A 56,086-nucleotide genomic window follows, 5' to 3' on the forward strand; every position below is an offset into this window, starting at 1 on the left:
AGAGACGATGAGGTTGATAGGTCCGAGGTGGAAGCGTGGTGACACGTGGAGCTGACGGATACTAATGGATCGATGACTTATCTATAGATATTTCGTTCGTGAAAAGTCGATGGTACGTTCGATGATGTTGTTTCCTTATCCAGTTTTGAGGGTTCACCTCAAACTTTATATTGACGTGGTGGTGAAGGCGAAGAGGTCACACCTGTTCCCATGCCGAACACAGCAGTTAAGCTCTTCAGCGCCGATGGTAGTCGGGTCGATCCCCGTGAGAGTAGGACGCCGCCACGTCATATGAAAGAAACCAGAAGTTAATCCTTCTGGTTTTTTCTATATCTGGATGTTTAGACATATGTATTAAGAAAGGAGGGGCACATATGGATTGGACTTATTTCTTCCATGAAGATATTCTATTATTCATATTCAGGCTTTTTTTTGCATTGATTTTATCAGGTCTTATCGGTTTTGAAAGAGAAGTGAAGAATCACTCTGCAGGTTTTAGAACGCATATTCTCGTAGGTGTAGGAGCATGTTTAATGATGCTGCTCTCTCTTTACGGCTTTGAGGAATTTATAGACGAATATGATCAAGTGCGCTTTGATCCTGCACGTATACCTTCTTATGTTATCAGTGGAATCGGTTTTCTTGGAGCCGGAACAATTATCGTGAATGGAATGACAATCCGGGGTCTTACGACAGCTGCTTCTATATGGACAGTAGCGGGGATCGGTTTGGTGGTAGGAGCCGGTATGTATGATGTAGCAACTGTGACAACAATTTTAGTTTTATTAAGTCTGGTATTCCTGAACAAGGTAGAAAAGGAAAAATTCAATGGTAACCGAAAGAATGTTTTCCATTTTACAATCGATAAAGATCTCCAGATTAATATCGTTCTGGCGGTATTTGACCGTTTTGGTTTGCATGTTAGAAAATTTGATATTGTCGCATTGGATACTGAGAAAAAGAAGATTGTAATAGAGCTGGATAAACATCAGGATTTTGATCGTACAGCACTTTTAGAGCAATTGATCGATATAGAGGGTGTCCAGCAATTTGGCCATCGTTCCTAACTGCACAGTGAAACTGTGCAGTTTTTTTGTTTTATTTCATAATGAAAAGGGGAAACATATAAGATATGAACTTCATAAACAATTTAGTTGCGTGACAAAAATAAATGAGTATAATAAAATTAAAGTCAAAGATAGTCAAAGTCAAAAGAGGGGGAGGGACAATGCGGAATATATCAGACATCATAGAAGATTATTTAAAAGGTATTTTAGATGAAAATCATCAGGCGGTAGAAATCAAACGTAGTGAAATTGCAGAGCGGTTTCAATGTGTACCGTCTCAAATCAATTATGTGATTAAAACACGGTTTACTGTGGAAAAAGGTTATATAGTGGAAAGTAAGCGTGGAGGAGGCGGATATATCCGCATCAGCCGCGTCCAGCATCGTAAGGATTCAGACATGATTTCAGAAGTGATGGAGTTGATCCACCCTCGTGTCTCTCAAACTAAGGCTATAGATATTTTGGCAAGACTTGTGGACTATGAAATCATTACAGCACGGGAAGGTAAGCTTATGGAAAGTGTCATTGACCGTGATGTACTTGCATTTCCTTTACCGTTAAGAGATGAAGTGAGGACGCGGATTATGACCGCAATGTTGTTCACCCTTAAATATAAATGTTGAGAGGGAAGGGAGAGGTTCATATGGAGTGCCAGGAATGCCACCAGCGTCAAGCGACAGTACATTTGACTCAAGTGGTCAATGGTCAAAAGTCAGAAGTCCATGTGTGTGAAAAGTGTGCGAAGGAAAATGGGTACATGAACTATGGAGAAGAGAACTTTACTTTGAATGACCTCCTTTCAGGTCTTTTTCATTCTGAAGCGCCTTCCCCCTTGAAAGATAAAAGTTCGCAAGCATACCCGAAAAAAACACAATTGAAATGCTCGAGTTGTGGTCTGACCTATGAAGAATTCGCACGCATCGGTAAATTCGGTTGTGCGGAATGTTACCAAACGTTTGATGAACGATTGAATCCGATATTGAGGCGAGTTCATAGCGGAAACACAAGCCATGATGGTAAGATTCCTAAACGTGAAGGCGGCAATCTGCATCTGAGAAAAGAAGTGGAAGAATATAAATTAAATCTTCGACAATTAATTGAGCAGGAAGAATTCGAAGAGGCAGCGAAAGTTAGAGATAAGATCAGATTTCTGGAGGGCCAGCTTCATAAAGGGGAGGATGGTGATGAGTAGTGTCTTTACAGCAATTTATGAATGAGGCGATCAGTCCTTGGATGAAACAAGAGGGTCCAGATAGCGATATTGTCATGAGCAGCCGCATACGTCTTGCTCGTAACTTCTCACAATATCCTTTCCCGATCATAGCTTCTGAGGGTTCGTTAGATAAGGTGTTAGATTTCTTCAGTCAAGAATTCAAGAAGCAATCCTTTAGAGATTATAAAGATTTTGAAATGGTCCAAATGAAAGCATTACAACCAATTGAAAAAAGAGTTCTTGTTGAGAAACATTTGATTAGTCCTCACCTTGCTGAAAAATCGGATAAATCGGCAACACTTATTTCTCAAAATGAACAAGTTTCTATAATGATTAATGAAGAAGACCATATTCGCATACAGTTATATTTCCCAGGCTTTCAGTTGGATCAAGCATTAGAGCAGGCCTCTCAACTTGATGATTGGCTTGAAGATAAAATTGATTACGCGTTTGATGAAAAGCGCGGTTACTTGACTTCATGCCCTACAAATGTGGGTACGGGGATGAGAGCTTCGGTGATGATGCATCTCCCTGCTTTATCCATGACCCAGCAAATCAATCGTATGACTCCAGCCATCAATCAACTTGGATTAGTGGTAAGGGGCATTTATGGAGAAGGTAGTGAAGCAGTCGGGAATATTTTTCAAATTTCGAATCAAATCACTTTAGGTAAATCAGAAGAGGATATCGTAGAAGATTTGCACAGTGTCGTCAAACAACTGATTGACCAGGAGCGGCGTGCAAGGGATGCTCTTATGAGGGGATCCGGCATTCAATTGGAAGACCGTATTTTTCGTTCCTATGGTGTTTTGAAGAATAGTCGAATCATAGAGTCTAAGGAGGCAGCTAAATGTCTATCTGACTTACGCTTAGGAATTGATTTAGGTTTCATAGACCATATTCCACGCACTATTTTAAATGAATTGATGGTTTTGACTCAGCCTGGGTTTTTACAACAATATGCTGAAGCTACGCTAAACCCTGAGGAAAGGGATATACGAAGAGCTTCTTTAATCAGAGAACGACTTCAATTAGAGAGTGAAGAATAATTGTTAGGAGGGAAAGTCCATGATGTTTGGGCGATTTACAGAAAGAGCACAAAAAGTATTGGCGCTAGCTCAAGAAGAAGCGGTACGTTTAGGACATAACAATATTGGTACAGAGCACATTTTGCTTGGATTAGTAAGTGAAGGTGAAGGGATTGCAGCCAAAGCATTGACTGCCCTTGGTCTCGAATCTTCAAAGATTCAGCAAGAAGTGGAAAAGCTGATTGGAAAAGGGGAGAAAGTTTCTCAAACCATCCATTATACACCTCGTGCTAAGAAAGTCATCGAACTGTCTATGGATGAAGCACGTAAACTTGGACACTCTTATGTCGGCACAGAGCATATCCTCCTGGGCCTTATTCGTGAAGGGGAAGGCGTTGCAGCTAGAGTATTAAATAACCTTGGTGTAAGTTTAAATAAAGCACGTCAACAAGTGTTGCAGCTACTTGGCAACAATGAGTCTACAGGTGGACAAAATCGCCGTGGAGGCAGCTCAGGAGCTCAGGCTGCTAATGCGAATACACCTACACTTGATTCATTGGCGCGTGACTTAACGGCAATTGCCAAAGAGGGTAACATTGACCCTGTCATCGGCAGAAGCAAAGAAATCGAACGTGTTATTCAAGTGTTGAGCCGTCGTACGAAAAACAACCCGGTTCTTGTCGGTGAACCTGGTGTTGGTAAGACGGCAATTGCAGAAGGGCTTGCTCAGCAAATCATGAACAATGAGATACCTGAAATCTTACGTGACAAACGTGTAATGACATTGGATATGGGAACAGTTGTTGCAGGCACAAAATACCGTGGCGAATTCGAAGATCGATTGAAGAAAGTCATGGAGGAAATTCGTCAAGCCGGCAACATCATCTTATTCATTGATGAATTGCACACTTTGATAGGGGCTGGAGGAGCAGAAGGAGCTATCGATGCGTCCAACATTTTAAAACCTTCTCTAGCACGTGGAGAGTTGCAATGTATAGGTGCTACCACTTTTGATGAATACCGTAAATATATTGAAAAAGACGCAGCACTAGAGCGCAGGTTCCAGCCGATTCAAGTGGATGAGCCGAATCTTGAAGAATCCGTACAAATTTTACAAGGACTTCGTGACCGTTATGAGGCACACCACCGTGTAACAATTACGGACGATTCCATCGATTCAGCTGTCCGATTCTCCGATCGTTATATTACGGATCGTTTCCTTCCGGATAAAGCGATTGACTTGATTGATGAAGCAGCATCGAAGGTCCGATTACGCTCCTACACGGCTCCGCCGAACCTGAAAGAGCTTGAGCAAAAGCTTGAAGAGGTTCGTAAGGAGAAAGATGCAGCCGTTCAAAGCCAAGAGTTTGAAAAAGCTGCTTCGCTTCGCGATAGTGAACAACGTTTGAGAGATGAATTGGAAAAAACGAAAGATGAATGGAAAGAAAAGCAAGGGCAGGAAGACTCTGAAGTCACAGTAGAGGATATCGCCTCAGTTGTATCTACATGGACAGGTGTCCCTGTTTCTAAAATGACCAAAGATGAAAGTGAGCGTTTGCTTCATTTGGAAGATACGCTTCACAATCGTATAATTGGTCAGGATGAAGCAGTCAAAGCGATTTCTAAAGCGATCCGACGCGCCCGCGCCGGGTTGAAAGATCCGAAACGTCCAATCGGCTCCTTCATCTTCTTAGGACCTACAGGTGTCGGTAAAACAGAGCTTGCCCGTGCACTGGCGGAAAGTATGTTTGGTGAAGAAGACGCCATGATCCGGATAGACATGTCAGAATATATGGAAAAACACAGCACATCACGTCTTGTAGGATCACCTCCAGGCTATGTCGGCTATGAAGAAGGCGGACAGCTGACAGAGAAAGTTCGCACCAAGCCATACTCAGTCGTCCTTTTGGATGAGGTTGAAAAAGCTCACCCAGAAGTCTTCAACATTTTACTGCAAGTACTTGAAGATGGGCGTTTGACTGATTCTAAAGGACGCGTGGTCGATTTTCGTAATACCGTATTGATCATGACTTCCAACGTAGGTGCGCAAGAGTTGAAACAGAATAAATATCTAGGATTTTCTATGGGTGAAGAGAACCAAGATTATAAAGATATGAAATCTAAAGTTACGGATGCACTTAAGAAAGCATTCCGTCCAGAATTCTTGAACCGTATCGATGAAACAATCGTCTTCCATTCCTTAGAAAGAAAACACATGAACGACATTGTGACGTTAATGGCAGAAGAGCTGAGGAAACGTCTGCTTGAACAAGAAATTGACTTCACATTATCAGATGAAGCGATTGAGCATATTGCCGAATCAGGATTCGACCCTGAATACGGAGCCCGTCCGCTTCGTCGATCCATCCAGAAAAATGTGGAAGATTTATTATCTGAAGAGCTCTTAAAAGAGAATATCGCTAAAGGGCAAAAAGTGACGATCGACGTGGATGATGAAAAGAATTTCGTTGTTCGCAAGCAAGAAGAGTCATCTTCAACGAACTGAATAAACGTCACTTGCAGGTGATAATCTGAAAATCGGAAGGTGTTTTGCCTTCCGATTTTTTTCTTCTTCCGCTATGATTTAAGCAAGAGTAATTTAATACAAATGATAAGACTATGAAACTTATTCACAATCTTTTTCGTATAAACTTATAAGAATAGGGGCGTTTATCTTGGCAAAAAGAAAAACAAAATTCGTTTGCCAGGAATGTGGGTATGAGACACCGAAATGGATGGGGAAATGTCCAGGGTGTCAGCAATGGAATACACTTGTTGAAGAAATGAGTGCACCAGCGGCGAATTCACGTCATGTATTCCAGACAAGCTCCACTTCCGCAACTACGAAACCAGAAAAAATAACAGAGATCAAATCTGATAAAGAACCCCGCTTACCTACTGACATGCCTGAATTTAATCGCGTGCTTGGTGGTGGGATCGTGGCCGGCTCCCTGGTTTTGATAGGTGGTGATCCGGGTATCGGGAAATCAACCTTACTCCTTCAAGTGTCCGCACAGATTGCCAGGAAAGATTTTCCAGTCTTATATATATCTGGAGAAGAATCTTCCAGGCAGACGAAATTGAGGGCAGAACGGTTGAAAATAACTTCAGATGACCTGTACGTATTATCAGAAACCAATCTACAAGACGTAAGTAATCAAATTGAAAACATAAATCCGAAATTCGTCGTCATCGATTCAATCCAGACGATTTTCAAGGAAGATGTCACGTCTGCGCCGGGGAGTGTTTCTCAAGTAAGAGAGTGTACAAGTCACTTGATGAGGCTGGCAAAAAATAAAGGGATTCCAATTTTCATCGTTGGGCATGTTACTAAAGAAGGTTCCATCGCGGGTCCAAGGCTGCTGGAACACATGGTGGATGCAGTTCTTTATTTTGAAGGTGAAAGGCACCATACCTTCAGAATTTTAAGAAGTGTGAAGAACCGCTTCGGAAGTACCCATGAGATGGGCATTTTCGAAATGAAAGAGAAAGGGTTAGAAGAAGTTCTGAACCCATCTGAAATCTTCTTAGAGGAACGGTCCCAGGGTGCGGCTGGATCGATTGTGGTCGCTTCAATGGAAGGTACACGCCCTGTCCTGGTCGAAATCCAAGCACTTATCTCACCGACTGCTTATGGGAATCCCAGACGTATGGCTACCGGCTTGGATAATAGTCGTGTTCCCTTACTGATGGCCGTTTTGGAGAAAAGAGCTGGACTTCTTTTACAGAACCAGGATGCTTATGTGAAAGTGGCAGGGGGAGTGAAGCTGGATGAGCCTGCCATTGACTTGGCCGTGGCGATCAGTATAGCTTCAAGCTTCCGTGACCAGTCATCAAACGGTGATGATGTCGTTGTCGGCGAAGTCGGTTTGACAGGTGAAATCCGGAGAGTCGCAAGAATTGAACAAAGGGTACAGGAAGCGGCGAAATTAGGATTCAAGCGTGTCATTATTCCGAAGAAGAATATAGGTGGATGGACACCGCCTTCTGATATTGAGGTGATTGGAGTCAGTACTGTACAGGAAGCGATGAAGGTCACATTGGGGGACGCATAAATGGAATGGCATGAAATGAAAGAAAACGGAATCGGAGAAATCCTTAAACTTGTGGCACCCGGGACGCCGTTACGAGATGGAATTGATAACGTTCTCCGAGCGAAGACGGGTGGCTTGATAGTACTGGGCTACGGAGATGGCATGCGTGATCTTGTTGATGGCGGGTTCCATATCCAATCCGATTTCACCCCTGCTCACCTCTATGAATTAGCTAAAATGGATGGTGCGCTCATTTTAAACGATGAAGGCACGAAGATTCTTTTTGCGAATGCCCAATTGATGCCTGATCCGGAAATCATATCAACAGAAACGGGAATGCGGCACCGGACTGCTGAACGGGTAGCCAAACAAACAGGGGCACTTGTGATTGCCATTTCACAGCGGCGCAATGTCATAACGCTTTATAAAGGATCACTGCGATATTCTCTTAAAGATATTGGGGTCATCCTGACGAAAGCTAACCAAGCGATTCAAACATTAGAGAAGTATAAAAATGTCTTAGACCAAAGTGTGACGAATCTTGGGGCCATGGAATTTGAAAATATGGTTTCCTTTTCTGAAGTGGTGCAAGTGGTCCATAGGGTGGAAATGGTTTTACGGACGAAAACGGAAATTCTGAACTATGTAAATGAATTGGGGACGGAAGGAAGGCTGATTCAACTTCAATTAACTGAACTCGTATCCAATATTGAAGAAGAAGCGAGCCTCTTGCTGAAAGACTACAGTAAGCGTCCGGATTATGAGCCGTATTATATTTTAAAGAAGATGCAGGAGGTTTCAAATACAGAACTGCTGTCAGATGAGCATGTCCTGAAACTACTCGGCTACTCACCAAATGCCAAGATGACTGATGCGATCCACCCGCGTGGTTACAGGATTCTTAGTAGAATCCCGCGGCTCCCTCCATTGATCATCTCTCATTTGGTGGAAAAGTTCGGCACATTGGATGACTTGATCCAAGCATCTACTAAGAAATTAGTAGAAGTGGATGGAGTGGGAGAAATAAGAGCAATGAAAATCAGGGATGGCTTAGACCGCATCCAGGAACAGCTGTTCGTAGATCGACATATTTAAGAAAATTGACTTATTTAAATGCTTTATGATATGATGATTGTTTTGTCGATTGACTTAAATTGGAAGTTATGCTAAGTTAGAAACCATCATTCCTTTTTTATATGGTTAATGGTTGTTAGGTTTGGTCATACTGTGATTGAGGAGGTGAATACAAGTGCTTAAACGAATTGTACAGTTGTTTATTGTTATAACCGGTGGGACGATCGGTTACCTCTATTTTCCAGAGCTATTTACAACCATGGGGCTTACTTGGCAGAATTGGATTCAATCTGTTATGGGGGCCGTACTAGGAGCACTTATATTATTTTTATTAACTTTTTGGGTCGTGGATTATATTGTGGACTTTCTACGATGGGTGGAAGACACTTTAGTCCGGGCACCGGTAGCTGATTTGTTATTCGGTAGTCTAGGTCTGATTGTCGGTCTAATTATTGCTTATTTGATCAATATCCCTGTACAAGATATCCAGATTCAAGTAGTTAACCAGGTTGTACCGATCTTTTTGACATTTTTACTAGGTTACTTCGGTTTTCAAGTAGGATTCAAGCGTAAAGATGAATTCCTGAATTTAGTTTCGAAAAAAGAGAAGAGTCTCGAAGGGGAAGGATCTTCCCAAGAGAGCTCCAGTCTTGATCCTGCTTTAATTCCAAAACGTAAAATTCTTGACACAAGTGTAATTATTGATGGCCGGATTGCGGACATCTGCGAGACGCACTTTCTAGAAGGTACGATTGTGATCCCTCAATTTGTACTTGAAGAATTGCAGCATATTGCAGATTCTTCTGATGGGTTGAAAAGAAACCGCGGCCGCCGTGGGTTGGACATTCTTAATCGTCTGCAGAAAGACCTCCCTGTAAACGTCGAGATTTACGAAGGTGATTTTGAGGAAATCCAGGAAGTGGATAGTAAACTTGTGAAATTAGCCAAGGTTATGAATGGTATCGTCGTTACAAATGATTTCAATTTGAACAAGGTGTGCGAGTTTCAAAATGTACAAGTCTTGAATATTAATGATCTCGCAAATGCTGTTAAACCAGTAGTTCTTCCAGGGGAAGAGATGAAGATTCAAGTCATTAAGGATGGTAAAGAGCAAAATCAAGGGGTTGCCTACCTGGACGATGGAACAATGATCGTCGTTGAAGAAGGTAAAGACTATATCGGGAAGACAATCGATGTCGTTGTCACGAGTGTCTTACAGACTTCGGCAGGCCGCATGATTTTTGCGAAACCGAAATCACTTGAAAAAGCCTTGTAAAAACGGTATAAACAAATAGAGAATGACAAAAGTGATAACAAGTGTGTTATCGCTTTTGTTGTTTTATAAAGTTATTATTAATAAGCCGAAATCAGCTTAGGATGGATATTATGACGAACTACACAGCTATTATACTGGCGGCTGGCCAAGGGAAGCGGATGCTGGCGGGTCGTAATAAGCAGTTTTTAATGATTGATCAAAAGCCGTTGATCATTCATACTCTGTCCATTTTCGATCTGGATGACTGGTGTAAAGAAATTGTGCTCGTAACGAATGAAAAAGAACGCTCTGAAATGGAACAGCTTTTCATCGACTACCCGATAAAGAAAGACATCCGTTTAGTAGATGGGGGAGCAGAAAGGCAGGATAGTGTTTTTGCGGGTTTATCTGCGGTGCACAGAGTCGAGCTTCCTGTTTTCATCCATGATGGCGCACGTCCGTTTGTTTCCAGGGAACTTTTACATGAATTAGCTGAAACGACGTCTGAAAAGGAAGCAGCGCTTTTGGCTGTGCCGGTTACAGATACTATTAAACAAAGAACAGGGGAGCGTTTAACAACCCTGGATCGAAATTCTCTGTGGGCCGCGCAGACTCCTCAGGCGTTTTCTTTTCCATTGATATATGAGGCGCATCAACAAGCCAAAACACGCGGATACTATGGCACAGATGATGCCTCTTTAGTTGAGCGTTTAAATAAAGAAGTCGCTATTGTAAAAGGGAGTTATGAGAATATAAAATTGACGACGCCTGAAGATTTACATAAGGCGGAAGCGTATTTGAATAATCAACGAAATGGAAAGGTAGATGATTTTCCTATGTTTCGAATCGGCCAGGGCTATGATGTTCATCAATTGGCAGAGGGGCGCCCGTGCATAATCGGTGGTATAAAAATTCCTTATGAAAAAGGATTGTTAGGCCATTCTGATGCAGATGTATTACTTCATACTATTGCTGATGCCTGTTTAGGAGCCATCGGAGAAGGGGACATCGGCAAACATTTCCCGGATACAGACCCTGAATTTAAAGATGCTGATTCAGGTGAACTTCTACAGCATGTGTGGCAGCTTGTTTCAGATCGTGGATACTCACTAGGAAATATCGATTGTACAGTCATTGCTCAAGCACCGAAGATGGCACCTTACATCGAACAGATCAGAGAAAACGTTTCAAGTCTGCTAAGCACAGAAAAAAGTCGGGTAAATATAAAAGCGACAACTACTGAAAAATTAGGGTTCACTGGCCGTAAAGAAGGAATTGCTGCACAAGCTGTCGTCCTATTGCAAAATAAACAGCAATAGTAAGCAAAAAATGATAAAATAAGTCAAGGATATAGACCGGAAACAGGAAAGGGGAACGATTATGTCAAACGAAGTTCGTGTGCGCTATGCGCCAAGTCCAACAGGGAACCTCCACATAGGTAATGCGAGAACTGCCCTGTTCAATTATCTGTATGCTAAAAACGCGGGTGGTAAAATGGTGATCCGTATTGAAGATACAGATGAAAAGCGAAATGTAGTAGGAGGAGAACAGAGTCAGCTCAATTACCTGAAATGGTTAGGGGTTGAATGGGATGAAAGTGCCGATTTAGGTGGTGAATATGGACCTTACCGCCAAATGGAACGACTTGATATTTACAAAAAACACGTAGATGAATTGCTCGAACGCGGGCTTGCTTATAAATGTTATATGACGTCTGAGGAACTGGAAGCTGAACGTGAAGCCCAGATGGCCCGCGGAGAAGCACCTAAATATTCAGGGGCTCACCGTGACCTGACCGAGGAACAAATTTCCCAGTTTGAAACGGAGGGTCGCGAACCTAGCATCCGTATTCGTGTACCAGAAAACCACACGTACACCTTCAATGATATTGTTAGAGAAGATATCACCTTCGAATCCAGTGATTTTGGAGATTGGGTCATCGTTAAGCAAAACGGGACACCCACTTATAACTTCGCTGTAGCGATCGATGATTACATGATGGACATCACTCATGTACTACGCGGGGAAGAACATATCTCTAACACCCCTAAGCAAATGATGATTTATGAAGCTTTTGGATGGGAGCCGCCTAAGTTTGGCCACATGACTCTGATCCTTAATGAGGACCGTAAAAAATTAAGCAAACGTGATGAGCATATCCTGCAATTTATCGAACAGTATAAGAATCTAGGTTACTTGCCAGAAGCTTTGTTCAACTTCATCACTTTGCTCGGATGGTCACCGGTAGGCGAAGAAGAGATCTTCACACAGGAAAAATTGGTTGAAATCTTTGATGCAGAACGTCTGTCTACATCCCCGGCTGTGTTTGATGCAGCGAAATTGAAGTGGATGAACAACCAATACATCAAAGCTTCGGATCTTGAAAAAGTAGTCGACCTTGCTCTTCCTCATTTAGTGGAAGCCGGGCGTTTACCTGAAGGGATGACAGAAGAAGACCGCAAATGGGCCACGGAATTGATTGGTCTTTACCAGGAGCAATTGAGCTATGGCGCTGAAATCGTAGAACTCACAGATCTGTTTTTCAAACAAGAAATTGAATATAATGATGCAGCGATGGAAGTATTAGAAGGTGAACAAGTGCCAGAAGTACTTGAAACTTTCAAGAAAAATCTCCAGGAGCTAGAAGAATTCACGCCAGAAAATATCAAAGCTCAAATAAAAGCAGTGCAAAAAGAAACTGGCCACAAAGGTAAGAAACTGTTCATGCCCGTTCGAGTAGCTACCACTGGACAGACTCATGGGCCGGAGCTGCCGAATGCGATTCATTTACTTGGTTTAGAGACAGTAACCGTCCGCTTAAACGATGTATTGAATAAATTACAAGCTTAATTCGTTCACATACGGGAGATAATATCATATAGTAGAGATACCTATACGAAACGTTGATGAGGAGAAGTAAAAGATCCCTCTCTTACCCAGAGAGAATCACCTTTGGCTGGAAGTGATTCTAAGAGAAATCTTTGAAATGCACCTCGGAGTCTTTGGCTGAATGTAGTATGCTGAAGCGGGTACCTTCCGTTAGCAAGGGTGAAGTGGGGAAAGTGAGCTATTTCCCAAACAGAGTGGAACCACGCCTGACGCGTCTCTGTGCCAATGTGCACAGGGGCGCGTTTTTTATCTGATGAACCGCTTTGTTTCAAATGAAGGAGGGGAGCAAGTATGGGGCTTTTAAAAATGTTTAAAGAAGATGTCGATGTGGTGTTCGACCAGGATCCTGCTGCTCGTTCTTATATTGAAGTGATATTGACATATTCCGGTTTACACGCCATTTGGTCGCACCGGGTGGCTCATGCTTGTCACAAGCGGAAGTTTTTCTTTTTAGCAAGGATCATTTCACAATTAAGCCGATTTCTGACTGGGATTGAAATTCATCCTGGAGCGAAAATAGGACGCCGGTTTTTTATCGACCACGGCATGGGGGTCGTCATTGGAGAAACGTGTGAGATAGGTGACAATGTTACGATTTTCCAAGGAGTTACACTTGGGGGAACGGGAAAAGAAAAGGGAAAAAGACATCCGACACTTTTGGATAATTCATTGGTAGCTACAGGGGCGAAAGTGCTCGGATCTATCACCATAGGGGAGCATTCCAAAGTGGGCGCAGGCTCTGTTGTCTTGAAAGACGTTCCCGATAATTCAACTGTTGTGGGGATACCGGGGCACGTCGTCATTCAAGATGGAAAGAAAGTTCAGAAGAAAGATTTGGATCACCACAAATTGCCTGACCCGGTTTATGACCGCCTGGACTATCTCGAGAAAGAGATCAGCCAGCTACGTGAAGAACTAAAAGAAGAAAAAGGAGTGAACCAGAATGGCTATTAATATATATAACACTTTGACTCGCAGAAAAGAGCCGTTTCAACCACTGGAAGAGGGCAAGGTGAAAATGTATGTATGCGGACCTACAGTTTATAACTATATTCATATCGGGAATGCCCGTCCCGCCATCGTTTTCGATACAGTCCGCCGTTATTTTGAGTATCGTGGTTATGACGTCCATTATGTGCTCAACTTCACAGATGTAGATGACAAATTAATCAAGGCTGCTAACGAAATGGGGGAAGGTGTCACAGATATTGCCAACCGTTTCATCACAGCTTATAAAGAGGATGTCGGGGCCCTCGGGGTCAAAGAAGCTGTCGATCACCCTCGAGTGACTGAAAACATGGATGAGATCATTAGCTTCATCAATGGTTTGGTAGAGAAAGGTTATGCATATGAAGCGGGAGGAGATGTCTATTTCCGCACCCGTTCTTTTGACAATTATGGGAAGCTGTCCCATCAATCCGTGGATGAACTTCAATCAGGAGCACGAATTGAAGTGGGAGATAAAAAAGAGGACCCTCTGGATTTCACTTTATGGAAAGAAGCAAAAGATGGAGAAATATCCTGGGATAGTCCTTGGGGCGGCGGACGTCCTGGTTGGCACATTGAGTGCTCGGCTATGGCTAAAAAATATTTAGGGGAAACGATTGACATTCATGCAGGAGGTCAAGACCTCACCTTCCCACACCATGAAAACGAAATCGCCCAATCTGAAGCTCACAACGGGCAGTCTTTCGCCAAATACTGGATGCATAACGGATACATCAATATCGATAACGAGAAAATGTCTAAATCCTTAGGAAACTTCATTTTGGCTCATGACCTTGTGAAGAAACATGACCCACAAGTCATTCGGTTCTTCATGTTGAGCGTACAGTATCGACATCCGATCAATTTCAGCGATGAATTGCTAAAAGGTGCGAAGAGCAGCTTCGATCGTATTAAAAATGCCTACGAAAACATCAATCATCGCAAACAGACAAGTTTAAGCTTGGACGACGAGCAAAGTGCTTGGATCACTAAAATTGATGGGTTCAAAGAACAATTCATCAAAGAAATGGATGATGACTTTAATACAGCGAATGCTATCTCAGTATTATTTGATTTAACTAAGAATGCCAACCTCTACTTGCAGGAGCAGCAAACACACCATAAAGTGCTGGAGGCGTTTGAGAGAACATTTGAAGAACTTACTCGTGTTCTTGGACTTGAACTTGTGGTTCAAGATGAATTATTGGATGAAGAAGTCGATGCTCTTATCGAAGAACGTAAGCAAGCTCGAAAAGACCGTAACTTTGAAAGGGCAGACCAAATCCGTGATGAATTGAAAGATAAAAACATCATTCTAGAGGATACGTCTCAAGGGACGAGATGGAAGCGGGGCTGAAGATATGGCTATGACAAACGTCAAACAGATGAAAAGTCTCGCTCTCGCCTATATGGGCGATTCCGTCTACGAACTTTATGTGCGAGACCACCTTTTAAAGTCGGGAGAAGTCAAGCCGCAACACCTTCATCAGGCTGCCGTTCAATTCGTATCGGCTGTCTCTCAAGCAAAGGTCGTTCAGGTTTGGCAAGAAGAGAAGTTGCTGACAGAGGAAGAAGAAGGGGTGCTCCGTCGAGGGAGGAATGCGAAATCAGGTTCGGTTCCGAAGAATACGAATGTACAAACCTATCGTTATTCCACTGCTTTTGAAGCGGTGTTAGGATTTCTTTATTTATCAGGTCAAACAGAACGGCTGGAAACACTGATCAACCATGCGATAAAAAATGTAGAAGAAAGGAGCGGAGTATAAATGAATACAGAATGGATCATTGGGAAAAACCCCGTCCAGGAAGCCATACGGTCCGGGCGGGCGATTAATAAAGTGATGGTGTCTGAGCACCTTCAATACCAAGCTTATAAGAAATTGGAACAGCTAGCGAAAGAACAAGGTGTACTTGTTCAAAAGGTACCGAAGAAAAAAATAGACCAATTGGTGGATGGGAACCACCAGGGAATTATCGCTTCTGTAGCAGCTTACGAATATAGCGATTTGGATGATTTATTTGCAAAAGCGGAGGAAAAGGGAGAGGCTCCTTTCTTCATCATTTGTGACGAAATCGAAGACCCTCACAACTTAGGATCGATTTTAAGGACAGCGGATGCGAGTGGAGCACATGGTGTCATTATTCCAAAACGGCGTTCTGTTGCTTTGACAGCTACTGTCGCTAAGACATCAACCGGAGCTATTGAATATATACCTGTAGCCAGGGTTACGAATTTAGCTCGAACGATTGATGAATTGAAAGAACGTTTTGTTTGGGTGGTCGGTACAGATGCAGCTGGGACTGAGGATTACCGTCAGCTTGACGGAAAGATGCCGATCGCACTCGTTATTGGAAGTGAAGGTCGAGGCATGAGCCGCTTGACGAAGGATAAATGCGACTGGACTGTGAGTTTACCCATGGCAGGAGAAGTTACCTCCCTGAATGCTTCTGTTGCTGCCTCTCTACTGATGTATGAAGTCTTCAGGAAGCGTAACCCTGTTGGTGAATAACTTATGAATGTTTTAATAGTCGATGGATATAACATGATTGGTGCATGGCCGGAACTTCAAAAGTTGAAAGAAGCAGAGCTCGGCCAAGCCCGTGATCTGCTCATTGAGATGATGGCTGAATACCAATCATATACCGGGAATCGGATTATGGTAGTTTTTGATGCTTACCACGTCCGGGGAGTTGAAAAAAAGCGGAAAAATTATAAAGTTGAAGTTATTTTCACAAAAGAAAATGAGACAGCTGACGAACGGATCGAAAAATTGGCAGGTGAGTTGAATGATGTGCGCACACAAGTATATGTGGCAACCTCGGACTATGCTGAACAAAGGACAATTTTCGGACAAGGGGCCTTTCGTAAATCCGCCCGTGAACTTTATATTGAAGTGAAAAACATAGAAAACCAGATTGAAAAGGACGTAGAGAGCCATAATCAAATCCAATATCAATCGAAGATACCGATAAAAAAAGAAGTTAGGGAGCTCTTCGAAAAATGGCGGCGAGGAGATAAATAATTCTGACAACTTGTTGACGCTTATCAAAAACTTGCTGTATAATATTTCTATATTGAGGTAGCACGGTCGGAGGGATCCTGTGTGAGCATCTTACAAACAGAGAAAAGCACCAGCGAGTTGGATCTTAGCCAGCTTGATGACGAGGCAGTCGTAGAACTAATTAACCAAGGTCAGGTCCAAGCGCTCGATTATTTAATCAATAAGTACAAAAATTTTGTTCGCGCTAAAGCTCGAACATACTTTCTTATTGGTGCAGATCGTGAGGATATTGTGCAAGAAGGTATGATCGGTCTTTATAAAGCCATTCGTGATTATAGAGAGGGGAAGCTCTCTTCTTTCAAAGCTTTTGCAGAATTATGTGTCACCCGTCAAATTATTACCGCAATTAAAACCGCCACTAGACAGAAACACATCCCTTTGAATTCCTACGTTTCTTTGGACAAGCCTATTTATGATGAAGAGTCGGATCGGACGTTGCTTGACGTCATAGGTGGTTCAAAGTCAATCGACCCACAAGAATTAATAGTAAACAAAGAGAAATTTTCTGACATGGAAGAGAAGATGTCGGAATTGTTAAGTGACCTGGAAAAAGAGGTCCTCACCCTTTACTTGGACGGGCAATCCTATCAGGAAATTTCGGCAGAAGTGGATAGACACGTAAAATCTATTGATAACGCTTTACAACGTGTAAAGCGGAAGCTTGAGAAATATTTGGAAATCAATGAAATCACTCTATGAATGTCAGATTGACAGCCCCCGGCAAGAGTGCTACATTTAGTAAGTATGTAAACCTCGAAGAATGAGGGGACGGAACGAATGCGAAAAAAAATTATACTATCCTGTACGGAATGTTTAAGTCGAAACTACAGTTCATATAAAAATCAATCCAATCAGTCCGAACGTTTTGAGGTCCGTAAGTTTTGTAAGAAATGTGGATCGCATACGTTACATCGTGAGACGAAATAGAGAAGGAAGCCAGCAGGCGCAAATTTGGGGGTATTACAGCATGTTTAAGTTTTTCAAGAATGTAGCTCGAGAGATGAAGAAGGTGAGTTGGCCTAAGAGTCAGGAATTGACTCGATACACGATCACTGTTCTTTTCACCGTGGCTTTCGTAGCTGTATTCTTTGCTATTGTAGATCTTGGGATTTCTCAGGTGCTTGAACTCATCGCTAAAGAATAGTAGAGTGGTTTTTATGCTATAATAGGAGATAGACTTACAAAAACCCGTTCAGCGGGTTTTTTCATGTTGGAATAATTTTAAAAACTTTAAATACAAGGGAGGGAAGGGCAAGCACTTGTCCTATCATAATGGAAAAAAGATGGTATGTTGTACACACCTATTCAGGTTATGAGAACAAAGTGAAAACGAACCTTGAGAAGCGTGTTGAATCTATGGGAATGGAAGATAAGATCTTCCGTGTCCTTGTCCCTGAGGACGAAGAAGCAGAGATTAAAAATGGAAAAAGGAAAATCGCTAAGAAGAAAGTGTTTCCTGGTTATGTGTTAGCTGAGATGGTCATGACAGACGACTCTTGGTATGTCGTACGCAACACACCGGGTGTGACTGGATTCGTAGGATCTACTGGATCCGGCTCAAAGCCGATCCCTCTCCTGGAAGAAGAAGTCGAAACGGTTCTTAAACGTATGGGCATGAACGAACAACCGAAAGCAGAGATAGACTTTGAGGTGAAGGAAAGCGTTAAGGTGACCGAGGGGCCGTTCGCCAACTTCACAGGTGCGATCGAGTATATCGATGCCGACAAACAGAAAGTGAAAGTTCATGTCAACATGTTCGGCCGTGAAACCCCGGTAGAGTTAGACTTTACTCAAATAGAAAAATTATGATTTTTCTATTCCCCCTTGCATAATGGAAATAAAGATGCTAGAATTTTTATGTTCTATATGCGCCCCGGCGAGAGGGGCTATTGCTTAGCGCAATGAGTGGGAGGGGTAGAACCCTATTACCACATCACGGACTTTAAGGAGGTGTGTCTCGTGGCTAAAAAAGTTATTAATGTAGTAAAGCTTCAAATCCCTGCGGGTAAAGCAAACCCAGCGCCACCAGTAGGACCGGCACTAGGTCAAGCAGGTATCAATATCATGGGTTTCTGTAAAGAGTTTAACGCTCGTACCCAGGAAGAAGCTGGTACGATTATTCCAGTTGAAATCACGGTTTATGAGGACCGTTCCTTTACATTCGTTACAAAAACTCCACCTGCTGCTGTTCTTCTCAAGAAAGCTGCTGGAGTCGAGTCAGGTTCTGGTGAACCAAACCGTAACAAAGTAGCTTCTGTGAAGCGCGATCAAGTTCGCGAAATCGCAGAAACTAAAATGCCTGATTTGAACGCTGCTGACGTTGAAGCTGCAATGCGTATGGTCGAAGGTACTGCGCGCAGCATGGGAATCACAATCGAAGACTAATCCCACAGCGTCATTTGGAGATAGGAAAAGGTTGCGGAAATGGAGCTTGTGACTCTTTCGCAACCTTTATTCGTGGGAGGAAAATCCGTTAAAACCACAACGAGGAGGAAATTAATAATGGCTAAAAAAACGAAAAAGCAACAAGAACTTCAAAAGCTTGTTGAGCGTACAAAAGCTTATGATGTACAAGAAGCGATCAAGCTTGTTCAAGAAACAGCTAAAGCAAACTTTGATGAAACTGTCGAAGCAGCATTCCGTTTGGGTGTAGACCCTAAGAAAGCGGACCAACAAATCCGCGGTGCGATGGTGCTTCCGCATGGTACAGGTAAATCACAGCGTGTGCTTGTCTTTGCTAAAGGTGAAAAAGCTAAAGAGGCAGAAGCAGCAGGTGCTGACTACGTAGGTGAACAAGACCTGATCAACAAAATCAACCAAGGCTGGTTCGATTTTGATGTCGTAGTAGCTACTCCTGACATGATGGCTGAAGTTGGTAAATTGGGCCGTGTGCTTGGACCAAAAGGTCTTATGCCAAACCCTAAAACAGGCACTGTAACCTTTGAAGTTGAAAAAGCAGTAAATGAAATCAAAGCAGGTAAAGTTGAATACCGCGTTGATAAAGCTGCTAACATCCACGTTCCGATCGGAAAAGCATCTTTCGATCAGGAAAAACTGGCTGAAAACTTCGCAGCTATTACAGACACGCTTGTTAAAGCTAAGCCTCAAGCATCTAAGGGGACTTATATGCGTAACGCTGCTGTTTCATCTACGATGGGACCTGGAATCAAAGTAGACGTTTCTGGTTACACGAAGTAATAAATTTATTGTTGACTTTCCGCTACCAGCATTATATAATTAGTAGCGTTGTATAAATGAATACGTTATACCGTAGACAGCAGGTGTGGTAAGCCACTTAATTTCCTGCCGAGGTGTGTGAATAAATAGAGCAGCGCTGATCTGCCCTGTTCTATCATACGTACCTCCATGTCTGCATGGAGGTACTTTTTATTATTAAAACCTTCAAGCGGTATGATGAAAAGTCAATAGGAGGTGGAACGATGAGCAGTGTTATCGAACAAAAGAAGCAGGTTGTATCTGAGTTGGCTGACAAGTTCCGCAATAGTAAATCTGCTGTACTAGTAGATTACCGCGGTCTTGATGTATCAGAAGTTACAGAACTTCGAAGTCAATTGCGTGAAGCAGGCGTTGAGTTCAAAGTGTATAAAAACACAATGACGCGCCGTGCTGTAGACGAAGTTGAACTTAGTGAGCTTAATGAAGTGCTACAAGGCCCGACAGCCTTGGCATTCCATGAAGACGATGCAGTAGCACCGGCAAAAATTCTTAACAACTTCGCTAAAGATCACGCTAACCTTGAAATTAAAGGTGGGGTAGTTGAAGGACAAGTTGCAACTCTTGAACAAATCAAAGAACTTGCAAACCTTCCAAACTACGAAGGTCTTGTATCTATGTTCCTAAGCGTACTACAAGCGCCTATCCGCAACTTCGCATATGCTACGCAGGCGATCGCGGATCAAAAAGAAGAAGAAAGCGCGTAAGTTAGCGTTCGTTTAAATTATATCCATTAAATCTAAGGAGGAAATTTCTCATGTCTAACGAACAAATTATCGAAGCGATCAAAGAAATGTCAGTTCTTGAGCTTAACGACCTAGTTAAAGCAATTGAAGATGAATTTGGTGTATCTGCTGCAGCTCCAGTTGCTGCTGGCGCACCTGCTGCAGGTGGCGAAGCTGCTGAAGAACAAACTGAATTCAACGTAATGCTAGAATCTGCTGGAAGCTCTAAAATCAAAGTGGTTAAAGCAGTACGCGAAATCACTGGTCTTGGTCTTAAAGACGCGAAAGAGCTTGTTGATGGAGCTCCAAGTGCAGTTAAAGAAGGCATTGCTAAAGAAGAAGCTGAAGAGATCAAATCTCAGCTTGAAGAAGCAGGCGCAACTGTCGAACTTAAGTAAGAGAATTCCTAAAGTAAAGCTCGCTGATTTATCGGCGGGCTTTCTTTTTCTTAACGATAAAAAAAGAAGGTGTTCGGTTTATGTCGGAGCATTATTACTCAAAGAAAACATCAACAGATAGTGAAGAAAAAACGTGGGCCTTCCAGTTAAGGGGCTATGAATTTGAATTCACAACGGACCACGCTGTTTTCTCTAAGCGGGAAGTGGACTTTGGTTCGCGCATGTTGGTCGAAGCTTTTCATGCACCGGATGTAGATGGAGATTTTCTTGATTTAGGTTGTGGCTATGGCCCGGTCGGACTGGCACTAGCTAAAGATTTTGACAATCGACACGTAATGATGGTCGATGTGAATGACCGCGCATTGAATTTAGCTCGCAAAAATGCAGTTGAAAATGGCATAACGAATGTTACTGTGCAGGAGAGTGATCGGTTGCAGGGGGTAAAGGATCGTCGATTTGCTTCTATTATAACGAACCCTCCTATACGCGCAGGGAAGAAAGTCGTCCATATGATGTTTGAAGAGGCGAAAGAAGCTTTGCTTGAGCAAGGAGAGCTTTGGGTAGTCATTCAGAAAAAACAAGGGGCGCCGTCTGCTAAACAAAAGTTAGAAGAGTTGTTTGGTAATGTAGATGTGGTAGAAAAGCAAAAGGGATATTACATCCTGAAGGCTATAAGGTTTGACTAGCCCTATCAGTTGTGCTAGTATTGAAAAATGCCAATGTGTCTGAACGCTGTCAAGTCTTTTTTTAGCAATCATGTATAAAAAAGATGATAGATGTCCAGAATGGTAAAATCGAACACTGAAAGTAAATGAGGTTTTTATGTATGAAAAGCCTTTTTCTTTTTTGTCTAACGTTAGAGAGAAATGAAGAATCACCATTTGCTCTAAGGCGAATGTTTAAATAGTGCTTGTGGCAAGATCAACCGCAAGCCTGTTCGGCATGTCTTGCCGAACCCTTTTTTCGTTATTAATATGCTTGATTTGAGGGGTGAATCAGTTGACAGGTCAACTAGTTCAATATGGACGACACCGCCAGCGCAGAAGTTATGCACGCATCAGTGAAGTATTAGAGTTGCCGAATTTGATTGAAATTCAGACAGCTTCCTACCAATGGTTCTTGGAAGAAGGTTTGAAAGAAATGTTCCAGGATATTTCTCCAATCGAAGACTTCACAGGCAATTTATCATTGGAGTTTGTAGACTACAGCCTTGGCGAACCAAAGTATCCAGTCGATGAGTCAAAGGATCGCGATGTAACATATAACGCACCACTTCGTGTGAAAGTACGTCTATTAAACAACGAGACGGGCGAAGTGAAAGAACAAGAAGTATTCATGGGTGATTTCCCACTGATGACAGACACAGGTACCTTTGTAATTAATGGGGCTGAACGTGTTATTGTTTCTCAGCTTGTTCGTTCTCCAAGTGTGTACTACAACAAAAAGATTGATAAGAACGGCAAGAGAGGCTATACCGCTACGGTTATCCCTAACCGCGGAGCATGGTTGGAGTTTGAAACAGATGCAAAAGACGTGGTTCATGTTCGTATCGATCGTACGCGTAAATTGCCAATCACCGTTCTGTTACGTGCAATAGGTTTCAGCACAGATCAGGAAATCATTGATTTGATCGGTGACAACGAATACCTTAAGAACACGTTGGAAAAAGACAATACGGAAAACACAGAAAAAGCTTTATTAGAGATTTATGAGCGTCTGCGCCCTGGTGAACCACCAACGGTAGAAAACGCGAAAAGCTTAATCGTTTCCCGTTTCTTTGATCCGAAACGCTATGACCTAGCTAGAGTCGGACGTTATAAAATGAATAAAAAGCTTCATATCAAAGATCGTTTGTTCAACCAGACATTGGCGGAAACGTTAGTGGATGAAGAAACCGGCGAAGTCATCGCAGAAAAAGGCGATAAGATCGACCGTCGTCTCTTAAACAAATTGATACCTCATTTTGATGATGAAGAGGGGAATTTAGGCGAGGAATCATTGGAACCGGCTGAGGGTGTACTTGAAGAGCCAATTCAAGTCCAGTCCGTTAAAATCGTCGACCCCACAGATCCAGAAGGAGAGCGCTCTATCAATGTGATCGGCAATGCAAATATTGACCGTGACGTGAAGAATATCACTCCAGCCGACATTCTTTCTTCTATCAGTTATTTCTTTAACTTGTTGCACAATGTGGGTGGAACAGATGACATCGACCATCTAGGTAACCGTCGTCTTCGTTCAGTTGGAGAACTCCTTCAAAATCAATTCCGTATTGGTTTATCCCGTATGGAGCGTGTGGTCCGTGAACGTATGTCTATCCAAGACACTTCCTCAATCACACCGCAACAATTGATTAATATCCGTCCTGTGATTGCATCCATCAAAGAGTTCTTTGGTAGTTCGCAACTTTCACAGTTCATGGATCAGACGAACCCTCTTGCAGAATTAACGCATAAGCGCCGTCTTTCTGCATTAGGACCCGGTGGTTTGACTCGTGAACGTGCAGGCTTTGAAGTTCGTGACGTACACTATTCCCACTACGGTCGTATGTGTCCGATTGAAACTCCTGAGGGTCCAAACATCGGTTTGATTAACTCTCTATCATCGTACGCAAAAGTAAACGAATTTGGTTTCATTGAAACACCGTATCGCCGTGTCGATCCGGATACCAATAAGGTAACGGCCCAAATCGATTATCTCACTGCAGATGAAGAAGATAATTACGTGGTGGCACAGGCAAACGCGAAGCTTGAAGATGACGGTGCCTTTACCGATGAAGAAGTCATCGCACGTTTCCGCGGTGAGAATACAGTCGTGAATCGTGATCGTCTAGATTACATGGACGTTTCGCCGAAGCAGGTTGTATCAGCAGCAACAGCGTGTATTCCTTTCTTGGAAAACGATGACTCCAACCGTTCCCTAATGGGTGCAAACATGCAGCGTCAAGCAGTACCGTTGCTTAAACCGGATGCGCCACTTGTAGGGACGGGCATGGAATATGTATCAGGTAAAGACTCTGGTGCTGCTGTCATTTGTAGACACGAGGGAGTCGTCGAACGTGTGGAAGCGAAAGAAGTTCGCGTCCGTCGTATTGCCGAGGTGGATGGCAAAGAGGTAGAAGGAGATATAGATCGCTACCGTTTGCAGAAATTCATCCGTTCTAACCAGGGGAGCTGCTATAACCAACGTCCGATCGTCTCTAAAGGCGACCGCGTCAAGCAAGGGGAAATCCTTGCTGATGGACCTTCTATGGATATGGGAGAACTCGCTCTTGGCCAAAATCCACTTGTCGCATTCATGACATGGGATGGTTACAACTACGAGGATGCCATCATCATGAGTGAGCGTCTCGTGAAAGATGACGTATATACTTCTATTCATATAGAAGAATACGAATCAGAAGCTCGTGATACCAAGCTTGGACCGGAAGAAATCACACGTGACATCCCAAATGTCGGTGAAGATGCCCTCCGCGACTTAGATGATCGAGGTATTATCCGTGTCGGTGCAGAAGTAAGTGATGGTGATCTTCTTGTAGGTAAAGTAACCCCTAAGGGTGTAACTGAATTATCTGCCGAAGAACGACTATTACACGCTATCTTCGGTGAGAAAGCACGTGAAGTTCGCGATACTTCTCTACGTGTGCCACACGGAGCAGGCGGAATCGTTCTTGACGTCAAGATCTTTAACAGAGAAGACGGGGACGAACTTCCTCCAGGTGTCAATCAGTTGATTCGTGCTTATATCGTTCAGAAGCGTAAAATCTCTGAAGGTGACAAGATGGCCGGACGTCACGGTAACAAAGGTGTTATTTCTAAGATTCTTCCAGAAGAAGATATGCCTTTCCTACCAGACGGTACACCGGTTGATGTCATGTTGAACCCACTTGGTGTTCCATCTCGTATGAATATCGGTCAGGTACTAGAATTGCACATGGGGATGGCTGCTCGCTTACTTGGAGAAAGAATCGCTACACCGGTTTTCGATGGTGCGCGAGAGGAAGACGTATGGGAGACATTGCAGGAAGCTGGTATGTCTCGTGATGCGAAAACGATCCTTTATGATGGACGTACAGGAGAGCCGTTTGATAACCGTGTATCTGTTGGTGTCATGTATATGATTAAACTTGCACACATGGTTGATGACAAACTTCACGCACGTTCTACTGGGCCGTACTCACTAGTTACGCAACAGCCACTTGGTGGTAAAGCCCAATTCGGTGGACAACGTTTTGGTGAGATGGAGGTATGGGCACTAGAGGCTTATGGTGCTGCTTATACACTTCAAGAAATCTTGACAGTGAAATCGGATGACGTTGTTGGACGTGTGAAGACGTACGAAGCGATTGTCAAAGGTGATAATGTTCCAGAGCCGGGAGTCCCTGAGTCTTTCAAAGTTCTGATCAAAGAACTTCAAAGTCTTGGAATGGACGTTAAGATTCTATCTGGTGATGAGCAAGAGATCGAAATGCGAGATATCGAAGAAGAACAGACCAAAGAATCCGAGAATTTGAACTTAGACGATTAAGATAGAAACACTGCTGTAGTTCGTGTTCTAAGCTTAGGGTAGAACGTGGATACTAAAAGGGAGGTAGGCCCCTTGCTAGATGTAAATAACTTTGAGTATATGAAAATCGGCCTGGCTTCACCGGATAAGATTCGTTCTTGGTCCTACGGTGAGGTCAAGAAGCCAGAAACCATCAACTATCGTACGTTGAAACCAGAAAAAGACGGTTTATTCTGTGAGCGTATTTTCGGTCCGCAGAAGGACTGGGAATGCCATTGTGGAAAATACAAGCGTGTCCGCTATAAGGGTGTCGTTTGTGACCGTTGTGGTGTTGAAGTAACTAAAGCGAAAGTACGCCGTGAGCGCATGGGGCACTTAGAATTAGCTGCCCCTGTTTCTCACATTTGGTACTTCAAAGGTATCCCTAGTCGAATGGGTCTTGTATTAGACATGTCCCCTCGAGCACTAGAGGAAGTCATTTATTTTGCCGCTTATATTGTAACGGAACCTGGTGAAACGGCTCTTGAGAAGAAGCAGTTGCTATCTGAAAAAGAATACCGTTCCTACCGTGAGAAATTCGGTCAAGGTTTCCAAGCTGCAATGGGCGCAGAAGCCATCCGTAAACTTCTTTACGATATTGATTTGGACGGGGAAGTAGATACACTGAAAGAAGAACTCAAGACAGCTCAAGGTCAGCGTCGCACACGTGCAATCAAACGGCTTGAAGTTCTTGAATCGTTCCGTCACTCAGGAAACGAACCTTCATGGATGATCCTGGAAGTTCTGCCGGTCATACCGCCGGAAATTCGTCCAATGGTTCAACTTGATGGTGGCCGTTTCGCAACATCTGACTTGAACGATTTGTACCGTCGAGTAATCAACCGTAACAACCGATTGAAGCGTTTGTTGGATCTAGGTGCGCCGACGATCATTGTGCAGAATGAGAAGCGTATGCTTCAAGAAGCTGTCGATGCTCTTATCGACAATGGCCGCCGCGGCCGTCCAGTTACAGGACCAGGAAACCGTCCACTCAAATCCCTTTCTCACATGTTGAAAGGTAAACAAGGTCGTTTCCGCCAAAACCTTCTAGGTAAGCGTGTAGACTATTCCGGTCGTTCGGTTATCGTTGTCGGTCCATCCCTGAAGATGTATCAGTGTGGACTTCCGAAAGAAATGGCGCTGGAATTGTTCAAGCCATTCGTAATGAAAGAACTCGTCGCACGAGGGTTAGCTCATAATATCAAATCTGCGAAGCGTAAGATTGAGCGTGTCCATCATGAAGTTTGGGATGTTTTAGAAGATGTCATCAAAGAACACCCTGTTCTGCTGAACCGTGCACCGACACTGCACCGTTTAGGAATCCAGGCTTTTGAACCGACACTTGTCGAAGGTCGCGCGATCCGTTTGCACCCGCTTGTATGTACAGCATATAACGCTGACTTTGACGGGGACCAAATGGCCGTGCACGTACCACTATCTTCAGAAGCTCAAGCTGAAGCCCGTATCTTGATGCTGGCTGCTCAGAACATCCTTAATCCTAAGGATGGAAAACCAGTCGTTACGCCTTCCCAGGACATGGTATTAGGAAACTATTACTTGACCTTGGAGCGTGAAGGTGCAATTGGTGAAGGAATGTTCTTCAAAGACTTGAATGAAGCATTGATGGCGTATCAAAATGGCTATGCCCACCTTCACACACGTGTGGCTGTACAAGCTAGTTCATTGAATAATGAGACATTCACAGAGAAACAGAACAGGCAGCTTCTTCTGACTACGGTCGGTAAGTTGATTTTCAATGAAATGCTGCCGAATTCTTTCCCTTATATCAATGAACCGACGAAAGAAAACTTAGAGATTAAAACACCTGACCACTACTTTGTGGAAAACGGTACGAATATTCGTGATGAGATTGCCAAACGCGAAGAGGTTTCTCCATTCAAGAAAGGTATCTTGGGAGACATCATCGCTGAAGTCTTCAAACGTTTCTCTATTAGTGAAACGTCCAAGATGCTCGACCGTATGAAAGACCTTGGATTCGCTTACTCCACCAAGGCGGGTATCACAGTAGGTGTATCCGATGTTGTCGTACTTCCAGAGAAACAGAAAATTCTTGATGAAGCTCAAGAAAAAGTCGACAGAGTTCTGAAACAATTCCGTCGTGGTCTGATTACAGAAGAAGAACGTTACGATCGTGTTATTGAAGTTTGGTCCGGAGCTAAAGATGATATTCAAAACCGTCTGATGAACTCATTGAATCCGCGAAATCCAATCTTCATGATGAGTGATTCAGGAGCACGTGGTAACGCATCTAACTTTACGCAGCTTGCAGGTATGCGTGGTCTGATGGCCAACCCGGCTGGTCGGATCATCGAACTTCCAATTAAATCAAGTTTCCGTGAAGGTCTGACAGTACTTGAATACTTCATCTCGACACACGGTGCACGTAAAGGTCTAGCCGATACCGCGCTGAAGACAGCTGACTCAGGTTACCTGACACGTCGTCTCGTAGACGTGGCGCAGGATGTCATTGTACGTGACGACGACTGTGGAACGGACAGAGGATTACCGGTCTCCGCTCTTAAAGAAGGTTCAGAGGTAATAGAACCGTTGCTCGACCGCTTGATCGGACGTACATCCTTCCAAAAAGTCACACATCCTGAAAGTGGTGCTGTACTTGCTGAAAGAAATGAAGTGATTTACGAAGATAAAGCTCGACAAATTGTTGAAGCAGGTATCGAGAAGATTGTCATCCGTACTGCATTCACATGTAATACGAAGCACGGCGTTTGTAAGAAGTGTTATGGCCGTAACTTGGCAACTGGTGATGAAGTTGAAGTTGGTGAGGCAGTTGGAATTATTGCTGCACAATCCATCGGTGAACCAGGTACCCAGCTTACAATGCGTACCTTCCACACAGGCGGTGTAGCCGGAGACGATATTACGCAGGGTCTTCCACGTATCCAGGAGATCGTAGAAGCGCGTAATCCGAAAGGTCAGGCTGTTATAACTGAGATCGACGGAACTGTTCATGAAGTTAATGAAGTGAAAGAAAAACAGGAAATCCTCGTTCAAGGTTCTGTTGAGTCAAGATCTTATACAGCTCCATACGGTGCACGTATGAAAGTGTCTGTGGGTGATGAGGTTAAAGCTGGTGAACCACTCACAGAAGGTTCAATTGATCCTAAAGAATTGCTGACCGTCAAAGGGCTTGATGGTGTTCAGGAATACTTGCTTAAAGAAGTACAGAAAGTTTACCGCATGCAAGGGGTAGAAATTTCCGACAAACACGTCGAAGTAATGGTTCGTCAAATGCTTCGTAAAGTACGTGTCCTTGATTCCGGAGATACGGATGTACTTCCGGGCTCACTTCTTGAAATTCACCAATTCAAAGAGGCTAACCAAAAAGCCCTTATCGAGGGTGGACAACCAGCAGTTGGCCGTCCGGTTATCCTTGGTATCACCAAAGCGTCACTTGAGACGGATAGCTTCTTATCCGCAGCATCCTTCCAGGAAACTACACGTGTCCTGACAGATGCAGCCATCAAAGGTAAGCGCGATGAATTGCTAGGACTGAAAGAAAATGTTATTATCGGTAAGCTTGTTCCAGCAGGTACCGGTATGACACGTTACCGAAAAATCCAAGCTCAGTCTGAAGCACAGCAGCAAGAGGTTCCAACAACTACTGAGGAAGTCACACACTCCTAAATAAATAAGCTTAGATGATAACAAAGGGTAAAAAAGAAGGAAGCACTAAAAAACTCACCCAATTGCAGTTGACATGCATTTGGGTGAGTGATACTATAATCAAGGTGCTTCCATTTATCCTTGTTACTTTGGAGGATATGAAGATGTCTTATGAAAAAGTAGCACAGGCTAAGTCCGATATAATCATTGGAACCAAACAGACACTTAGAGCCATGAAGAATGGTGAAGTGGATGAAGTCATAACGGCAGACGATGCAGATCAGTCGATGACACTAAAAGTAGCTAAACTAGCCAAGCAACTGAATATTCCCCATACAAGAGTTTCTTCAATGGAGGAGCTTGGGAATGCATGTGGTATTGATGTTGGCGCGGCTACAGTGGCGATAAAGCAATAAAGTTTTGGCGTTAAAGCGCGAAAGCTTTGTTTTTTGCCTTTTTATGAACCACCTGGATGTGTGGTATTAAAAATGAAGGGAGGATACAAACATGCCAACAATAAACCAATTGGTACGTAAAGGACGCGTGAGCAAAACGAAACAGTCAAACTCTCCAGCTTTGAACAAAGGTTACAACAGCTATAAGAAGCGTATGACTGACCTTTCTTCTCCACAAAAACGTGGTGTTTGCACACGTGTTGGTACAATGACACCTAAGAAACCGAACTCTGCCCTACGTAAGTATGCACGTGTTCGTCTAACCAACCAGCTTGAGGTTAACGCCTATATCCCTGGGATCGGCCACAACCTACAAGAGCACAGTGTTGTTCTTATCCGTGGCGGTAAAGTTAAAGACTTGCCAGGTGTGCGTTACCACGTTGTACGTGGCGCTCTTGACACAGCAAGTGTTGAAGGACGTATGCAAGGCCGTTCTAAATACGGTACGAAGAAACCTAAAGCTAAAAAATAATCGATATGCAGATATCGCTTAAATAATTTCTCAAAGGAAGGGAGGGGAACATATGCCACGTAAAGGTCCAGTAGCTAAACGTGATGTGTTACCAGATCCGATGTACAACTCTAAGCTTGTCACTCGCTTGATTAACCAAATCATGGTTAACGGTCAGCGCGGGAAAGCTCAAAAAATCCTTTATAAATCTTTTGAACTAGTTCAAGAGCGTAGCGGAAATGAAGCTATGGAAGCTTTTGATCAAGCGATGAAGAATGTAATGCCAGTATTGGAAGTACGTGCTCGTCGTGTAGGTGGTTCCAACTACCAGGTACCTGTTGAGGTTCGCCCAGAACGTCGTCAGGCTCTAGGCTTGCGTTTCATTGTTAACTATGCGCGTCTACGCGGAGAGAAAACAATGGAAGAACGCTTGGCTAACGAAATTCTAGATGCAGCTAATAACACTGGTGCATCAGTGAAGCGTCGTGAAGAAATGCACAAGATGGCAGAAGCGAACAAAGCATTCGCTCACTATCGTTGGTAATCACCAAAAAAATAAATGTTCAATCAGGAAGGAGAAAGATTCATGGCTAGAGAGTTCTCCTTGGAAAAGACTCGGAATATCGGGATCATGGCTCACATCGACGCTGGTAAAACAACGGCGACAGAGCGTATTCTTTTCTACACAGGACGTATCCACAAAATTGGTGAAACTCACGAAGGAGCTTCCCAAATGGACTGGATGGAGCAGGAACAAGAGCGTGGAATCACAATCACTTCCGCCGCTACGACTGCTCAGTGGAAAGATCACCGTATCAATATCATCGATACTCCAGGACACGTAGACTTCACTGTTGAGGTTGAACGTTCCCTGCGTGTACTTGATGGTTCTGTGGCTGTACTTGATGCTCAGTCAGGTGTTGAGCCTCAAACAGAAACAGTGTGGCGTCAAGCTACCACTTATGGTGTTCCACGTATCGTATTTGTAAACAAGATGGACAAAATTGGTGCTGACTTCATTTACTCCTTAGGCACGTTGAAAGACCGCCTTGGAGCAAACGCAGCAGCTGTCCAACTTCCAATAGGTGCAGAAGATGAATTCGAAGGAATCATCGATCTTGTAACAATGGAAGCTTACTATTATATGGACGACTTAGGAACTCGTGCAGAAGCACGTGAAATTCCTGAGGAGTACAAAGAGCAAGCTGAAGAGTACCGCGGCAAACTTGTAGAATCAGTAGCGGAACTTGATGAAGACTTGATGATGCAATACCTTGAGGGAGAAGAAATCACTAACGAGCAGCTTAAAACGGCAATCCGTACAGCTACTCTAGGCGTTGACTTCTATCCAGTATTCTGTGGTTCAGCCTTCAAAAACAAAGGTGTTCAACTTCTGATTGATGGTGTTATCGATTATCTGCCATCTCCATTAGATGTGCCTCCGATTGAAGGACATGTACCTCAAACAGATGAAGGTGTTGTGCGTAAGGCAGACGACAAAGAGCCTTTCTCTGCATTGGCCTTTAAAGTCGCTACAGACCCTTATGTTGGTAAACTGACATTCTTCCGTGTTTACTCTGGTACACTAAGTGCCGGTTCTTATGTGAAGAACTCTACGAAAGATAAGCGTGAGCGTGTAGGTCGTATCCTGCAAATGCACGCCAACTCTCGTGAAGAGATTTCCACTGTTTACGCAGGGGACATTGCAGGTGCCGTAGGTCTTAAAGATACTGGTACAGGTGATACAATTTGTGATGAAAAGAGTCTTGTTATTCTTGAATCCATGGAATTCCCTGATCCGGTTATCTCTGTCGCTATCGAACCTAAGTCAAAAGCTGACCAAGATAAGATGTCTATCGCGCTTGGAAAACTTGCTGAAGAAGACCCAACATTCCAAACGGAAACAAACGTGGAAACAGGTCAAACGATTATCGCTGGTATGGGTGAACTTCACCTTGACATCATCGTAGACCGACTTAAGCGTGAGTTCAAAGTTGAAGCGAATATTGGTGCTCCACAAGTAGCGTACCGTGAAACTTTCCGCGCAAGTGCAAAAGTTGAAGGTAAATTCGTACGCCAATCCGGTGGTCGTGGACAGTTCGGTCACGTATGGGTTGAATTTGAACCTAACGAAGAAGGCGCTGGCTATGAATTCGTCAATAAGATTGTCGGTGGTGTTGTACCACGCGAATATATTCCATCCGTAGAACAAGGAATCAAAGAATCCTTAGAGAATGGTGTATTAGCTGGCTACCCTATGGTAGACATCAAGGCGACTCTGTATGATGGTTCTTATCACGATGTCGACTCCAATGAAATGGCCTTTAAAGTTGCTGCTTCTATGGCACTTAAAGAAGCTAAGAACAAGTGTAAGCCAGTTCTACTTGAGCCAATGATGAAAGTAGAAGTTGTTATTCCAGAGGAATACATGGGCGATATCATGGGTGACGTAACTTCCCGTCGTGGACGCGTTGAAGGTATGGAAACTCGGGGTAATGCACAAGTAGTCAAAGCATTCGTTCCACTTTCTGAAATGTTCGGATATGCAACAGCGTTGCGTTCTAACACTCAAGGTAGAGGAACTTATACAATGCACTTTGACCATTACGAAGAAGTTCCGAAGAGTATCTCTGAGGAAATCATCAAGAAAAATTCTGGTCAATAATTGATTTTTTAGACAAGTTGAGATATAACTTGTATTGTAAGTTCAGGAGTGGCTCTCGTTCACTCCGGACTTGCAAATAAATGTTCAAACTAAATTCGTATTTATTTAAAGGAGGAAATATACAATGGGTAAAGAAAAATTTGACCGGTCCAAGTCCCACGTAAACATTGGTACTATCGGACACGTTGACCATGGTAAAACAACTCTAACTGCTGCGATCACTACAGTACTTCACAAGAAATCAGGTTCTGGTGAAGCAATGGCATATGACATGATCGACGGTGCACCAGAAGAGCGCGAGCGTGGAATCACTATCTCAACTGCACACGTTGAGTATGAAACTGAGAACCGCCACTATGCACACGTTGACTGCCCAGGTCACGCTGATTACGTTAAGAACATGATCACTGGTGCTGCTCAAATGGATGGCGCGATTCTAGTTGTATCTGCAGCTGACGGTCCAATGCCACAAACTCGTGAGCACATCCTGCTATCTAAAAACGTAGGTGTACCAGCAATCGTTGTATTCTTGAACAAAGTTGACATGGTAGACGACGAAGAACTTCTTGAACTAGTAGAAATGGAAGTTCGCGACCTACTATCTGAATATGACTTTGATGGTGACGATGTACCTGTAATCAGCGGTTCTGCTCTTAAAGCTCTTGAAGGTGAAGAGAAATATGAGCAAGCTATCTATGATCTTATGGATGCAGTTGATGAGTATGTTCCAACTCCAGACCGTGACACTGACAAGCCATTCATGATGCCAGTAGAGGACGTATTCTCTATCACTGGTCGTGGTACAGTAGCAACTGGTCGTGTTGAGCGTGGACAAGTTAAAGTCGGTGACGATATCGAAATCATCGGTATGGCTGAAGATGCTCGTAAGACTACAATCACAGGTGTTGAAATGTTCCGTAAGCTTCTTGACTATGCTGAAGCTGGCGACAACATTGGTGCGCTTCTTCGTGGTGTTAACCGTGAAGACATCAACCGTGGTCAAGTACTAGCTAAACCTGGTTCTATCACTCCACACACGAACTTCAAATCTGAAGTTTATGTATTGGCTAAAGACGAAGGTGGACGTCATACTCCATTCTTCTCTAACTACCGCCCACAGTTCTACTTCCGTACTACGGACGTAACTGGTGTCATCCAACTTCCTGAAGGCGTAGAAATGGTTATGCCTGGGGATAACGTTGAAATGACTGTAGAACTTATCTCTCCAATCGCGATCGAGGACGGAACTCGTTTCTCTATCCGTGAAGGTGGACGTACAGTAGGTTCTGGTGTAGTATCTGAAATCACTAAATAATTTCAGTGTTATAAATGAAAAGCGAGCAATAGTCCTCAGGGCTATTGCTCGCTTTTTTATGGTCTGTGGAAATTACTTTGGGTATCTTGTTTTCTATGAAAAAATAGTCCGCACCCCTTGCCTCGTATGGAGGTCTGGTACAGCATTGTTGAAATAACATGAAAGGTTTGTTTTAATGTAGGATGGCTTTTTAGAGAAAATGACCTAAGGGAAAGAAATTCAACGCATAACACCTGACGCGAAATAAATTTATCCTTGAAATTATTCGGAGTCGTTAGTATAATGTTTTAAGTGTCCATAGATAAAATATTTATGGATTTACCCTTGCAATGGCAACATTTCTTCTATATAATGAATAATGTTGGTCATAAAAGGCGATGATGCGAAAGGTTGTTGACACACCCGGCCCCTTTGCCATGGCGGGTAGTCAAGTTTTTTTCGCGGAGAATGTCTATTTCAAAAATGGGCGAAGAAGGAGGGAAAATAATGGCAAAAGAGAAAATTCGTATTCGTTTAAAAGCGTATGATCATAGAGTGCTTGATCAGTCCGCTGAGAAAATCGTAGACACAGCGAAGCGTTCCGGAGCTGAGGTATCTGGTCCGATCCCGCTTCCTACAGAGCGTTCTATTTATACGGTGCTTCGTGCCACTCACAAGTATAAAGATGCTCGTGAGCAGTTCGAAATGCGTACACACAAACGTCTAATCGATATTGTTAATCCAACACCACAGACTGTTGATTCACTAATGCGTTTGGATCTACCATCTGGTGTGGATATCGAAATCAAACTATAAATAAAATATGATAGATAATAGGAGGTGTAACGGATGACGAAAGGAATCTTAGGACGCAAAGTCGGCATGACTCAAATTTTCTCAGAAAATGGCGAGTTGATCCCAGTAACAGTAGTTCAAGCTGAACCAAACGTTGTTCTTCAGAAGAAGTTAACTGAAAATGACGGTTACGAAGCGATCCAACTAGGTTTTGCTGATGAAAAGTCTAATCGTTTGAAAAAAGCTGCCCAAGGGCACGCTGAGAAAGCAAACACAACACCTAAGCGCTACATTCGTGAATTCCGTAATACAAACCTTGATGACTATGAAATTGGTCAAGAGGTTAAAGTTGATATTTTTGAAGCAGGTGACGCAATTGACGTTACAGGAACTTCTAAGGGTAAAGGTTTCCAAGGTGTTATCAAGCGCCACAACCAGTCTACTGGGCCGAAAACTCACGGTTCCCGTTTCCAACGTCTTTCAGGTTCTATGGGACAGGGTGCTGACCCATCAAAAGTATTCAAAGGAAAAAATCTACCAGGACAAATGGGTAGCGAACAAGTAACACTACAAAACCTTGAAGTAGTAAAAGTTGACGCTGAGCGCAATCTACTGCTTATCAAAGGTAATGTACCAGGCGCGAAAAAATCTTACGTTAAGATTACAAGTGCAATTAAGGCTAGCAAATAATTAAACGAAGGGAGGATATGTCATGCCTAAAGTAGCACTATTAAACCAAGGCGGTTCTAACGTTGGAGAATTTGAACTGAACGAATCCGTTTTTGGTATTGAACCCAATACTCACGTATTACACGAGACTGTGTTGATGCAACGCGCGAATCTTCGTCAAGGCACACACAAAGTAAAAGGACGTTCTGAAGTTAGTGGCGGTGGACGTAAACCATGGCGCCAAAAAGGTACAGGCCGTGCGCGTCAAGGATCCATCCGTTCCCCTCAATGGGTAGGTGGTGGAGTTGTATTCGGTCCTACACCACGCAGCTATAACTACACAATGCCTAGAAAAGTACGTCGATTAGCGCTTCAGTCTGCTTACTCTTCAAAAGTGAAAGAGGACAATATCATTGTTCTTGAGAGTCTTTCTCTAGACGCTCCGAAAACTAAAGAAGTAGCAAGCATTCTTAATGCACTAAAAGTCAACGAGAAGGCATTGATCGTCACTGCAGAGAAAGATGAGAATGTAACTCTTTCTTCTAATAACATTCCTACAGTGAAAAGTCTTCCTGTAGAAGAAGTAAGTGTGTTAGACTTGCTAACGCATGACAAGCTGATTCTAACGAAGGAAGCAGCTGAAAAAGCAGGGGAGGTGCTCTCATAATGAAAGAACCACGCGATATCATTAAGCGCCCTGTCATTACTGAACAGTCTGCTGATCTTATGGGAGAAAAGAAATATACGTTTGAAGTTAGCCCTAAAGCTAACAAAACTGAGATTAAAAACGCAGTGCAAGAAATCTTTGGTGTAAGTGTTGCTTCTGTAAACACAATGAACCTTAAAGGTAAATTCAAACGTATGGGTCGTTACGGCGGCTACCGTTCTGATCGTAAGAAAGCAGTTATCACTTTGACTCAGGACAGTGAAGAACTAGAATTTTTTGAAGTATAAATAACTAATTGACTAAAGAAGGAGGGAAATAAAGATGGCGATTAAAAAGTTCAGACCAATTACAAACGGTCGTCGACACATGTCAGTATCTGATTTCGCTGAAATTACAACTGACAAACCTGAACGCTCCCTTATCACTCCACTTCACAAGAAGGGTGGACGTAACAACCAGGGTAGGCTGACAGTTCGTCATCAGGGCGGAGGTCATAAGCGTCAGTATCGTATTATCGACTTTAAGCGTGACAAAGATGGAATACCTGGACGCGTTGCTTCAGTCGAATACGATCCGAACCGCTCCGCTAACATTGCACTAATCAATTATTTTGATGGTGAAAAGCGTTACATCCTTGCTCCAAAAGGGGTTAAGGTTGGTACGGAAATCATTTCAGGTGAAGGTGCAGATATCAAACCTGGTAATGCTCTTCAACTTAAAGATATTCCAGTTGGTACAATTGTACACAACGTAGAATTGAAACCAGGACGCGGAGGCCAGCTTGTACGCTCTGCAGGTGCTTCAGCACAAATCCTTGGTCGTGAAGAAAAATACACGCTAGTCCGTCTTACATCTGGAGAAGTTCGTCTGGTACTAAGTTCTTGCCGTGCGACAATCGGGCAAGTCGGTAACCTGGAACACGAACTTATCAGTGTAGGTAAAGCAGGACGCTCTCGTTGGAAAGGTAAACGCCCTACAGTACGTGGTTCTGTTATGAACCCTAGTGATCACCCACACGGTGGTGGTGAAGGACGTGCGCCAATCGGTATGCCTTCTCCTGTATCTCCATGGGGTAAACCGACTCTTGGATACAAGACGAGAAAACGCAACAAGCCGTCTGATAAATATATCGTACGTAGACGTGGTAAAAAATAACGGGATTGTCGGGCGGGCAGTAAAACCCGTCTCTCAATCACGAAGGGAGGTTTATTCATGGGCCGCAGCCTGAAAAAAGGACCTTTTGTAGATGATCATTTAATGAAAAAAGTCGAAAAGTTGAACGAAGATAATAAACACCAGGTCGTGAAGACATGGTCTCGCCGTTCTACTATCTTCCCTAACTTTGTCGGACACACAATCGCCGTTTATGACGGTCGTAAGCACGTGCCAGTTTATGTTACTGAAGACATGGTAGGTCATAAACTTGGTGAATTCGCGCCATCCCGTACGTTCAAGGGACACTCTGGCGACGATAAGAAAACAAAACGTTAATATAGAGAGGAGGCACTCTAATGCAAGCTAAAGCAGTTGCTAAAACCGTTCGTATCGCTCCTCGTAAAGCTCGTTTGGTAATTGATTTAATTCGAGGAAAAGATGTAGGTGAAGCGATAGCGACACTTAATCTTAAACAACGCGGCGCATCTCCAGTAGTTGAGAAACTTCTTAACTCTGCGATCGCTAACGCAGAACACAATTATGAAATGGACCCGGAAAACCTATATGTTTCCGAAGCGTTTGTAAACGAAGGCGTTACTCTTAAACGATTCCGCCCCCGCGCAATGGGCCGTGCAAGCCAAATCAACAAACGTACTAGCCACATCACAGTGGTCCTATCAGAAAAAAAGGAGGGATAATCAGTGGGTCAAAAAATTAATCCTGTAGGTCTTCGTATAGGCGTCATCCGCGATTGGGAATCCAAGTGGTACGCTGGCAAAGACTACGCAGACTTGTTGCATGAAGATATCAAAATTCGTGAATATGTTGAAAAACGTCTTAAAGATGCTGCTCTTTCAAAAGTTGAAATTGAACGCGCAGCAAACCGTGTAAACATTACTGTGCACACAGCTAAGCCGGGAATGGTTATCGGTAAAGGCGGATCTGAAGTGGAAGCACTTCGTAAATCACTTAACCAACTAACTGGTAAACGCGTTCACATCAACATCGTTGAAGTGAAGAAGCCAGATCTTGATGCTACACTTGTAGCCGATAATATCGCACGTCAATTGGAAAACCGCGTATCTTTCCGTCGTGCTCAAAAACAAACACTCCAACGCGCTATGCGTGCAGGAGCTAAAGGTATTCGTACCCAAGTATCTGGTCGTCTAGGTGGCGCGGATATCGCTCGTGCAGAATATTACAGTGAAGGAACAGTACCACTACACACACTTCGTGCAGATATCGATTACGGAACTGCAGAAGCTAGCACCACTTACGGTAAACTGGGTGTTAAAGTGTGGATTTATCGTGGAGAAGTCCTTCCAACTAAAACTAACAAGTAAGGAAGGGGGAAAAGCATTATGTTAATGCCTAAACGTGTTAAATATCGTCGTCAACACCGTACTAGCTTAAAAGGCCGTGCAAAAGGCGGTACTGAAGTTGCTTTTGGTGAATATGGTTTGCAAGCAATCGATCCTGCATGGATCACAGCCCGTCAAATCGAGGCAGCGCGTATTGCGATGACTCGTTACATGAAACGTGGCGGTAAAGTTTGGATTAAAATCTTCCCTGATAAGCCTTATACTGCTAAACCCCTTGAAGTACGTATGGGTTCCGGTAAAGGTGCTCCAGAAGGTTTCGTAGCTGTTGTGAAACCAGGGAAAATTATGTTTGAGATCGCAGGTGTATCAGAAGAGGTTGCACGCGAAGCGTTGCGTCTTGCTTCACACAAACTGCCGATCCGTACGAAATTCGTAAAACGTGAAGAAATTGGTGGTGAAATCAATGAAGGCTAATGAGATCCGTGAATTAACCACTGCCGAAATTGAACAAAAAGTTAAGTCTCTTAAAGAAGAACTTTTCAACCTACGCTTCCAATTGGCAACAGGTCAACTTGAGAACACTGCACGTATCCGTGAAGTTCGTAAGTCCATCGCTCGTATGAAAACTGTTGCTCGTGAACGTGAGCTAGGCGTAAATAACTAATAGATGAGAGGAGGTCACCCTCACATGACTGAACGTAATAATCGTAAAGTTTATACTGGCCGTGTCGTATCTGACAAAATGGATAAAACCGTTACAGTACTAGTAGAAACTTATAAGTTCCACAAGCTTTACGGCAAGCGTGTAAAGTATTCTAAAAAATTCAAAGCACATGACGAAAACAACCAAGCGAAAAATGGCGACGTCGTTCGCATCATGGAAACTCGTCCACTATCCGCATCTAAACGTTTCCGTTTGCTAGAAGTTGTTGAAGAGTCTGTTATTATCTAATTAAAGTTCGCTCGGAGTTATTCCGAAGGGAGGTTACATGGTATGATTCAACAGGAGTCGCGTCTGAAAGTCGCAGATAACTCTGGTGCTCGTGAAATCCAAACCATTAAAGTTTTGGGTGGATCAGGTCGTAAAACAGCTAACATTGGTGATATCATCACTGCTACTGTGAAGCAGGCAACACCAGGGGGCGTTGTTAAAAAAGGTGAAGTAGTACAAGCCGTTATTGTACGTTCTAAAAGTGGAGTACGTCGTAAAGATGGTTCTTACATCCGTTTTGATGAAAACGCAGCAGTAATCGTACGTGATGATAAAGGTCCACGCGGTACTCGTATCTTTGGACCGGTTGCTCGTGAACTTCGTGATGCTAAATTCATGAAGATCGTTTCTCTAGCTCCAGAAGTATTATAAAGTCTGAATGAAATGCCTTGTTAAGGAGGTGCGCGAAGAATGCACGTAAAAAAAGGTGACAAAGTAATTGTTATTACTGGTAAGGATAAAGGCAAGCAAGGTAACGTCCTTGAAGCTTATCCAAAGAAAGATCGTGTCCTTGTTGAAGGTGTGAACGAAGTGAAAAAACACGCCAAACCTTCTCAAGAGAATCCACAAGGTGGAATCTTGACACAAGAAGCAGCGATCCACGTATCTAACGTAATGCCTGTCGATCCTAAGACTGGAGAGCCTACACGCGTTGGCTACAAAGTCGAGGACGGTAAGAAAGTTCGTATCGCGAAAAAATCTGGTGAAGCACTAGATAAATAACCCAGAGATGAAAGGAGGGCCACACGATGAACGAACTACAGAAACAATATAAAGAAGAAGTTGTTCCATCTTTGATGAGCAAATTTGAATATAATTCCATTATGGAAACACCTAAAGTTGAGAAAATCGTAATTAACATGGGTGTTGGTGATGCTGTTCAAAACGCGAAAGCACTTGATACAGCGGTAGAAGAGCTAACAGTGATCACAGGTCAAAAACCAGTAATCACAAAAGCTAAGAAATCAATTGCCGGTTTCCGCCTGCGTGAAGGTATGCCAATCGGTGCGAAGGTAACACTTCGTGGAGAGCGCATGTACGAATTCTTCCAAAAGCTAATCTCCGTATCCCTGCCACGTGTGCGTGACTTCCGTGGTATTTCTAAAAAAGCTTTTGATGGTCGTGGTAACTACACACTTGGTATTAAAGAGCAATTGATTTTCCCAGAAATCAACTATGATAAAGTAAATAAAGTGCGTGGTATGGATATCGTAATTGTCACAACTGCTGACTCTGACGAAGAAGCACGTGAACTATTAGCTCAATTCGGTATGCCGTTTCAAAAATAATGAGCTAACCATAAGGAGGGAAAATAGTGGCTAAAAAATCAATGGTCGCGAAGCAACAGCGTAAACAGAAGTACCAAGTACGCGAATATACTCGCTGTGAACGTTGCGGACGCCCGCATTCCGTACTTCGTAAGTTTAAGCTTTGCCGTATTTGTTTCCGTGAACTTGCATATAAAGGACAAATCCCTGGTGTCAAAAAAGCCAGCTGGTAAACCCGAGACAGGGAAGGAGGTAAATGAGTTATGACAATGACAGACCCAATTGCAGATATGCTGACGCGTATTCGTAACGCTAACATGGTGCGTCACGAGAAGCTTGAACTACCGGCTTCCAATGTAAAAAAAGAAATCGCTAATATCCTTAAGCGTGAAGGTTTCGTACGTGATTACGAATTTGTTGAAGATAACAAGCAAGGTGTTCTTCGCATCTTCCTTAAATACGGACAAAACAACGAGCGTGTTATTACTGGCGTTAAGCGTATCAGTAAACCAGGATTGCGTGTTTATGCTAACGCTGAAGAACTTCCGAAAGTTCTTAACGGTCTAGGTGTAGCCGTCGTATCCACATCCAAAGGTGTATTGACAGACAAAGAAGCTCGTGAACAAGCCATCGGTGGCGAAGTTCTAGCTTACGTCTGGTAAAAAAAACAGATCAGACAGGAGGTGCAGAAATATGTCTCGCGTAGGTTTAAAATCACTTGATATCCCTGAAGGTGTTGAAATCGTTCAGGATAACAATACAATTACGGTTAAAGGTCCTAAAGGTGAATTGACTCGTACTTTCCACCAGGACATCACAGTGAAAATCGAAGACAACGTTCTTACCGTAGAACGTCCGAGCGATCACAAAGATCACCGTGCTCTTCACGGAACTACACGCAGCCTGATCGGTAACATGGTTGAAGGTGTTTCCAAAGGTTATGAAAAGAGCCTTGAAATCATCGGTGTAGGTTACCGTGCTCAGAAGCAGGGAGAAACGGTTGTAGTCAACGCTGGTTATTCCCACCCTGTAGAAGTCGAGAACCGCGAAGGAATCCAAATCGAAGTTCCTTCTAACACGAAAGTAACGGTTAAAGGTATCGACAAAGAACTTGTAGGTGCTGTTGCAGCGAAAATTCGTGCAATCCGTCCTCCAGAGCCTTATAAAGGTAAAGGAATTCGCTACGAAGGCGAACATGTACGCAGAAAAGAAGGTAAGACAGCTAAATAAGGTTCTTAGGTAATGTAATAGAAAGGAGTGACCCAGATGATCACGAAGGCAGATAAAAATGTCGTACGTAAGAAGCGTCACGCGCGTGTTCGTAAAAACGTTTTTGGCACAGCTGAACGCCCACGTTTGAACGTATATCGCTCTAACAAACACATTTATGCTCAACTAATCAACGATGAAAGCCAAGTAACAGTAGCAAGTGCGTCTACTGTTGACAATGACTTCAATCTTGATGTTACAGGCAATGTAGAGGCTGCTCAAAAAGTCGGTGAATTGGTGGCGAAACGCGCGATTGATAACGGATTTAAAGTTGTCGTATTCGACCGTGGAGGTTACTTGTACCACGGACGTGTGAAAGCACTAGCAGAAGCCGCTCGCGAAACCGGCCTACAATTTTAATAGTTAAAGGAGGGACATAAATGAATACAAACATCGACCCTAACAAACTTGATCTTGAAGAACGCGTAGTTACTATCAATCGTGTAGCTAAAGTAGTAAAAGGTGGACGTCGTTTCCGCTTTGCTGCATTGGTAGTTGTAGGAGATAAAAATGGTCATGTCGGTTTTGGTACAGGTAAAGCCCAGGAAGTACCAGAAGCGATTAAAAAGGCTATTGATGATGCGAAGAAAAATCTAATTACAGTACCAGTTAAGGACACGACTATTCCACACGAAATCAACGGACGTTTTGGTGCAGGTAACATTCTTATGAAACCAGCAACAGAAGGTACCGGAGTCATCGCTGGTGGACCTGTACGTGCGGTGCTTGAGCTTGCAGGTGTTCAAGACATCCTATCTAAGTCACTTGGTTCTAACACACCAATTAACATGGTGCGTGCTACAATCACTGGACTTAGCGAGCTTAAGCGTGCAGAAGACGTCGCTAGACTTCGTGGCAAGTCTGTAGAAGAACTGTAGGATAAGGAGGGAAATAAAATGGCTAAACAGTTAGAAATTACCCTCACGCGCAGTGTTATTGGTAGACCGCAAGATCAGCGCTCTACTGTCAAGGCGCTGGGTCTGAACAAGATCCGTCAAACTGTCGTACTTGAAGATAACCCAGCGATCCGAGGTATGGCTAAAAAGGTATCTCACCTAATTTCAGTTAAAGAAGTATAATCTCATAAAAGTAATAAGGAGGTGCAACGCATGAAACTGCATGAACTAAAAGCGGCTAAAGGTACTCGTAAAGAACGTAACCGCGTAGGTCGTGGAATGGCTTCTGGTAACGGTAAAACTTCCGGGCGTGGCCACAAAGGTCAAGGTCAACGTTCTGGTAGTAAAACTCGTCCAGGCTTCGAAGGTGGTCAAATGCCACTTTTCCAACGCCTGCCTAAGCGTGGTTTCACGAACGTTCACCGTAAGGAATTTGCGATTATCAACCTTGATGCTTTGAATCGCTTCGACGAAGGCACAGAGGTTACTCCTGAACTATTGCTTGAATCTGGTGTGGTAAGTAACCAAAAAGCCGGAATCAAAGTACTAGCTAAGGGCTCAATCGAGAAAAAACTTACAGTGAAAGCTCATAAGTTCTCTGCTTCAGCGAAAGAAGCAATTGAAGCAGCGGGCGGTCAAACTGAGGTGATTTAATGTTCCGGACAATCTCCAATTTTATGCGCGTGGGTGATATTCGACGGAAAATCGTCTTCACTTTGTTGATGCTCGTTGTGTTTCGCCTTGGAACATTCATCCCGGTTCCATTTACTAACAGAGACGCTATCAACTTCATGGATGAACAGAATGCGTTCGGATTTCTGAACACATTTGGAGGCGGGGCATTACAAAACTTCTCCATCTTTGCTATGGGGATCATGCCCTACATTACTGCCTCCATCATCATGCAATTACTGCAGATGGACGTTGTTCCTAAGTTCGCGGAATGGAAAAAGCAAGGTGAAGTTGGCCGTCGAAAATTAGCTCAGTTTACCCGCTATGGAACGATTGGTCTCGCTTTTATTCAAGCAATCGGCATGTCGATAGGATTTAACGCTCTGGCAGGAGGTCAGCTGATCGCAGACCCGGGCGTAACAAAGTTCCTTATCATTGCCCTTGTTTTAACTGGCGGAACTGCGTTTCTAATGTGGCTCGGTGAGCAAATCACTGCAAACGGCGTTGGAAATGGTATTTCCATCTTAATATTCGCAGGAATCGTCGCTGCAATCCCAACAGGTGTAAACCAGTTGTATGATCAGTATATTTCCGGTGCAGGACAAGAGCTGTTCATTAACTTAGTGATCATCGCATTGATTGCACTAGTCATCGTTGCGGTAGTTGTCGGTGTTATTTTCATCCAACAAGCCCTTCGTAAGATTCCTATTCAATATGCGAAACGGTTGGTTAACCGTTCGCCAGTAGGTGGGCATTCTACTCACTTACCACTCAAAGTAAATGCCGCAGGGGTAATCCCGGTAATCTTCGCGATATCATTCATCATCGCACCAAGAACCGTCGCTGGATTCTTTGAAAACAGTGAAGTAGCCTCTGTGATCCAATATATCTTTGATTATCAAAACTGGCCTGGAATGATCATCTACGTCGTTTTAATCATTGCTTTCACTTATTTCTATACTTTTGTTCAGGTTAACCCGGAGCAAATGGCAGAGAATTTGAAGAAGCAAGGCGGTTATATCCCTGGCATTCGCCCTGGCGCGAATACAGAAACGTATCTAACACGCGTGATGTACCGTTTGACATTCGTAGGATCAATCTTCCTAGCAGCTGTCTCTATCCTACCGATTATCTTAGGATCGGTTGCTCAGCTTCCGCCGACTGTACAAATCGGAGGAACAAGCTTGCTCATCGTCGTGGGTGTTGCCCTTGAAATGATGAAACAGCTTGAAAGTCAGCTTGTGAAACGCCACTATAAAGGATTTATTAAATAATTAGTGTGAAAGCTAATGAATAAATGAGAGCGAGGGGAACACGTTGAATTTAATTCTGATGGGTCTCCCTGGTGCTGGTAAAGGTACTCAGGCTGAGAAGATAGTCGAAAAATATGACATCCCTCATATCTCAACTGGAGATATGTTCCGTTTAGCTATCAAAGAAGGAACAGCGCTTGGCAAAGAAGCCAAATCTTTCATGGACAAAGGTGAATTGGTTCCTGATGAAGTGACTATCGGTATCGTTCGCGAGCGTCTAAGTAAGCCGGATTCTCAAAAAGGTTTTCTACTGGACGGTTTTCCAAGAACCATCGCCCAAGCAGATGCCCTTGAAAATCTAATGTCAGATATGGAAGAGTCCTTAGATTATGTCCTTCATATCGATGTTCCTAAGGACCAACTCATCGAGCGTCTGACTGGACGACGCATCTGCCCGACATGCGGTGCTACGTATCATGTCGTATTCAACCCGCCTAAAGTAGACGGGAAATGCGATCATGATGGCTCCGAGTTGATTCAACGTGAGGACGATCAGCCGGATACGGTTAAAAAACGCCTTGAGGTTAATGTTGAACAAACGCAGCCACTTCTTGATTTCTATCGCGAAAAAGGCTACTTGGTATCATTTGAAGGTGACAAGGATATCGACGACGTTTTTCAGGACATTGATCAAAAGCTGGGAGATCTAGCTAAATGATTATTTGTAAAACATCACGGGAATTAGATATTATGCGTGAAGCAGGCAGAATCGTTGCCTTAACGCACCAAAAAATGAAAGAAAACATCCAACCAGGTATAACAACTGGAAAATTGGATAAGATTGCTGATGAATTCATACGCAGTATGGATGCAATCCCTTCTTTTAAAGGTTATAATGGATTCCGTGGTAGTATTTGTGCATCTGTCAATGAAGAACTCGTTCATGGACTCCCTGGAGACAGGGTATTGAACGAAGGAGATATCATTAGTATCGATATTGGTGCTAAATATAAAGGTTATCATGGTGATTCGGCTTGGACTTATCCGGTTGGCACTGTCGATGACGAAACTTTGGAATTGCTGAAAGTTACAGAACAATCCTTGTTTAAAGGACTTGATGAAGCAATACCAGGTGAACGCCTTTCAAATATATCTCATGCTATTCAAAGCTGCGTCGAGCCGAGAGGTTTTTCGATTGTACGCGAATATGTGGGACACGGAGTGGGGCAGGAACTGCATGAGGATCCACAAGTTCCTCATTACGGTCCTCCGAACAAAGGCCCACGCTTGAAACCAGGCATGGTGCTGGCTGTCGAACCAATGGTGAATGCAGGCTCTCGCTATGTGAAGACCCTAAGTGATCATTGGACGGTAGTCACACAAGATGGTAAAATGTGTGCGCACTTCGAGCACACTATCGCGATTACGGATGAGGGTTACGAAATCTTAACAAAATCCTAAATGAAGGTGATCGTTTTTGAACGAATCTGAGTCGAGTCCGCGAATAGGTCAAATTGTTCGTATTGTGCAGGGGCGTGAGGCAGGACAGTACGCGGTGGTGATCGATGTGCTGGAGGGCCGCTTTGTGCTGCTTGCCGACGGAGAGAAACGTAAGTATGATCGACCAAAGAAAAAGAATTTGCAACACGTTGAGCTTATGGATTTCATCTCTCCGGAAGTCCAGGACAGCCTTCTGGAAACTGGTCGTGTCACAAATGGCAAGCTTCGATTTGCCGTATCAAAATATGTCAATGAAGCAGTGACTGATTTGAAGAAGGGAGATCAACTCGATGGCGAAAGACGATGTAATTGAAGTAGAAGGGACCGTCGTTGAAACCTTACCGAACGCACAGTTCAAGGTTGAACTCGAGAACGGTCACTCCGTTTTAGCTCATGTTTCTGGAAAAATTCGAATGCACTTCATTCGAATATTGCCTGGAGACAAGGTAACGGTAGAACTTTCCCCTTATGATTTAACTAAAGGACGTATTACGTACCGTTATAAATAAAACTCCGATCTAAAAGGAGGTATGGATGATGAAGGTAAAACCTTCTGTAAAACCAATTTGCGAAAAATGCAAAGTCATCAAACGAAAAGGTAAAGTCATGGTTATCTGTGAAAACCCTAAGCATAAACAAAAACAAGGCTAAACCGAAGGAGGTGCACGTAACTTATGGCACGTATTGCAGGTGTAGATATTCCTCGTGATAAGCGCGTGGTTGTTTCATTAACTTATGTCTATGGTATTGGTAAATCTCTAGCCCAAGACGTACTGGCTGATGCTGGTGTATCTGAAAGTACTCGCGTTCGCGATCTTACTGAAGACGAACTGGCTAAGATCCGTAAAGCTGTTGAAGAGCACAACGTAGAAGGTGACCTTCGCCGTGAGAACTCTCTAAATATCAAACGTTTGATTGAAATTGGTTCTTACCGTGGTATCCGTCACCGTCGCGGACTTCCGCTTCGCGGACAGAAGACGAAAAACAACTCTCGCACACGTAAAGGTCCACGTCGTACAGTGGCTAACAAACGTAAATAATAGCAACACAAAGGAGGTAAACTAACTATATGGCACGTAAAGGAAACACTCGTAGTCGTAAGCGTCGCGTGAAAAAGAATATAGAGACTGGTGTGGCTCACATCCGCTCTACATTCAATAACACAATCGTAACGGTCACTGATGTTCAAGGTAACGTTATTGGCTGGAGCAGTGCTGGTTCCCTTGGTTTCAAGGGCTCTCGTAAATCTACTCCATTCGCTGCTCAAATGGCTTCTGAAGCCGCAGCGAAAGATGCTATGGATAACGGCATGAAGACACTTGAAGTAACAGTTAAAGGTCCTGGAGCTGGTCGTGAAGCAGCTATTCGTTCACTACAAGCAGCAGGCCTTGACATCACGGCAATCCGTGACGTAACACCAGTACCACACAATGGTTGCCGCCCACCAAAACGTCGTCGCGTATAATAGTTCTGAATAGAATTTGTCACCCTGTCTATAATGGGTTATGATAGCTTTTAATCAGCATCGCATTAGACAGAGAAAATATGCAGTTGTCTTTGTATCGGAACTGCCTACCTGAGGAATTTCGGTTAGACCGTAAGTCTAACCGGGGTTTCGACGTTTTGAAGGAGGGTTTTGTGTAATGATCGAAATTGAAAAGCCAAAGATTGAAACGGTCGAGATCAGCGATGAGTCTACTTTTGGTAAGTTCGTCGTAGAACCGCTTGAGCGTGGGTATGGTACAACTCTAGGTAACTCCTTGCGTCGTATCCTATTATCCTCACTTCCTGGCTCTGCTGTTACATCCGTTCAGATTGATGGAGTTCTTCATGAGTTTTCAACAATTGAAGGAGTCGTCGAGGACGTAACTACGGTTATTCTGAATCTGAAGAAACTAGCTTTGAAGGTTTACTCTGACGAAGAAAAGACTTTAGAGATTGATGTACAGGGTGAAGGAAAGGTTACAGCTGCAGACATTACGCACGATAGTGATGTGGAAGTACTGAATCCAGACATCCATATCGCTACACTAGATAGCAACTCTAGCTTCCGTGCCCGTATTACAGCAGAACGTGGCCGAGGATATCGTCCAGCAGAAGGAAATAACCACGAGGATCTACCTATCGGCGTTATACCAGTTGATTCTATTTTCACGCCTGTATCCCGTGTGACGTATCAAGTAGAGAACACTAGAATCGGTCAAACTTCTAACTTTGATAAATTAACGTTAGATGTGTGGACGGATGGTAGTATTCGTCCAGAAGAAGCGATCTCTCTCGGAGCTAAGATCTATATGGAACACCTCAATATTTTTGTAGGACTTACTGATGAAGCTCAAAAAGCTGAAATCATGGTCGAAAAAGAAGAGGACCAAAAAGAAAAAGTTCTAGAAATGACGATCGAAGAACTTGACCTTTCTGTCCGTTCTTACAACTGCTTGAAACGCGCTGGTATCAACACAGTGCAAGAACTTGCGAATAAATCTGAAGAAGATATGATGAAGGTTCGTAACCTTGGTCGCAAGTCACTTGAAGAAGTGAAGCACAAGTTGGATGAGTTGGGCTTAGGTTTAAGAAAAGACGATTGATTGATAGAACACATCTAAGAGATCCAGAAAAGGGAGGGATTATCAATGGCTAGAAAACTAGGACGTACAACAGATCAGCGTATGGCGCTACTTCGCAACTTAGCGACTGACCTGATCATTCATGAACGTTTAGAAACAACAGAAGCTAAGGCTAAAGAACTTCGTTCTGTTGTAGAAAAAATGATTACACTAGGGAAACGCGGCGATTTACATGCCCGTCGTCAAGCTGAATCATTCCTTTATAAGGCGGACGCTGATGAAGAAGGCGAGCAAACTGCTTTGCAAAAGCTGTTCTCTGACATCGGCCCACGCTATGAAGACCGTCAAGGTGGTTACACTCGCGTGCTTAAGCTAGGCGAGCGTAAAGGTGATGGAGCTAAAATGGCGATCATTGAACTAGTTTAATGAGTACCATTGGGGTAAAAGGGCAGGACTGAATCTCATTGTGAGGTTGCATCCAGCCCTTTTTTTATGCTTTTTTATTGGTTACAAGCCCTGGCAGCTAAAAATCTATAGTCTTCGTCGATTTATAGGAGTTGGTTCTTAGGAAATGATGTCGTATTTCCTGGGAAATAGTCAGTTGAGCAGAGGAGGAATACAGGTGGGTGAGAGACAAGTTGAGTTTCGGAATGTGTCATTCCGTTATCAAGAAGATATGCCGTGGGTGCTGAAGAACGTCAATTTCAAAATCGGCCCAGATGAATGGGTAGCGATCATAGGTCACAATGGTTCTGGGAAATCTACTATTGCTAAATTGATGAATGGGTTATTATTTCCTCAAGAAGGGGAAATCTTTGTAGATGGTAATAAGGTCACTCAAGAAAGTGTCTGGGAGATAAGAAAACAAGTAGGTATGGTTTTTCAAAACCCTGACAATCAATTCGTTGGTACTACGGTTCGTGATGATGTTGCTTTCGGCATGGAAAACCATGGAATGCCAAGAAAGTTGATGGTCGAACGTATCCAGGAGAGTTTGAAAGCTGTTCGGATGGGGGACTACGAGCATCACGAACCACACCGGCTGTCTGGGGGCCAGAAGCAGCGTGTAGCCATAGCCAGCGTACTAGCTGTTTCACCGACATTCATCATATTGGATGAAGCGACAGCTATGCTGGATCCAAAAGGTAGAAAACAGATTATGGAGACTGTCCGTGAGGTGCAGCAAGAAAGAGATCTTTCTTTGATTACAATCACCCATGATCTCCAGGAAGTGACGGAAGCTTCAAGGGTTATCGTCATGAACGAAGGGGAAGTATGGACAGAAGGTTCCCCGAGGGACGTTTTTTCTAGAAAGGAACGATTAACTGAAATTGGCTTAGATACTCCATTTGTCAGTAAACTGGCCGATCACCTGAAAAATGAGGGTGTGAAGCTGACTCGTGAGCCACTCAATCACCAGGAGTTGTTGGAGGAATTATGGATATCACGTTCGACCATGTAAGTTACGTTTATCAACCTGACAGCCCTTTTGAGCATAAAGCCTTGAATGACTTATCGTTTTCTATAAAATCTGGAGCTTTTGTCGCGATTATCGGTCATACAGGGTCAGGGAAATCGACATTGATCCAACACTTGAACGGCTTATTACAACCGACGTCAGGGAAAGTCCGTATCGGTGACTATGTATTGGAAGCTAAAGAAAAGAATAAACACTTGAGACAATTGAGAGAAAAAGTCGGTGTTGTTTTTCAATACCCTGAACACCAATTGTTCGAGGAAACGGTGGCTAAGGATATCGCATTCGGCCCACATAATTTCGGAGTTGAGAAAAGTGAAATCGACCGAAGAACAAAAGAAGCGGTAAAGGCTACTCACTTACCTGAGGAATTGCTTGAACGTTCTCCATTCGATTTGAGTGGTGGTCAAATGCGCAGGGTGGCCATTTCTGGTGTGCTGGCAATGGATCCACAGGTGCTTGTGCTGGACGAGCCGACTGCAGGCCTCGATCCAAGTGGGCAAAGGGAAATCATGGACATGTTCTATGACCTTCACGAGGAAAAAAGGCTGACAACTGTATTAGTCACACACAGCATGGAGGCGGCCCTTACTTACGCGGACCATATCATTATATTGAATAATGGGGAAGTGCACCGGGAAGGCACTCCATTAGAGATATTCAAACAGCAGGAAGCTTTACAGGATGTGCAGCTCGATGTACCAGAGGTTATTGAATTTATCAATAAAGCCAGGCAAGAGCTCGGTGTGGAACTTGATTATCAAGGTGAGACCATAGCAGAGTTAGCAAAGGAATTAGCCCGGAAATTGAGAGGGGGCCGCGATCATGAGTAGCTCAATGATTATTGGTCAGTATATCCCGACGGATTCGGCCATCCACCGATTAGACCCTCGCTCGAAAATCGCTATTATCTTTTTCTTTGTTGTGATCGTCTTTTTTGCTAACTCCGTTATGAGTTATGGGGTGTTAGCCTTGTTTGCTGTCGGAAGTGCTTTGATGTCCAAGATTCCTTTTCGATATATTATGAAAGGGTTAAAACCAGTTTGGTTCTTAATAATTTTCACCTTTCTACTACATCTCATCGTCACAAGAGAAGGGGATGTGGCCTTTTCTATTTTAGGCTGGGAGGTTTATAGAGAAGGTCTGGTTCAAGGTGGCTCGATTTCTTTGCGCTTCTTTCTCTTAATTCTAGTCACCTCTCTGTTGACATTGACGACTACTCCTATTGAAATTACGGATGCTATTGAAGAATTGTTGGGGCCATTGAAGAAAGTCCGATTTCCAGTCCACGAGCTGGCTTTGATGATGTCTATTTCTCTAAGGTTTATCCCGACCTTGATGCAGGAGACTGAAAAAATATCAAAAGCTCAGGCCTCGAGAGGAGTGGATTTTCGCACAGGAGCCTTTAAGGACCGTGTGAAGGCTGTTGTCCCTCTCTTAGTCCCTTTATTCGTCAGCGCTTTCAAACGTGCTGAGGAGCTTGCTATGGCCATGGAAGCGAGAGGGTACCAGGGTGGAGAAGGGCGAACGAAACTGCGAGAATTGCAAATCGGTAAAAGCGATATTTATTTGTATATTGTTTTCGTGTTGTTGATCGTCGCTTTGTTTTTGACTAGAAGTTGATTTGGAGGAACCTGCCGTGGAAAGATTGCGACTTACTATACAGTATGATGGCACGTTTTATGCTGGATACCAAGTTCAACCGAATGGTAACACAATACAAGCAGAAATAGAAAAAGCATTAGGAAAGATGCATAAGGGTCATATTGTAAAAGTGACAGCTTCAGGGCGCACGGATGCCGGAGTGCACGCACTTGGACAGGTGGTCCACTTTGATACCCCCTTGAATGTGCCTTTAGAAAATTGGAAGCGTGCACTCAATCCCATTCTTCCTGATGATATTCAAGTTGTATCAGCCGAAAGAGTATCATCAGATTTCCATGCTCGATATGATACAACAGGTAAAGAATATAGGTATTTTGTGAGAAATCATAAAGAACCTGACCTTTTCCGGCGGCACTATACACATCATGTGAGAGCAGATCTTGATGTGGAAACGATGATGCGTGCGTGTCAGTATATAGAGGGCGAACACGATTTCACCTCATTTTGCTCTCCGAAATCGGATGTGAAAGGCAGTAAGGTTCGTACCATCCATGAAGCATCCGTGACAAGACAAGAATCTGAAATAATATTCACATTCAGAGGAACAGGTTTCTTGTATAATATGGTCCGTATTTTGACGGGTACTCTGCTGGAGGTCGGTCGTCACGAAAGAGAGGCAGAGGATCTTACTCGGGTGATAGAGGCTAAACACAGGGATGAAGCCGGTAATACTGCTCCTCCTCGTGGATTATTCTTGTGGCAGGTATATTACGACTGAGGCGCATGTAAAAAAACAACGATTCCAGGTGTACAGGCCCTTGACATATATGTGGATAGTGTTATATTATATTCTATGGCATTTTATTTCTGTACCACGGTTAGCCCCGGAAACTAATCGTATTTGAGATAAATGATAAATTGACTAAAGTCTATGTGAAATTAACTATTCAGGAGGGAAACCGATATGCGCACAACTTTCATGGCAAATGAAAACAACGTTGAACGTAAATGGTATGTTGTGGATGCTGCAGGGCAAACACTTGGCCGTTTAGCGAGCGAAGTTGCTGCGATCCTTCGCGGTAAAAATAAACCAACATACACACCACACGTTGACACAGGTGATCACGTAATTATCATCAACGCTGGTGAGATCCAACTAACAGGTAACAAAATCAACGATAAGATCTATTATCGTCACTCTAACCACGTGGGTGGTTTGAAATCTCGTACTGCTAACGAAATGCGTACGAAATACCCTGAGCAAATGCTAGAACTTGCTGTTAAAGGTATGCTTCCAAAAGGAAGTCTTGGACGTAAAATGGGCAAGAAACTTCATGTGTTTGCTGGAGCTGAGCACAAGCATGAAGCACAACAACCAGAAGTTTACGAACTTCGCGGATAATAAAAGGAGGTAATCTAAGTGGCACAAGTACAATACTCCGGTACTGGACGACGTAAGAGCTCAACTGCTCGTGTGCGTCTTGTCCCAGGAACTGGTCGTGTAGTAATAAACAAACGTGATGCTGAAGACTTTTTCCCGTATGAAACCCTTCGTATGATTCTTAAACAGCCGCTTGCTGTTACAGAAACAGAAGGTAACTATGATATTTATGTGAACGTAGATGGTGGAGGATTCACTGGTCAAGCTGGTGCGATCCGTCACGGAGTCGCTCGTGCATTGTTGCAAGCGGATCCGGAATACCGCACACCACTTAAACGCGCAGGTCTATTGACTCGTGACGCACGTATGAAAGAGCGTAAGAAATACGGTCTTAAAGGTGCACGTCGCGCGCCACAATTCTCCAAGCGTTAATATTTGGATCGCAGAAAGACTCTCACCCTATGGGGTGGGAGTCTTTTTTTACTTTACAGGGATTTATGAAACGGAAGTTATGCTGGATTAAACGAAGTCATATAATTTTTCCTTTCGTTAATTGATGGTTATAATCAAATATAAAATTCGGTCTCAGGAGGAAGAACATGAATTTCCATGATGGAGAGAAGGTCTACGTAAAAAGTGTTCATTTAATAGTAGAAGATGTTACTCGTTCCTCACAGTTTTATCAACAGGTGCTAGGGTTTAAGGTCTTAGCACAAACGGATATGATGATTCAGTTGACTGCAGACGGAATAAATCCGCTTTTAACAATAGAAGGACAAAAAGAAAGTCAGGGTTTGGATCCGGGCGCTACCGGTTTATATCACTTTGCTCTGTTATTGCCGGAGAGATCAGACTTAGCAAACTTTTTGAGGCATTTGATAAGTGAAAATATTCAAGTAGCTGGATCCGATCATTTTGTCAGTGAAGCGGTTTACTTTTCTGATCCGGATGGAAATGGAATAGAAGTGTACATCGATCGACCATCGGAGGCGTGGGTGTGGAAGGAAGGTCAAGTTAAGATGACTGTAGATCCCCTGGATTTTAACGGACTCATTATGAGTGCTGAGGAAAAAGGATGGGGCGGGATTCCACCGGAAACTTTATTAGGTCATATACACCTTCATGTCTCCGATTTATCAAATACAGAAGAGTATTACTGTAATGGACTTGGCTTTGATGTTGTAAGCCGCTTTGGTGATCAAGCTTTATTCATCTCAAGTGGAGGCTATCATCATCATATCGGATTAAATACATGGAAGGGGACAGGTGCCCCGCCTCCAGATAAAAACAGCCGTGGGCTACGTTCGTTTGATATTATTTATCCAAACGATCCTTTGAGACAGGCAGCCGTTGATCGATTGAGAAAAATGGATGCCTGGATACAAGAAGAAGGAAATATAATAATGACAAGAGACCCGTCCGCTAATTATATCCGGCTTCAAGTGTAGCCCACCTCCTATTAAAGAATATGTGAGACCTACTCGAGTTAAATGACCTCACTTTCATAATCTCTGACCTTGTCCCATATAGTGATGTAGGGAGGAGTACAAAGGAGTGAGGAATGTTAAATGCGACGAATGAAAACCTTTTTATGGTTGGTAGGAATCGTCATTCTTGTTTGTGCTGTATCTTATCCGCTTCAGGAAGCGAAAGATGCGTGGACGGTGTGGTCATCTCCGTTATCAGGTAAAGTCATTGTACTTGATCCAGGACACGGGGGGCCGGACGGCGGTGCTTCAGGAAAAGACGGTACAGAAGAAAAGGACATCACGTTACAGTTGGCGGAGTATCTGCAGGATTACCTTCAACAAGCAGGGGCGCTCGTTTATTTAACACGTTATGAAGATACAGATCTTTCCTCAGAAGGGGCAGGAAGTCTATCGCGGCGTAAGTCTGAGGATATTCGTAATCGCGTTCAATATATCAAGGAAAAAGAAGCGGACTTCTACTTAAGTCTTCATCTGAATGCTATCCCTTCAGCGAAATGGAGTGGCGCACAAACCTTTTATAATCCTGGGGTAGCGGATAGTGAACACTTGGCTAAGTTCATCCAATCAGAAATCCGGTCTAATATGGAAAATACCGATCGGGAGGCGCTTGGACTTACGAATATCTACCTTCTTAAACATGTAGAAGCTCCAGGAGCCCTTGTTGAGGCTGGCTTTTTATCCAACGAAAGAGAGCGGGAATTACTTAAGACCGATGAATATCAACGGAAGATAGCTGCTTCCATCTACCAGGGAGTTTTGCGTTTTGTGACAGAACGGGAATATTCTTCTTCGGATTGATGTAAGCATATCACTTAGAAAGCGTTTCATGTATGTTATACTAACACTACTGAAACATTTTCTAAGGATGGTGAATCGGCATGTTGACACAAGAAAAAGTACTAGAAATCCTTCATCCAATCGAAGATCCGTTTTTACATAAAACGCTAAAGGAAACCGAAGGGATTGAAGATATAAAGATCAAAGAGGATAAGAATCATGTGAGTGTGAAAGTGCTCATTGGCAAAACGAACACCGCTGAACAGATGGAGTTACAGCAAACCATCGTCAATGCCCTTAAAAGCGGGGGC

General features: G+C 43.4%; 70 protein-coding genes, 2 rRNA genes, 1 pseudogene and 2 other annotated features (1 of these 75 cut by a window edge). All 73 genes and pseudogenes read left to right on the top strand.

The genetic code is table 11. The features are described 5' to 3' along the window. Positions 1 to 85, top strand: a 23S ribosomal RNA gene (locus ACTWPX_RS19980); the annotation flags it as partial. 89 nt (positions 86 to 174) lie between these two features. Next, a 5S ribosomal RNA gene (gene rrf, locus ACTWPX_RS19985) occupies positions 175 to 288 on the top strand. Between the two features lie 86 nt (positions 289 to 374). After that, complete coding sequence (locus tag ACTWPX_RS19990) at positions 375 to 1,067, top strand: MgtC/SapB family protein (protein WP_443121243.1); 693 nt, start codon at positions 375 to 377, stop codon at positions 1,065 to 1,067. Between the two features lie 161 nt (positions 1,068 to 1,228). Beyond that, entirely contained in the window at positions 1,229 to 1,690 is a 462-nt protein-coding gene (locus tag ACTWPX_RS19995; protein ID WP_128524992.1) for a CtsR family transcriptional regulator, read from the top strand. A gap of 20 nt (positions 1,691 to 1,710) precedes the next feature. Next, positions 1,711 to 2,259 (top strand): UvrB/UvrC motif-containing protein, encoded by a 549-nt coding sequence (locus tag ACTWPX_RS20000; protein WP_443121244.1) that lies wholly within the window; start codon positions 1,711 to 1,713, stop codon positions 2,257 to 2,259. Beyond that, the gene (locus ACTWPX_RS20005) at positions 2,259 to 3,329 is read left to right on the top strand and encodes a protein arginine kinase (protein WP_443121245.1); all 1,071 of its coding nucleotides are present in this window, start codon (positions 2,259 to 2,261) and stop codon (positions 3,327 to 3,329) included. The genes ACTWPX_RS20000 and ACTWPX_RS20005 overlap by 1 nt, the downstream gene beginning before the upstream one ends. Before the next feature lie 19 nt (positions 3,330 to 3,348). Then, entirely contained in the window at positions 3,349 to 5,814 is a 2,466-nt protein-coding gene (gene clpC / locus ACTWPX_RS20010; protein ID WP_443121246.1) for an ATP-dependent protease ATP-binding subunit ClpC, read from the top strand. Positions 5,815 to 5,983: 169 nt separating this feature from the next. Continuing rightward, positions 5,984 to 7,363 carry a DNA repair protein RadA gene (gene radA / locus ACTWPX_RS20015; protein WP_128524988.1) on the top strand — a complete coding sequence of 460 codons (1,380 nt, stop codon included), beginning with the start codon at positions 5,984 to 5,986 and terminating at the stop codon, positions 7,361 to 7,363. Beyond that, entirely contained in the window at positions 7,364 to 8,437 is a 1,074-nt protein-coding gene (gene disA / locus ACTWPX_RS20020) for a DNA integrity scanning diadenylate cyclase DisA (RefSeq protein ID WP_443121247.1), read from the top strand. It begins immediately after the preceding gene. Positions 8,438 to 8,591: 154 nt separating this feature from the next. Further along, a complete protein-coding gene (locus ACTWPX_RS20025) occupies positions 8,592 to 9,692 on the top strand; it encodes a PIN/TRAM domain-containing protein (protein WP_128524986.1) in 1,101 nt (366 codons plus the stop codon). Positions 9,693 to 9,802: 110 nt separating this feature from the next. Then, a complete protein-coding gene (locus tag ACTWPX_RS20030; protein WP_443121248.1) occupies positions 9,803 to 10,990 on the top strand; it encodes a bifunctional 2-C-methyl-D-erythritol 4-phosphate cytidylyltransferase/2-C-methyl-D-erythritol 2,4-cyclodiphosphate synthase in 1,188 nt (395 codons plus the stop codon). A 61-nt stretch (positions 10,991 to 11,051) separates the two neighbouring features. After that, entirely contained in the window at positions 11,052 to 12,521 is a 1,470-nt protein-coding gene (gltX, locus tag ACTWPX_RS20035) for a glutamate--tRNA ligase (RefSeq protein WP_443121249.1), read from the top strand. A 44-nt stretch (positions 12,522 to 12,565) separates the two neighbouring features. Beyond that, positions 12,566 to 12,782 (top strand) — a binding site (T-box leader). Positions 12,783 to 12,851: 69 nt separating this feature from the next. Next, positions 12,852 to 13,514 (top strand): serine O-acetyltransferase, encoded by a 663-nt coding sequence (gene cysE, locus ACTWPX_RS20040; protein WP_128524983.1) that lies wholly within the window; start codon positions 12,852 to 12,854, stop codon positions 13,512 to 13,514. Continuing rightward, a complete protein-coding gene (gene cysS / locus ACTWPX_RS20045) occupies positions 13,504 to 14,904 on the top strand; it encodes a cysteine--tRNA ligase (protein WP_443121250.1) in 1,401 nt (466 codons plus the stop codon). The genes cysE and cysS overlap by 11 nt, the downstream gene beginning before the upstream one ends. A 4-nt stretch (positions 14,905 to 14,908) precedes the next feature. Next, a complete protein-coding gene (locus tag ACTWPX_RS20050) occupies positions 14,909 to 15,313 on the top strand; it encodes a Mini-ribonuclease 3 (protein ID WP_443121251.1) in 405 nt (134 codons plus the stop codon). Then, the gene (gene rlmB, locus ACTWPX_RS20055; RefSeq protein WP_443121252.1) at positions 15,314 to 16,057 is read left to right on the top strand and encodes a 23S rRNA (guanosine(2251)-2'-O)-methyltransferase RlmB; all 744 of its coding nucleotides are present in this window, start codon (positions 15,314 to 15,316) and stop codon (positions 16,055 to 16,057) included. Positions 16,058 to 16,060: 3 nt separating this feature from the next. Beyond that, positions 16,061 to 16,570 carry an NYN domain-containing protein gene (locus tag ACTWPX_RS20060; protein ID WP_443121253.1) on the top strand — a complete coding sequence of 170 codons (510 nt, stop codon included), beginning with the start codon at positions 16,061 to 16,063 and terminating at the stop codon, positions 16,568 to 16,570. An 81-nt stretch (positions 16,571 to 16,651) separates the two neighbouring features. Continuing rightward, the gene (gene sigH / locus ACTWPX_RS20065) at positions 16,652 to 17,308 is read left to right on the top strand and encodes an RNA polymerase sporulation sigma factor SigH (protein WP_443121254.1); all 657 of its coding nucleotides are present in this window, start codon (positions 16,652 to 16,654) and stop codon (positions 17,306 to 17,308) included. A 78-nt stretch (positions 17,309 to 17,386) separates the two neighbouring features. After that, complete coding sequence (gene rpmG / locus ACTWPX_RS20070; RefSeq protein WP_128524977.1) at positions 17,387 to 17,536, top strand: 50S ribosomal protein L33; 150 nt, start codon at positions 17,387 to 17,389, stop codon at positions 17,534 to 17,536. A 40-nt stretch (positions 17,537 to 17,576) separates the two neighbouring features. Then, positions 17,577 to 17,753, top strand: a complete 177-nt coding sequence (gene secE / locus ACTWPX_RS20075) for a preprotein translocase subunit SecE (RefSeq protein WP_128524976.1) — start codon at positions 17,577 to 17,579, stop codon at positions 17,751 to 17,753. A 128-nt stretch (positions 17,754 to 17,881) separates the two neighbouring features. Beyond that, positions 17,882 to 18,418 (top strand): transcription termination/antitermination protein NusG, encoded by a 537-nt coding sequence (nusG, locus tag ACTWPX_RS20080; protein WP_443121255.1) that lies wholly within the window; start codon positions 17,882 to 17,884, stop codon positions 18,416 to 18,418. A gap of 150 nt (positions 18,419 to 18,568) precedes the next feature. After that, entirely contained in the window at positions 18,569 to 18,994 is a 426-nt protein-coding gene (gene rplK / locus ACTWPX_RS20085; protein ID WP_128524974.1) for a 50S ribosomal protein L11, read from the top strand. A 117-nt stretch (positions 18,995 to 19,111) separates the two neighbouring features. Continuing rightward, entirely contained in the window at positions 19,112 to 19,807 is a 696-nt protein-coding gene (gene rplA, locus ACTWPX_RS20090; protein ID WP_128524973.1) for a 50S ribosomal protein L1, read from the top strand. A gap of 52 nt (positions 19,808 to 19,859) precedes the next feature. Next, positions 19,860 to 20,008 (top strand) — a sequence feature (ribosomal protein L10 leader region). Between the two features lie 41 nt (positions 20,009 to 20,049). Next, positions 20,050 to 20,550 (top strand): 50S ribosomal protein L10, encoded by a 501-nt coding sequence (rplJ, locus tag ACTWPX_RS20095; RefSeq protein WP_443121256.1) that lies wholly within the window; start codon positions 20,050 to 20,052, stop codon positions 20,548 to 20,550. Positions 20,551 to 20,600: 50 nt separating this feature from the next. Beyond that, complete coding sequence (gene rplL, locus ACTWPX_RS20100; protein ID WP_128524971.1) at positions 20,601 to 20,966, top strand: 50S ribosomal protein L7/L12; 366 nt, start codon at positions 20,601 to 20,603, stop codon at positions 20,964 to 20,966. A gap of 80 nt (positions 20,967 to 21,046) precedes the next feature. Continuing rightward, positions 21,047 to 21,652: a class I SAM-dependent methyltransferase gene (locus tag ACTWPX_RS20105; protein WP_443121257.1), complete on the top strand. Its 606-nt coding sequence runs from the start codon at positions 21,047 to 21,049 to the stop codon at positions 21,650 to 21,652. Positions 21,653 to 21,965: 313 nt separating this feature from the next. Further along, on the top strand, positions 21,966 to 25,493 hold the full coding sequence (rpoB, locus tag ACTWPX_RS20110; RefSeq protein WP_128524969.1) for a DNA-directed RNA polymerase subunit beta: 3,528 nt from the start codon (positions 21,966 to 21,968) through the stop codon (positions 25,491 to 25,493). Positions 25,494 to 25,565: 72 nt separating this feature from the next. Further along, complete coding sequence (gene rpoC, locus ACTWPX_RS20115; RefSeq protein WP_443121258.1) at positions 25,566 to 29,177, top strand: DNA-directed RNA polymerase subunit beta'; 3,612 nt, start codon at positions 25,566 to 25,568, stop codon at positions 29,175 to 29,177. A gap of 143 nt (positions 29,178 to 29,320) precedes the next feature. Further along, positions 29,321 to 29,572 carry a 50S ribosomal protein L7ae-like protein gene (locus tag ACTWPX_RS20120; protein ID WP_128524967.1) on the top strand — a complete coding sequence of 84 codons (252 nt, stop codon included), beginning with the start codon at positions 29,321 to 29,323 and terminating at the stop codon, positions 29,570 to 29,572. Between the two features lie 91 nt (positions 29,573 to 29,663). Further along, on the top strand, positions 29,664 to 30,083 hold the full coding sequence (gene rpsL, locus ACTWPX_RS20125) for a 30S ribosomal protein S12 (RefSeq protein WP_128524966.1): 420 nt from the start codon (positions 29,664 to 29,666) through the stop codon (positions 30,081 to 30,083). 52 nt (positions 30,084 to 30,135) lie between these two features. Next, complete coding sequence (gene rpsG / locus ACTWPX_RS20130; protein ID WP_128524965.1) at positions 30,136 to 30,606, top strand: 30S ribosomal protein S7; 471 nt, start codon at positions 30,136 to 30,138, stop codon at positions 30,604 to 30,606. Between the two features lie 42 nt (positions 30,607 to 30,648). Beyond that, complete coding sequence (gene fusA / locus ACTWPX_RS20135) at positions 30,649 to 32,727, top strand: elongation factor G (protein ID WP_128524964.1); 2,079 nt, start codon at positions 30,649 to 30,651, stop codon at positions 32,725 to 32,727. A 124-nt stretch (positions 32,728 to 32,851) separates the two neighbouring features. Beyond that, positions 32,852 to 34,042 (top strand): elongation factor Tu, encoded by a 1,191-nt coding sequence (gene tuf, locus ACTWPX_RS20140; protein ID WP_128524963.1) that lies wholly within the window; start codon positions 32,852 to 32,854, stop codon positions 34,040 to 34,042. Positions 34,043 to 34,528: 486 nt separating this feature from the next. Continuing rightward, positions 34,529 to 34,837 carry a 30S ribosomal protein S10 gene (rpsJ, locus tag ACTWPX_RS20145; RefSeq protein WP_128524962.1) on the top strand — a complete coding sequence of 103 codons (309 nt, stop codon included), beginning with the start codon at positions 34,529 to 34,531 and terminating at the stop codon, positions 34,835 to 34,837. Positions 34,838 to 34,870: 33 nt separating this feature from the next. After that, entirely contained in the window at positions 34,871 to 35,506 is a 636-nt protein-coding gene (rplC, locus tag ACTWPX_RS20150) for a 50S ribosomal protein L3 (RefSeq protein ID WP_128524961.1), read from the top strand. Positions 35,507 to 35,528: 22 nt separating this feature from the next. After that, positions 35,529 to 36,152 (top strand): 50S ribosomal protein L4, encoded by a 624-nt coding sequence (rplD, locus tag ACTWPX_RS20155; protein WP_443121259.1) that lies wholly within the window; start codon positions 35,529 to 35,531, stop codon positions 36,150 to 36,152. Continuing rightward, a complete protein-coding gene (gene rplW / locus ACTWPX_RS20160; RefSeq protein ID WP_128524959.1) occupies positions 36,152 to 36,439 on the top strand; it encodes a 50S ribosomal protein L23 in 288 nt (95 codons plus the stop codon). Before rplD ends, rplW begins: the two co-directional genes overlap by 1 nt. A gap of 34 nt (positions 36,440 to 36,473) precedes the next feature. Continuing rightward, entirely contained in the window at positions 36,474 to 37,307 is an 834-nt protein-coding gene (rplB, locus tag ACTWPX_RS20165) for a 50S ribosomal protein L2 (protein ID WP_128524958.1), read from the top strand. Between the two features lie 57 nt (positions 37,308 to 37,364). Continuing rightward, the gene (gene rpsS, locus ACTWPX_RS20170) at positions 37,365 to 37,643 is read left to right on the top strand and encodes a 30S ribosomal protein S19 (RefSeq protein ID WP_079477347.1); all 279 of its coding nucleotides are present in this window, start codon (positions 37,365 to 37,367) and stop codon (positions 37,641 to 37,643) included. 20 nt (positions 37,644 to 37,663) lie between these two features. Further along, on the top strand, positions 37,664 to 38,005 hold the full coding sequence (gene rplV, locus ACTWPX_RS20175; protein ID WP_128524957.1) for a 50S ribosomal protein L22: 342 nt from the start codon (positions 37,664 to 37,666) through the stop codon (positions 38,003 to 38,005). Positions 38,006 to 38,008: 3 nt separating this feature from the next. Next, positions 38,009 to 38,675 (top strand): annotated as a pseudogene (gene rpsC / locus ACTWPX_RS20180) (30S ribosomal protein S3). Beyond that, on the top strand, positions 38,669 to 39,103 hold the full coding sequence (rplP, locus tag ACTWPX_RS20185; RefSeq protein WP_027953416.1) for a 50S ribosomal protein L16: 435 nt from the start codon (positions 38,669 to 38,671) through the stop codon (positions 39,101 to 39,103). Before rpsC ends, rplP begins: the two are co-directional and overlap by 7 nt. Further along, positions 39,093 to 39,293 (top strand): 50S ribosomal protein L29, encoded by a 201-nt coding sequence (rpmC, locus tag ACTWPX_RS20190; RefSeq protein ID WP_008636054.1) that lies wholly within the window; start codon positions 39,093 to 39,095, stop codon positions 39,291 to 39,293. The genes rplP and rpmC overlap by 11 nt, the downstream gene beginning before the upstream one ends. Positions 39,294 to 39,317: 24 nt before the next feature. Continuing rightward, positions 39,318 to 39,581 carry a 30S ribosomal protein S17 gene (rpsQ, locus tag ACTWPX_RS20195; protein ID WP_128524955.1) on the top strand — a complete coding sequence of 88 codons (264 nt, stop codon included), beginning with the start codon at positions 39,318 to 39,320 and terminating at the stop codon, positions 39,579 to 39,581. A gap of 42 nt (positions 39,582 to 39,623) precedes the next feature. Then, positions 39,624 to 39,992 carry a 50S ribosomal protein L14 gene (rplN, locus tag ACTWPX_RS20200; protein ID WP_128524954.1) on the top strand — a complete coding sequence of 123 codons (369 nt, stop codon included), beginning with the start codon at positions 39,624 to 39,626 and terminating at the stop codon, positions 39,990 to 39,992. Positions 39,993 to 40,031: 39 nt separating this feature from the next. Next, positions 40,032 to 40,343, top strand: a complete 312-nt coding sequence (rplX, locus tag ACTWPX_RS20205) for a 50S ribosomal protein L24 (protein WP_128524953.1) — start codon at positions 40,032 to 40,034, stop codon at positions 40,341 to 40,343. Positions 40,344 to 40,369: 26 nt separating this feature from the next. Beyond that, positions 40,370 to 40,909 (top strand): 50S ribosomal protein L5, encoded by a 540-nt coding sequence (rplE, locus tag ACTWPX_RS20210; protein ID WP_128524952.1) that lies wholly within the window; start codon positions 40,370 to 40,372, stop codon positions 40,907 to 40,909. Between the two features lie 26 nt (positions 40,910 to 40,935). After that, positions 40,936 to 41,121: a type Z 30S ribosomal protein S14 gene (locus tag ACTWPX_RS20215; protein WP_035511674.1), complete on the top strand. Its 186-nt coding sequence runs from the start codon at positions 40,936 to 40,938 to the stop codon at positions 41,119 to 41,121. Between the two features lie 30 nt (positions 41,122 to 41,151). Next, positions 41,152 to 41,550, top strand: coding sequence for a 30S ribosomal protein S8 (gene rpsH, locus ACTWPX_RS20220; protein WP_128524951.1), 399 nt, complete (start codon positions 41,152 to 41,154; stop codon positions 41,548 to 41,550). Positions 41,551 to 41,581: 31 nt separating this feature from the next. Further along, a complete protein-coding gene (gene rplF / locus ACTWPX_RS20225; protein ID WP_128524950.1) occupies positions 41,582 to 42,118 on the top strand; it encodes a 50S ribosomal protein L6 in 537 nt (178 codons plus the stop codon). A 36-nt stretch (positions 42,119 to 42,154) separates the two neighbouring features. After that, complete coding sequence (gene rplR, locus ACTWPX_RS20230) at positions 42,155 to 42,517, top strand: 50S ribosomal protein L18 (RefSeq protein WP_128524949.1); 363 nt, start codon at positions 42,155 to 42,157, stop codon at positions 42,515 to 42,517. Positions 42,518 to 42,537: 20 nt separating this feature from the next. Then, positions 42,538 to 43,035, top strand: a complete 498-nt coding sequence (gene rpsE, locus ACTWPX_RS20235; RefSeq protein WP_128524948.1) for a 30S ribosomal protein S5 — start codon at positions 42,538 to 42,540, stop codon at positions 43,033 to 43,035. Positions 43,036 to 43,053: 18 nt separating this feature from the next. Beyond that, entirely contained in the window at positions 43,054 to 43,236 is a 183-nt protein-coding gene (rpmD, locus tag ACTWPX_RS20240) for a 50S ribosomal protein L30 (protein ID WP_128524947.1), read from the top strand. A 30-nt stretch (positions 43,237 to 43,266) separates the two neighbouring features. Next, positions 43,267 to 43,707 carry a 50S ribosomal protein L15 gene (gene rplO / locus ACTWPX_RS20245; RefSeq protein WP_128524946.1) on the top strand — a complete coding sequence of 147 codons (441 nt, stop codon included), beginning with the start codon at positions 43,267 to 43,269 and terminating at the stop codon, positions 43,705 to 43,707. Continuing rightward, on the top strand, positions 43,707 to 44,999 hold the full coding sequence (secY, locus tag ACTWPX_RS20250; RefSeq protein WP_128524945.1) for a preprotein translocase subunit SecY: 1,293 nt from the start codon (positions 43,707 to 43,709) through the stop codon (positions 44,997 to 44,999). Before rplO ends, secY begins: the two co-directional genes overlap by 1 nt. A 43-nt stretch (positions 45,000 to 45,042) precedes the next feature. Next, a complete protein-coding gene (locus ACTWPX_RS20255; RefSeq protein ID WP_443121260.1) occupies positions 45,043 to 45,696 on the top strand; it encodes an adenylate kinase in 654 nt (217 codons plus the stop codon). Then, positions 45,693 to 46,439, top strand: a complete 747-nt coding sequence (map, locus tag ACTWPX_RS20260) for a type I methionyl aminopeptidase (protein ID WP_443121261.1) — start codon at positions 45,693 to 45,695, stop codon at positions 46,437 to 46,439. The genes ACTWPX_RS20255 and map overlap by 4 nt, the downstream gene beginning before the upstream one ends. Before the next feature lie 16 nt (positions 46,440 to 46,455). After that, positions 46,456 to 46,791 carry a KOW domain-containing RNA-binding protein gene (locus ACTWPX_RS20265; protein ID WP_128524942.1) on the top strand — a complete coding sequence of 112 codons (336 nt, stop codon included), beginning with the start codon at positions 46,456 to 46,458 and terminating at the stop codon, positions 46,789 to 46,791. Next, on the top strand, positions 46,769 to 46,987 hold the full coding sequence (infA, locus tag ACTWPX_RS20270; protein ID WP_008636026.1) for a translation initiation factor IF-1: 219 nt from the start codon (positions 46,769 to 46,771) through the stop codon (positions 46,985 to 46,987). Before ACTWPX_RS20265 ends, infA begins: the two co-directional genes overlap by 23 nt. A 28-nt stretch (positions 46,988 to 47,015) precedes the next feature. Next, positions 47,016 to 47,129 (top strand): 50S ribosomal protein L36, encoded by a 114-nt coding sequence (gene rpmJ / locus ACTWPX_RS20275; RefSeq protein WP_011393912.1) that lies wholly within the window; start codon positions 47,016 to 47,018, stop codon positions 47,127 to 47,129. A gap of 23 nt (positions 47,130 to 47,152) precedes the next feature. Further along, positions 47,153 to 47,518 (top strand): 30S ribosomal protein S13, encoded by a 366-nt coding sequence (gene rpsM, locus ACTWPX_RS20280; RefSeq protein ID WP_128524941.1) that lies wholly within the window; start codon positions 47,153 to 47,155, stop codon positions 47,516 to 47,518. 29 nt (positions 47,519 to 47,547) lie between these two features. After that, positions 47,548 to 47,943, top strand: a complete 396-nt coding sequence (gene rpsK / locus ACTWPX_RS20285) for a 30S ribosomal protein S11 (RefSeq protein ID WP_128524940.1) — start codon at positions 47,548 to 47,550, stop codon at positions 47,941 to 47,943. Positions 47,944 to 48,121: 178 nt separating this feature from the next. Beyond that, positions 48,122 to 49,066 carry a DNA-directed RNA polymerase subunit alpha gene (locus ACTWPX_RS20290; protein ID WP_128524939.1) on the top strand — a complete coding sequence of 315 codons (945 nt, stop codon included), beginning with the start codon at positions 48,122 to 48,124 and terminating at the stop codon, positions 49,064 to 49,066. Positions 49,067 to 49,111: 45 nt separating this feature from the next. Then, on the top strand, positions 49,112 to 49,471 hold the full coding sequence (gene rplQ / locus ACTWPX_RS20295) for a 50S ribosomal protein L17 (protein WP_443121262.1): 360 nt from the start codon (positions 49,112 to 49,114) through the stop codon (positions 49,469 to 49,471). A gap of 196 nt (positions 49,472 to 49,667) precedes the next feature. Then, positions 49,668 to 50,507, top strand: coding sequence for an energy-coupling factor ABC transporter ATP-binding protein (locus ACTWPX_RS20300; RefSeq protein WP_443121263.1), 840 nt, complete (start codon positions 49,668 to 49,670; stop codon positions 50,505 to 50,507). Beyond that, positions 50,483 to 51,355: an energy-coupling factor ABC transporter ATP-binding protein gene (locus ACTWPX_RS20305; RefSeq protein WP_443121264.1), complete on the top strand. Its 873-nt coding sequence runs from the start codon at positions 50,483 to 50,485 to the stop codon at positions 51,353 to 51,355. Before ACTWPX_RS20300 ends, ACTWPX_RS20305 begins: the two co-directional genes overlap by 25 nt. Beyond that, a complete protein-coding gene (locus tag ACTWPX_RS20310) occupies positions 51,348 to 52,145 on the top strand; it encodes an energy-coupling factor transporter transmembrane component T family protein (RefSeq protein WP_443121265.1) in 798 nt (265 codons plus the stop codon). The genes ACTWPX_RS20305 and ACTWPX_RS20310 overlap by 8 nt, the downstream gene beginning before the upstream one ends. 16 nt (positions 52,146 to 52,161) lie before the next feature. Continuing rightward, positions 52,162 to 52,905, top strand: coding sequence for a tRNA pseudouridine(38-40) synthase TruA (gene truA, locus ACTWPX_RS20315; protein WP_443121266.1), 744 nt, complete (start codon positions 52,162 to 52,164; stop codon positions 52,903 to 52,905). Positions 52,906 to 53,091: 186 nt separating this feature from the next. Next, positions 53,092 to 53,529, top strand: coding sequence for a 50S ribosomal protein L13 (gene rplM / locus ACTWPX_RS20320; protein WP_128524933.1), 438 nt, complete (start codon positions 53,092 to 53,094; stop codon positions 53,527 to 53,529). 18 nt (positions 53,530 to 53,547) lie between these two features. Beyond that, a complete protein-coding gene (rpsI, locus tag ACTWPX_RS20325; RefSeq protein ID WP_128524932.1) occupies positions 53,548 to 53,940 on the top strand; it encodes a 30S ribosomal protein S9 in 393 nt (130 codons plus the stop codon). A gap of 167 nt (positions 53,941 to 54,107) precedes the next feature. Continuing rightward, positions 54,108 to 54,956 carry a VOC family protein gene (locus tag ACTWPX_RS20330; RefSeq protein WP_443121267.1) on the top strand — a complete coding sequence of 283 codons (849 nt, stop codon included), beginning with the start codon at positions 54,108 to 54,110 and terminating at the stop codon, positions 54,954 to 54,956. Positions 54,957 to 55,076: 120 nt separating this feature from the next. Then, a complete protein-coding gene (cwlD, locus tag ACTWPX_RS20335) occupies positions 55,077 to 55,796 on the top strand; it encodes an N-acetylmuramoyl-L-alanine amidase CwlD (protein WP_443121268.1) in 720 nt (239 codons plus the stop codon). A gap of 80 nt (positions 55,797 to 55,876) precedes the next feature. Beyond that, positions 55,877 to 56,086: the beginning of a P-loop NTPase gene (locus ACTWPX_RS20340; RefSeq protein WP_443121269.1), read on the top strand. 843 nt of this gene lie beyond the right edge of the window; 210 of the gene's 1,053 nt are visible here — the first part of the coding sequence; the start codon lies at positions 55,877 to 55,879; its stop codon lies off the right edge, out of view.

Origin of the sequence: Halobacillus sp. H74, from assembly GCF_052246715.1 — a bacterium.
In the GTDB taxonomy this organism is placed as follows: domain Bacteria; phylum Bacillota; class Bacilli; order Bacillales; family Halobacillaceae; genus Halobacillus; species Halobacillus litoralis_A.

Bases quoted from the DNA above. Each gene is read 5' to 3' on its own strand.
- rplP (WP_027953416.1), top strand. From the start codon at position 38,669: ATGTTAATGCCTAAACGTGTTAAATATCGTCGTCAACACCGTACTAGC.
- disA (WP_443121247.1), top strand. From the start codon at position 7,364: ATGGAATGGCATGAAATGAAAGAAAACGGAATCGGAGAAATCCTTAAA.
- rplW (WP_128524959.1), top strand. From the start codon at position 36,152: ATGAAAGAACCACGCGATATCATTAAGCGCCCTGTCATTACTGAACAG.
- ACTWPX_RS20120 (WP_128524967.1), top strand. From the start codon at position 29,321: ATGTCTTATGAAAAAGTAGCACAGGCTAAGTCCGATATAATCATTGGA.
- ACTWPX_RS20105 (WP_443121257.1), top strand. From the start codon at position 21,047: ATGTCGGAGCATTATTACTCAAAGAAAACATCAACAGATAGTGAAGAA.
- rplN (WP_128524954.1), top strand. From the start codon at position 39,624: ATGATTCAACAGGAGTCGCGTCTGAAAGTCGCAGATAACTCTGGTGCT.
- rplX (WP_128524953.1), top strand. From the start codon at position 40,032: ATGCACGTAAAAAAAGGTGACAAAGTAATTGTTATTACTGGTAAGGAT.
- rpsG (WP_128524965.1), top strand. From the start codon at position 30,136: ATGCCACGTAAAGGTCCAGTAGCTAAACGTGATGTGTTACCAGATCCG.
- rpmJ (WP_011393912.1), top strand. From the start codon at position 47,016: ATGAAGGTAAAACCTTCTGTAAAACCAATTTGCGAAAAATGCAAAGTC.
- rpsJ (WP_128524962.1), top strand. From the start codon at position 34,529: ATGGCAAAAGAGAAAATTCGTATTCGTTTAAAAGCGTATGATCATAGA.
- rpsH (WP_128524951.1), top strand. From the start codon at position 41,152: ATGACAATGACAGACCCAATTGCAGATATGCTGACGCGTATTCGTAAC.
- rpsK (WP_128524940.1), top strand. From the start codon at position 47,548: ATGGCACGTAAAGGAAACACTCGTAGTCGTAAGCGTCGCGTGAAAAAG.
- rpsS (WP_079477347.1), top strand. From the start codon at position 37,365: ATGGGCCGCAGCCTGAAAAAAGGACCTTTTGTAGATGATCATTTAATG.
- ACTWPX_RS20330 (WP_443121267.1), top strand. From the start codon at position 54,108: ATGAATTTCCATGATGGAGAGAAGGTCTACGTAAAAAGTGTTCATTTA.
- rpmD (WP_128524947.1), top strand. From the start codon at position 43,054: ATGGCTAAACAGTTAGAAATTACCCTCACGCGCAGTGTTATTGGTAGA.
- tuf (WP_128524963.1), top strand. From the start codon at position 32,852: ATGGGTAAAGAAAAATTTGACCGGTCCAAGTCCCACGTAAACATTGGT.
- ACTWPX_RS20050 (WP_443121251.1), top strand. From the start codon at position 14,909: ATGGCTATGACAAACGTCAAACAGATGAAAAGTCTCGCTCTCGCCTAT.
- fusA (WP_128524964.1), top strand. From the start codon at position 30,649: ATGGCTAGAGAGTTCTCCTTGGAAAAGACTCGGAATATCGGGATCATG.
- map (WP_443121261.1), top strand. From the start codon at position 45,693: ATGATTATTTGTAAAACATCACGGGAATTAGATATTATGCGTGAAGCA.
- rplM (WP_128524933.1), top strand. From the start codon at position 53,092: ATGCGCACAACTTTCATGGCAAATGAAAACAACGTTGAACGTAAATGG.
- rpsM (WP_128524941.1), top strand. From the start codon at position 47,153: ATGGCACGTATTGCAGGTGTAGATATTCCTCGTGATAAGCGCGTGGTT.
- rplD (WP_443121259.1), top strand. From the start codon at position 35,529: ATGCCTAAAGTAGCACTATTAAACCAAGGCGGTTCTAACGTTGGAGAA.
- rpmC (WP_008636054.1), top strand. From the start codon at position 39,093: ATGAAGGCTAATGAGATCCGTGAATTAACCACTGCCGAAATTGAACAA.
- rplV (WP_128524957.1), top strand. From the start codon at position 37,664: ATGCAAGCTAAAGCAGTTGCTAAAACCGTTCGTATCGCTCCTCGTAAA.
- nusG (WP_443121255.1), top strand. From the start codon at position 17,882: ATGGAAAAAAGATGGTATGTTGTACACACCTATTCAGGTTATGAGAAC.
- secY (WP_128524945.1), top strand. From the start codon at position 43,707: ATGTTCCGGACAATCTCCAATTTTATGCGCGTGGGTGATATTCGACGG.
- rplJ (WP_443121256.1), top strand. From the start codon at position 20,050: ATGAGCAGTGTTATCGAACAAAAGAAGCAGGTTGTATCTGAGTTGGCT.
- infA (WP_008636026.1), top strand. From the start codon at position 46,769: ATGGCGAAAGACGATGTAATTGAAGTAGAAGGGACCGTCGTTGAAACC.
- ACTWPX_RS19990 (WP_443121243.1), top strand. From the start codon at position 375: ATGGATTGGACTTATTTCTTCCATGAAGATATTCTATTATTCATATTC.
- rplF (WP_128524950.1), top strand. From the start codon at position 41,582: ATGTCTCGCGTAGGTTTAAAATCACTTGATATCCCTGAAGGTGTTGAA.
- rlmB (WP_443121252.1), top strand. From the start codon at position 15,314: ATGAATACAGAATGGATCATTGGGAAAAACCCCGTCCAGGAAGCCATA.
- rplC (WP_128524961.1), top strand. From the start codon at position 34,871: ATGACGAAAGGAATCTTAGGACGCAAAGTCGGCATGACTCAAATTTTC.
- rplB (WP_128524958.1), top strand. From the start codon at position 36,474: ATGGCGATTAAAAAGTTCAGACCAATTACAAACGGTCGTCGACACATG.
- clpC (WP_443121246.1), top strand. From the start codon at position 3,349: ATGATGTTTGGGCGATTTACAGAAAGAGCACAAAAAGTATTGGCGCTA.
- ACTWPX_RS20000 (WP_443121244.1), top strand. From the start codon at position 1,711: ATGGAGTGCCAGGAATGCCACCAGCGTCAAGCGACAGTACATTTGACT.
- rplE (WP_128524952.1), top strand. From the start codon at position 40,370: ATGAACGAACTACAGAAACAATATAAAGAAGAAGTTGTTCCATCTTTG.
- rpsE (WP_128524948.1), top strand. From the start codon at position 42,538: ATGAATACAAACATCGACCCTAACAAACTTGATCTTGAAGAACGCGTA.
- ACTWPX_RS20030 (WP_443121248.1), top strand. From the start codon at position 9,803: ATGACGAACTACACAGCTATTATACTGGCGGCTGGCCAAGGGAAGCGG.
- rplA (WP_128524973.1), top strand. From the start codon at position 19,112: ATGGCTAAAAAAACGAAAAAGCAACAAGAACTTCAAAAGCTTGTTGAG.
- cysS (WP_443121250.1), top strand. From the start codon at position 13,504: ATGGCTATTAATATATATAACACTTTGACTCGCAGAAAAGAGCCGTTT.
- ACTWPX_RS20305 (WP_443121264.1), top strand. From the start codon at position 50,483: ATGGATATCACGTTCGACCATGTAAGTTACGTTTATCAACCTGACAGC.
- rplL (WP_128524971.1), top strand. From the start codon at position 20,601: ATGTCTAACGAACAAATTATCGAAGCGATCAAAGAAATGTCAGTTCTT.
- rplQ (WP_443121262.1), top strand. From the start codon at position 49,112: ATGGCTAGAAAACTAGGACGTACAACAGATCAGCGTATGGCGCTACTT.
- ACTWPX_RS20060 (WP_443121253.1), top strand. From the start codon at position 16,061: ATGAATGTTTTAATAGTCGATGGATATAACATGATTGGTGCATGGCCG.
- ACTWPX_RS20310 (WP_443121265.1), top strand. From the start codon at position 51,348: ATGAGTAGCTCAATGATTATTGGTCAGTATATCCCGACGGATTCGGCC.
- cwlD (WP_443121268.1), top strand. From the start codon at position 55,077: ATGCGACGAATGAAAACCTTTTTATGGTTGGTAGGAATCGTCATTCTT.
- cysE (WP_128524983.1), top strand. From the start codon at position 12,852: ATGGGGCTTTTAAAAATGTTTAAAGAAGATGTCGATGTGGTGTTCGAC.
- rplO (WP_128524946.1), top strand. From the start codon at position 43,267: ATGAAACTGCATGAACTAAAAGCGGCTAAAGGTACTCGTAAAGAACGT.
- rpsQ (WP_128524955.1), top strand. From the start codon at position 39,318: ATGACTGAACGTAATAATCGTAAAGTTTATACTGGCCGTGTCGTATCT.
- rpsL (WP_128524966.1), top strand. From the start codon at position 29,664: ATGCCAACAATAAACCAATTGGTACGTAAAGGACGCGTGAGCAAAACG.
- secE (WP_128524976.1), top strand. From the start codon at position 17,577: ATGTTTAAGTTTTTCAAGAATGTAGCTCGAGAGATGAAGAAGGTGAGT.
- ACTWPX_RS20290 (WP_128524939.1), top strand. From the start codon at position 48,122: ATGATCGAAATTGAAAAGCCAAAGATTGAAACGGTCGAGATCAGCGAT.
- rplR (WP_128524949.1), top strand. From the start codon at position 42,155: ATGATCACGAAGGCAGATAAAAATGTCGTACGTAAGAAGCGTCACGCG.
- gltX (WP_443121249.1), top strand. From the start codon at position 11,052: ATGTCAAACGAAGTTCGTGTGCGCTATGCGCCAAGTCCAACAGGGAAC.
- rpmG (WP_128524977.1), top strand. From the start codon at position 17,387: ATGCGAAAAAAAATTATACTATCCTGTACGGAATGTTTAAGTCGAAAC.
- ACTWPX_RS19995 (WP_128524992.1), top strand. From the start codon at position 1,229: ATGCGGAATATATCAGACATCATAGAAGATTATTTAAAAGGTATTTTA.